This is a genomic window from Lacisediminihabitans sp. H27-G8, assembly GCF_046156175.1.
Classification (GTDB): domain Bacteria; phylum Actinomycetota; class Actinomycetes; order Actinomycetales; family Microbacteriaceae; genus Lacisediminihabitans.
On record NZ_JAYLVL010000006.1, the window covers coordinates 114,482 to 171,378 of the forward strand.

At 64.9% G+C, this 56,897-nt stretch carries 57 protein-coding genes and 1 pseudogene (2 of these 58 running past the window's edge); 33 read left to right on the forward strand and 25 right to left on the reverse strand.

Annotated elements, in window-relative coordinates:
• The 6 genes from VLI63_RS16520 to VLI63_RS16545 form a co-directional block, all read right to left on the reverse strand.
• On the reverse strand, positions 1-197 hold the beginning of the coding sequence (locus VLI63_RS16520; protein WP_409157951.1) for a Mur ligase family protein. 1,342 nt of this gene lie to the left of the window's left edge; the window shows 197 of its 1,539 coding nt (coding positions 1-197); the start codon lies at positions 195-197; its stop codon lies beyond the left edge, outside the window.
• Between the two features lie 13 nt (positions 198-210).
• Positions 211-1,998 (reverse strand): peptidoglycan D,D-transpeptidase FtsI family protein, encoded by a 1,788-nt coding sequence (locus VLI63_RS16525; protein WP_409157952.1) that lies wholly within the window; start codon positions 1,996-1,998, stop codon positions 211-213.
• A gap of 34 nt (positions 1,999-2,032) precedes the next feature.
• The gene (locus tag VLI63_RS16530; protein ID WP_409157953.1) at positions 2,033-2,638 is read right to left on the reverse strand and encodes a hypothetical protein; all 606 of its coding nucleotides are present in this window, start codon (positions 2,636-2,638) and stop codon (positions 2,033-2,035) included.
• The gene (gene rsmH, locus VLI63_RS16535) at positions 2,635-3,588 is read right to left on the reverse strand and encodes a 16S rRNA (cytosine(1402)-N(4))-methyltransferase RsmH (RefSeq protein ID WP_409157954.1); all 954 of its coding nucleotides are present in this window, start codon (positions 3,586-3,588) and stop codon (positions 2,635-2,637) included. Before rsmH ends, VLI63_RS16530 begins: the two co-directional genes overlap by 4 nt.
• A gap of 107 nt (positions 3,589-3,695) precedes the next feature.
• Positions 3,696-4,127 carry a division/cell wall cluster transcriptional repressor MraZ gene (gene mraZ, locus VLI63_RS16540; RefSeq protein ID WP_409157955.1) on the reverse strand — a complete coding sequence of 144 codons (432 nt, stop codon included), beginning with the start codon at positions 4,125-4,127 and terminating at the stop codon, positions 3,696-3,698.
• 231 nt (positions 4,128-4,358) lie between these two features.
• A complete protein-coding gene (locus VLI63_RS16545; RefSeq protein WP_409157956.1) occupies positions 4,359-4,724 on the reverse strand; it encodes a DUF3040 domain-containing protein in 366 nt (121 codons plus the stop codon).
• Positions 4,725-4,801: 77 nt separating this feature from the next.
• Between VLI63_RS16545 and VLI63_RS16550 the strand changes: the two genes are divergently transcribed.
• Entirely contained in the window at positions 4,802-5,923 is a 1,122-nt protein-coding gene (locus VLI63_RS16550; RefSeq protein WP_409157957.1) for a polyprenyl synthetase family protein, read from the forward strand.
• Positions 5,924-5,951: 28 nt separating this feature from the next.
• Here VLI63_RS16550 and VLI63_RS16555 read toward each other — a convergent pair whose 3' ends face one another.
• A complete protein-coding gene (locus VLI63_RS16555) occupies positions 5,952-6,293 on the reverse strand; it encodes an Rv2175c family DNA-binding protein (protein ID WP_185203631.1) in 342 nt (113 codons plus the stop codon).
• Between the two features lie 971 nt (positions 6,294-7,264).
• Between VLI63_RS16555 and VLI63_RS16560 the strand changes: the two genes are divergently transcribed.
• Together VLI63_RS16560 and pknB are read left to right on the forward strand one after the other, a co-directional pair.
• Positions 7,265-7,795, forward strand: coding sequence for a hypothetical protein (locus tag VLI63_RS16560; RefSeq protein ID WP_409157958.1), 531 nt, complete (start codon positions 7,265-7,267; stop codon positions 7,793-7,795).
• Between the two features lie 99 nt (positions 7,796-7,894).
• The gene (pknB, locus tag VLI63_RS16565) at positions 7,895-9,832 is read left to right on the forward strand and encodes a Stk1 family PASTA domain-containing Ser/Thr kinase (protein WP_409157959.1); all 1,938 of its coding nucleotides are present in this window, start codon (positions 7,895-7,897) and stop codon (positions 9,830-9,832) included.
• Between the two features lie 102 nt (positions 9,833-9,934).
• Here the strand turns inward: pknB and VLI63_RS16570 are convergent, their stop codons facing one another.
• The 3 genes from VLI63_RS16570 to VLI63_RS16580 all read right to left on the reverse strand — a co-directional run bounded on the left by VLI63_RS16570 (position 9,935) and on the right by VLI63_RS16580 (position 13,069).
• Positions 9,935-11,263, reverse strand: coding sequence for a class II 3-deoxy-7-phosphoheptulonate synthase (locus tag VLI63_RS16570; protein ID WP_354576169.1), 1,329 nt, complete (start codon positions 11,261-11,263; stop codon positions 9,935-9,937).
• 117 nt (positions 11,264-11,380) lie between these two features.
• On the reverse strand, positions 11,381-12,070 hold the full coding sequence (locus VLI63_RS16575; RefSeq protein WP_185203625.1) for a 1-acyl-sn-glycerol-3-phosphate acyltransferase: 690 nt from the start codon (positions 12,068-12,070) through the stop codon (positions 11,381-11,383).
• 51 nt (positions 12,071-12,121) lie between these two features.
• The gene (locus VLI63_RS16580; RefSeq protein WP_409157960.1) at positions 12,122-13,069 is read right to left on the reverse strand and encodes an ROK family glucokinase; all 948 of its coding nucleotides are present in this window, start codon (positions 13,067-13,069) and stop codon (positions 12,122-12,124) included.
• Positions 13,070-13,247: 178 nt separating this feature from the next.
• Between VLI63_RS16580 and VLI63_RS16585 the strand changes: the two genes are divergently transcribed.
• On the forward strand, positions 13,248-15,071 hold the full coding sequence (locus VLI63_RS16585) for an AMP-dependent synthetase/ligase (RefSeq protein ID WP_409157961.1): 1,824 nt from the start codon (positions 13,248-13,250) through the stop codon (positions 15,069-15,071).
• A 269-nt stretch (positions 15,072-15,340) separates the two neighbouring features.
• Here VLI63_RS16585 and VLI63_RS16590 read toward each other — a convergent pair whose 3' ends face one another.
• From VLI63_RS16590 to VLI63_RS16600, 3 genes are all read right to left on the reverse strand, one after another.
• The gene (locus tag VLI63_RS16590) at positions 15,341-15,829 is read right to left on the reverse strand and encodes a peptide deformylase (RefSeq protein WP_409157962.1); all 489 of its coding nucleotides are present in this window, start codon (positions 15,827-15,829) and stop codon (positions 15,341-15,343) included.
• A 68-nt stretch (positions 15,830-15,897) separates the two neighbouring features.
• Positions 15,898-17,256 (reverse strand): AAA family ATPase, encoded by a 1,359-nt coding sequence (locus VLI63_RS16595; protein WP_409157963.1) that lies wholly within the window; start codon positions 17,254-17,256, stop codon positions 15,898-15,900.
• Positions 17,257-17,368: 112 nt separating this feature from the next.
• A complete protein-coding gene (locus VLI63_RS16600) occupies positions 17,369-20,773 on the reverse strand; it encodes a pyruvate carboxylase (RefSeq protein ID WP_409157964.1) in 3,405 nt (1,134 codons plus the stop codon).
• Positions 20,774-20,895: 122 nt separating this feature from the next.
• Between VLI63_RS16600 and VLI63_RS16605 the strand changes: the two genes are divergently transcribed.
• A complete protein-coding gene (locus VLI63_RS16605; protein ID WP_354576168.1) occupies positions 20,896-21,702 on the forward strand; it encodes a ParA family protein in 807 nt (268 codons plus the stop codon).
• 192 nt (positions 21,703-21,894) lie between these two features.
• On the opposite strand, the gene VLI63_RS16610 is transcribed toward VLI63_RS16605, so the two are convergent.
• The 4 genes from VLI63_RS16610 to VLI63_RS16625 form a co-directional block, all read right to left on the reverse strand.
• Complete coding sequence (locus tag VLI63_RS16610) at positions 21,895-22,443, reverse strand: MerR family transcriptional regulator (protein ID WP_185203613.1); 549 nt, start codon at positions 22,441-22,443, stop codon at positions 21,895-21,897.
• Positions 22,444-22,615: 172 nt separating this feature from the next.
• A complete protein-coding gene (locus VLI63_RS16615) occupies positions 22,616-23,317 on the reverse strand; it encodes a MerR family transcriptional regulator (protein ID WP_354576122.1) in 702 nt (233 codons plus the stop codon).
• Positions 23,317-23,793, reverse strand: a complete 477-nt coding sequence (locus tag VLI63_RS16620) for an FHA domain-containing protein (protein WP_185203609.1) — start codon at positions 23,791-23,793, stop codon at positions 23,317-23,319. Before VLI63_RS16620 ends, VLI63_RS16615 begins: the two co-directional genes overlap by 1 nt.
• A gap of 85 nt (positions 23,794-23,878) precedes the next feature.
• A complete protein-coding gene (locus VLI63_RS16625) occupies positions 23,879-24,496 on the reverse strand; it encodes a CDP-alcohol phosphatidyltransferase family protein (RefSeq protein WP_409157965.1) in 618 nt (205 codons plus the stop codon).
• Between the two features lie 45 nt (positions 24,497-24,541).
• Here VLI63_RS16625 and VLI63_RS16630 point away from each other — a divergent pair, with 45 nt between their 5' ends.
• The 4 genes from VLI63_RS16630 (at position 24,542) to VLI63_RS16645 (ending at position 27,421) form a co-directional block, all read left to right on the forward strand.
• Positions 24,542-25,363 carry a DUF1295 domain-containing protein gene (locus VLI63_RS16630; protein ID WP_409157966.1) on the forward strand — a complete coding sequence of 274 codons (822 nt, stop codon included), beginning with the start codon at positions 24,542-24,544 and terminating at the stop codon, positions 25,361-25,363.
• A 74-nt stretch (positions 25,364-25,437) separates the two neighbouring features.
• A complete protein-coding gene (locus tag VLI63_RS16635) occupies positions 25,438-25,884 on the forward strand; it encodes a hypothetical protein (protein WP_409158002.1) in 447 nt (148 codons plus the stop codon).
• 31 nt (positions 25,885-25,915) lie between these two features.
• Positions 25,916-26,299, forward strand: a complete 384-nt coding sequence (locus VLI63_RS16640; protein WP_409157967.1) for an RNA-binding S4 domain-containing protein — start codon at positions 25,916-25,918, stop codon at positions 26,297-26,299.
• A gap of 114 nt (positions 26,300-26,413) precedes the next feature.
• Positions 26,414-27,421 carry a glycosyl hydrolase family 18 protein gene (locus tag VLI63_RS16645; protein WP_409157968.1) on the forward strand — a complete coding sequence of 336 codons (1,008 nt, stop codon included), beginning with the start codon at positions 26,414-26,416 and terminating at the stop codon, positions 27,419-27,421.
• Positions 27,422-27,466: 45 nt separating this feature from the next.
• Here the strand turns inward: VLI63_RS16645 and VLI63_RS16650 are convergent, their stop codons facing one another.
• Positions 27,467-28,681 carry a S1C family serine protease gene (locus VLI63_RS16650; RefSeq protein WP_409157969.1) on the reverse strand — a complete coding sequence of 405 codons (1,215 nt, stop codon included), beginning with the start codon at positions 28,679-28,681 and terminating at the stop codon, positions 27,467-27,469.
• A gap of 170 nt (positions 28,682-28,851) precedes the next feature.
• On the opposite strand from VLI63_RS16650, the gene VLI63_RS16655 reads away from it, so the two are divergent.
• Together VLI63_RS16655 and VLI63_RS16660 are read left to right on the forward strand one after the other, a co-directional pair.
• Positions 28,852-29,886, forward strand: a complete 1,035-nt coding sequence (locus VLI63_RS16655; RefSeq protein WP_409157970.1) for an LLM class flavin-dependent oxidoreductase — start codon at positions 28,852-28,854, stop codon at positions 29,884-29,886.
• A gap of 50 nt (positions 29,887-29,936) precedes the next feature.
• Positions 29,937-30,176: a hypothetical protein gene (locus VLI63_RS16660; RefSeq protein ID WP_409157971.1), complete on the forward strand. Its 240-nt coding sequence runs from the start codon at positions 29,937-29,939 to the stop codon at positions 30,174-30,176.
• A gap of 9 nt (positions 30,177-30,185) precedes the next feature.
• On the opposite strand, the gene VLI63_RS16665 is transcribed toward VLI63_RS16660, so the two are convergent.
• The 5 genes from VLI63_RS16665 to VLI63_RS16685 form a co-directional block, all read right to left on the reverse strand.
• Positions 30,186-31,598 (reverse strand): glucose-6-phosphate dehydrogenase, encoded by a 1,413-nt coding sequence (locus VLI63_RS16665; RefSeq protein WP_409157972.1) that lies wholly within the window; start codon positions 31,596-31,598, stop codon positions 30,186-30,188.
• 411 nt (positions 31,599-32,009) lie between these two features.
• On the reverse strand, positions 32,010-32,495 hold the full coding sequence (locus VLI63_RS16670; protein ID WP_409157973.1) for a MarR family winged helix-turn-helix transcriptional regulator: 486 nt from the start codon (positions 32,493-32,495) through the stop codon (positions 32,010-32,012).
• A 68-nt stretch (positions 32,496-32,563) separates the two neighbouring features.
• Positions 32,564-33,616 (reverse strand): zinc-dependent alcohol dehydrogenase family protein, encoded by a 1,053-nt coding sequence (locus VLI63_RS16675; RefSeq protein ID WP_409157974.1) that lies wholly within the window; start codon positions 33,614-33,616, stop codon positions 32,564-32,566.
• 165 nt (positions 33,617-33,781) lie between these two features.
• Positions 33,782-34,507 carry a flavodoxin family protein gene (locus VLI63_RS16680; RefSeq protein ID WP_409157975.1) on the reverse strand — a complete coding sequence of 242 codons (726 nt, stop codon included), beginning with the start codon at positions 34,505-34,507 and terminating at the stop codon, positions 33,782-33,784.
• Between the two features lie 65 nt (positions 34,508-34,572).
• Entirely contained in the window at positions 34,573-35,274 is a 702-nt protein-coding gene (locus VLI63_RS16685; RefSeq protein ID WP_409157976.1) for a spermidine synthase, read from the reverse strand.
• A gap of 71 nt (positions 35,275-35,345) precedes the next feature.
• On the opposite strand from VLI63_RS16685, the gene VLI63_RS16690 reads away from it, so the two are divergent.
• From VLI63_RS16690 to VLI63_RS16765, 16 genes are all read left to right on the forward strand, one after another.
• Positions 35,346-35,825 carry a PPOX class F420-dependent oxidoreductase gene (locus VLI63_RS16690; protein ID WP_409157977.1) on the forward strand — a complete coding sequence of 160 codons (480 nt, stop codon included), beginning with the start codon at positions 35,346-35,348 and terminating at the stop codon, positions 35,823-35,825.
• 37 nt (positions 35,826-35,862) lie between these two features.
• Complete coding sequence (locus VLI63_RS16695) at positions 35,863-36,306, forward strand: YdeI/OmpD-associated family protein (RefSeq protein ID WP_409157978.1); 444 nt, start codon at positions 35,863-35,865, stop codon at positions 36,304-36,306.
• Positions 36,307-36,420: 114 nt separating this feature from the next.
• The gene (locus VLI63_RS16700; RefSeq protein ID WP_409157979.1) at positions 36,421-37,005 is read left to right on the forward strand and encodes a hypothetical protein; all 585 of its coding nucleotides are present in this window, start codon (positions 36,421-36,423) and stop codon (positions 37,003-37,005) included.
• 54 nt (positions 37,006-37,059) lie between these two features.
• Positions 37,060-37,446, forward strand: a complete 387-nt coding sequence (locus tag VLI63_RS16705) for a YciI family protein (protein WP_409157980.1) — start codon at positions 37,060-37,062, stop codon at positions 37,444-37,446.
• Positions 37,447-37,700: 254 nt separating this feature from the next.
• Positions 37,701-38,012 carry a hypothetical protein gene (locus tag VLI63_RS16710; protein WP_409157981.1) on the forward strand — a complete coding sequence of 104 codons (312 nt, stop codon included), beginning with the start codon at positions 37,701-37,703 and terminating at the stop codon, positions 38,010-38,012.
• Between the two features lie 293 nt (positions 38,013-38,305).
• Positions 38,306-39,850 (forward strand): APC family permease, encoded by a 1,545-nt coding sequence (locus VLI63_RS16715; RefSeq protein WP_409157982.1) that lies wholly within the window; start codon positions 38,306-38,308, stop codon positions 39,848-39,850.
• Between the two features lie 3 nt (positions 39,851-39,853).
• Positions 39,854-40,552 (forward strand): cysteine hydrolase family protein, encoded by a 699-nt coding sequence (locus VLI63_RS16720; RefSeq protein ID WP_409157983.1) that lies wholly within the window; start codon positions 39,854-39,856, stop codon positions 40,550-40,552.
• Positions 40,553-40,564: 12 nt separating this feature from the next.
• Positions 40,565-41,314, forward strand: coding sequence for an SDR family NAD(P)-dependent oxidoreductase (locus tag VLI63_RS16725; RefSeq protein ID WP_409157984.1), 750 nt, complete (start codon positions 40,565-40,567; stop codon positions 41,312-41,314).
• A 31-nt stretch (positions 41,315-41,345) separates the two neighbouring features.
• Positions 41,346-42,704, forward strand: a complete 1,359-nt coding sequence (locus VLI63_RS16730; protein ID WP_409157985.1) for a glutamine synthetase family protein — start codon at positions 41,346-41,348, stop codon at positions 42,702-42,704.
• 4 nt (positions 42,705-42,708) lie between these two features.
• Entirely contained in the window at positions 42,709-43,869 is a 1,161-nt protein-coding gene (locus VLI63_RS16735) for an amidohydrolase family protein (protein ID WP_409157986.1), read from the forward strand.
• On the forward strand, positions 43,866-44,633 hold the full coding sequence (locus tag VLI63_RS16740) for an SDR family NAD(P)-dependent oxidoreductase (protein ID WP_409157987.1): 768 nt from the start codon (positions 43,866-43,868) through the stop codon (positions 44,631-44,633). The genes VLI63_RS16735 and VLI63_RS16740 overlap by 4 nt, the downstream gene beginning before the upstream one ends.
• A gap of 18 nt (positions 44,634-44,651) precedes the next feature.
• On the forward strand, positions 44,652-45,407 hold the full coding sequence (locus tag VLI63_RS16745) for a class II glutamine amidotransferase (RefSeq protein WP_409157988.1): 756 nt from the start codon (positions 44,652-44,654) through the stop codon (positions 45,405-45,407).
• Positions 45,404-46,057, forward strand: coding sequence for a GntR family transcriptional regulator (locus VLI63_RS16750; RefSeq protein WP_409157989.1), 654 nt, complete (start codon positions 45,404-45,406; stop codon positions 46,055-46,057). Before VLI63_RS16745 ends, VLI63_RS16750 begins: the two co-directional genes overlap by 4 nt.
• 43 nt (positions 46,058-46,100) lie before the next feature.
• Complete coding sequence (locus VLI63_RS16755; RefSeq protein ID WP_409157990.1) at positions 46,101-47,363, forward strand: methylaspartate ammonia-lyase; 1,263 nt, start codon at positions 46,101-46,103, stop codon at positions 47,361-47,363.
• The gene (locus VLI63_RS16760; protein ID WP_409157991.1) at positions 47,360-48,562 is read left to right on the forward strand and encodes a CaiB/BaiF CoA transferase family protein; all 1,203 of its coding nucleotides are present in this window, start codon (positions 47,360-47,362) and stop codon (positions 48,560-48,562) included. The genes VLI63_RS16755 and VLI63_RS16760 overlap by 4 nt, the downstream gene beginning before the upstream one ends.
• Positions 48,559-49,062 (forward strand): MaoC family dehydratase, encoded by a 504-nt coding sequence (locus VLI63_RS16765; protein WP_409157992.1) that lies wholly within the window; start codon positions 48,559-48,561, stop codon positions 49,060-49,062. The genes VLI63_RS16760 and VLI63_RS16765 overlap by 4 nt, the downstream gene beginning before the upstream one ends.
• 282 nt (positions 49,063-49,344) lie before the next feature.
• Here the strand turns inward: VLI63_RS16765 and VLI63_RS16770 are convergent, their stop codons facing one another.
• On the reverse strand, positions 49,345-49,986 hold the full coding sequence (locus tag VLI63_RS16770) for a dihydrofolate reductase family protein (RefSeq protein ID WP_409157993.1): 642 nt from the start codon (positions 49,984-49,986) through the stop codon (positions 49,345-49,347).
• A 639-nt stretch (positions 49,987-50,625) separates the two neighbouring features.
• On the opposite strand from VLI63_RS16770, the gene VLI63_RS16775 reads away from it, so the two are divergent.
• From VLI63_RS16775 to VLI63_RS16785, 3 genes are all read left to right on the forward strand, one after another.
• Entirely contained in the window at positions 50,626-50,790 is a 165-nt protein-coding gene (locus tag VLI63_RS16775; protein ID WP_409157994.1) for a hypothetical protein, read from the forward strand.
• 507 nt (positions 50,791-51,297) lie between these two features.
• On the forward strand, positions 51,298-53,886 hold the full coding sequence (locus tag VLI63_RS16780) for an excinuclease ABC subunit A (protein ID WP_409157995.1): 2,589 nt from the start codon (positions 51,298-51,300) through the stop codon (positions 53,884-53,886).
• Between the two features lie 188 nt (positions 53,887-54,074).
• Positions 54,075-54,353, forward strand: a complete 279-nt coding sequence (locus VLI63_RS16785) for a cupin domain-containing protein (protein WP_409157996.1) — start codon at positions 54,075-54,077, stop codon at positions 54,351-54,353.
• A gap of 84 nt (positions 54,354-54,437) precedes the next feature.
• On the opposite strand, the gene VLI63_RS16790 is transcribed toward VLI63_RS16785, so the two are convergent.
• A complete protein-coding gene (locus VLI63_RS16790; protein ID WP_409157997.1) occupies positions 54,438-54,743 on the reverse strand; it encodes a hypothetical protein in 306 nt (101 codons plus the stop codon).
• Between the two features lie 251 nt (positions 54,744-54,994).
• Here VLI63_RS16790 and VLI63_RS16795 point away from each other — a divergent pair, with 251 nt between their 5' ends.
• The 3 genes and pseudogenes from VLI63_RS16795 to VLI63_RS16805 form a co-directional block, all read left to right on the forward strand.
• Complete coding sequence (locus VLI63_RS16795) at positions 54,995-55,462, forward strand: hypothetical protein (protein WP_409157998.1); 468 nt, start codon at positions 54,995-54,997, stop codon at positions 55,460-55,462.
• Between the two features lie 413 nt (positions 55,463-55,875).
• Positions 55,876-56,661: a hypothetical protein gene (locus tag VLI63_RS16800; RefSeq protein ID WP_409157999.1), complete on the forward strand. Its 786-nt coding sequence runs from the start codon at positions 55,876-55,878 to the stop codon at positions 56,659-56,661.
• A gap of 158 nt (positions 56,662-56,819) precedes the next feature.
• A pseudogene (locus tag VLI63_RS16805) lies at positions 56,820-56,897 on the forward strand (transposase) (its annotated part continues 242 nt past the right edge of the window); the annotation flags it as partial.

Consider the following 56,897-nt stretch of genomic DNA (forward strand, 5'->3'; position numbering starts at 1 on the left):
GCGCCGTGGCTGTTGAGACCCTGGATGCCCACGTAGAGGTCACCAGATTCCACCTCGGTCGAACGCAGGGTGACTCCGGTGATCTCGACGCCGTCGAGGGAGCCGACCGAGTCAAGCCCGAATTCCGAAACGAGTCCGGTGAGAGGCCTGGCCAGCGGATGCTCCGGTCGAAGAACCGGGGGGATCCGTGCAGTCACAGCGTCTACTTTCTTACCAGGTCGTCGCCGGATAGGTGGATGGCGTTGTCGACGGGGGGACCCGGTACTTTGTGAGCACCTGGGACATGATCTTCTTGAAGGTCGGCGCCGCAGCGGCCGAACTCTTCATGGTAGCTGGCTTCGTGTAGGTCACGACAACCACGTACTGAGGGTTCTCTGCGGGGGCGATACCGGCGAACGACACGATGCGGTCGGAGGTGTAGCCGCCCGGCCCCGCGACCTCCGCGGTGCCGCTCTTGCCCGCCACGCGGTAGCCCGGGATCTTCACGGCCTTGGACAGCTCGCCGCCCTGCACCACGCTTTCGAGCATGTTGACCACGGTCTTCGCCGTGCTCTCGGACACCACCCGCGTCCCCGCGGTGGAGGGTACATCGGTGACGGTTCCGTCGGGCTTGGTGCAGCTCTCGACGAGGGTCATCGGCAGTCTCACACCACCGTTCGCGAGCGTGCCGAAGATCTGAGCCACTTGCAGGGCGGTCGCAGAGACACCCTGGCCGTAGAGCACGTTGTACTTGCTCTGATCGTCCCAGGGTTTCGACGCGCTTCCGGTGACACCGAGGTTGCCCGAAGCCTCACCCAAGAAGTCGACGGCGGTCTTCTGGCCCAAGCCGAACTTCTTCATGTAGGCGAGGCGCACATCCTCGGGCACCTGCGACCCGAGCATGGAGATGCCGACGTTCGACGAGTTCTGCAGCACTCCGGTGAGCGTGAGCTGCTCGGTGGGGTGAGGAGTGGCATCGCGCACGAAACCGCCCTCGGGTGTCGTCCATTTCGAGGGGACAGTCGCCTGCATGCTCGGTGATCCGATCCCCGTCTCGAGCAGGATTGCGGCAGACATCGCCTTGAAGACGGAACCCGGTTCGTATTGGGCAGTGAAGGCACGGGATCCGAAGTTCTCCACGGCAGAGCCATCGATGTTGTTCGGGTCGACGGCGGGCCAGTCGGCGGCCGCCATGATGTGGAAATCCTTGATGCGCAGCACGATGGCCGTACCGGACTGGGCGCCGACCGCGGTGGCCTGCTCCGCGATCGCTTGAGTGGCGAACCAGTCGAGGTCGCTGTCGATGGAGAGTTTGAGTGTGCCCCCGGGAGTGGATGGCTTGGTGGTGATCGAACTGCCGGGGATCTGCACACCGTCGGCACCCTGCTCGTAGGTTGTTGTGCCGTTGGTGCTGGCGAGGCACTTGTCGCCCGTGACCTCGAGCCCGCCGCCGGGGCCTCCCGTGTTCATGTACCCGGTGAGGTTTCCGGCTACCGCGCCGTTCGGATAGGTGCGCTTGGGATGCAGTTGGAAGACGATGCCCGGGATCTTGAGCTTCTCGATGGCACGACGTGTCGCGAGATCGACCGACTTGGTGACGACGGAATAGTTCGAGTTCGGGTCCTTGGTCAACGCCTGGTACACCGTCGCCGGATCCTGCTTGGTGAGGCCGGCGAGCTCGGTGGCGGCCTGCATCACGGTGATGGTGGTCCTGGTGCCATCCTTCGCGGTGACGGTGAACCCGCCGGCCGCGTTCATCTTCGTGAAGTTCGCCGGGGACACGGTCACGTCGTAGCGATTGACGCTGTCGGCGAGCATCACACCGTTGGTGTCGACGATGTCGCCGCGCGCCGCGTAGGTGGGGGTCTCGACCGCTCTCTTACTGAGCGCATCGGTGGTCAGCTGATCGGCCCGCACGAGCTGGATGTCGACGAGCCGTACGGCGAAGACGCCGATGACGGCGAACACCATCACGATCGCGAGGGCCAGGCGACGACGACTGCGACGCGGATTGGTCACGGGCGCCTCCTCTCGGGATGCGTGCTGGTGGTGGTCAGTGAGTGATCGGCGACGGCAGCACGGTCTGTGCGGGAGCCCCCGGAGTGGACGCTACCGACCCCGCGCCCGCCGATGCGGCAGGCGCGCCCGTCGCCGCCGTCGCCGCCGCCGCGGCTGCGCTCGCGCCGAGGGCAGAGATGTCGGGGGTGATCAGTGCGTTCGGGGTGTAGGTCGCTGCGTCCGCAGCAACGGCCGTGTCGGCCGCGGCCGGGGTGGGGGCTCGCGTGACCCCTCCGGAGAGGCTGAGGAAGCCCTGGCTGCCCGTGTTCATCACCATTCCGAGCGCGGTTGCCTGACCGGCGAGGTTCTGTGGAGACTGAAGCACGTTGAGGGACTCCGCGAGAGCCTGCTGGTCGCGCGACAGGTCGCGCTGGGTCTGCTGCAGGCCAGAGATCTGGTAGGCGCCATCCGACAGCCAGATGCTGAGCAGAAGCTGCGCCATGAGGATCACGAACAGGCCGGCGACGGCCACGAGGGCGTAGACGACTCGCGGGCGGGCCCGCTTCTGGCTACGGCTCGAGACGATCTCGATGTGGCGGGGGTGGATATCGCGTTCGGCCGGAAGGAAATCTGGCAGATCGATGGCGAGAGTGTTACTCATGCGGCCCTCCGGATGCGTGACGCGGCGCGCAGCCGCACTGGGGTGGACCGCGGGTTCGCGGCTTTCTCGTCGTCGGTGGCGAGTTCTGCGCCGCGTACGAGAAGGGTGAACTCTGCCCGGTGTTCCGGCAGCTCGATGGGGAGCCCGGCCGGAGCGGTGGAGGAGGATGCGGCGGCCAGGGCGCGCTTGACGATGCGGTCTTCGAGCGACTGGTAGGAGAGCACGACGATGCGACCGTCGACGGCGAGGGAGCGGAGCGCGGCCGGGATGGCCCGCTCGAGCACCGACAGCTCCTGGTTCACCTCGATGCGAAGCGCCTGGAAGACCCGCTTGGCCGGGTGCCCCTTGCGCTGGATCGCCACGGGCGTCGCGGCGGTGATCAGTTCGACGAGTTCGGCAGAGCGCACGAGCGGCCGTGTCTCGCGGGTCTCCACGATCTTCTTGGCGTAGCGCTGGGCGAGACGCTCCTCGCCGAACTCCCAGAAGATACGACGCAACTCGGTCTCGCTGTAGTCCGCGAGGATGCGCTCGGCGGTCAGCGGCGACGTGGCATCCATCCGCATGTCGAGCGGGGCGTCCTTGGAGTAGGAGAACCCGCGCTCCACCCGGTCGAGCTGCAGGGACGAGACTCCGAGGTCGAAGAGGATCCCCGACACCTCGACCATGCCCAGTTCTTCGAGGGATTCCTCGAACCGGTCGTAGACCGTGTGCACGAGGTGCACCCGGTCACCGAAGGGGGCGAGTCGCTCGCCCGCGATGGCGAGGGCGTCGGTGTCGCGGTCGAGCCCCACGAGCACGAGCTCGGGGAATCGCTGAAGGAAGGCCTCGGCGTGGCCGGCCATGCCGAGCGTGGCGTCCACGAGCACGGCGCCCGGGTGGGAGAGAGCGGGGCTGAGCAGCTCGATGCTCCGTTCGAGCATCACGGGGGTGTGGATCTGGTTTTCGACCATAGTGGCCGGTGTCTTCTGTTCCTTGTTCCTGATCCCCATCCGTCCGACCTGTCACCGGGGAAGTGATGTCAGGGCGAATCGACGGCTGGGAGTCAGGAACAAGGGCTCTAGAAGAGTCCCGGGATCACCTCCTCCGTCGTGTCGGCGAAGGCACTCTCCTGCTCGGAGTAGTAGGTCTCCCACGCGGCGGTGTCCCAGATCTCCGCTCGGTTGCCCGCACCGATCACGGTGAGGTCGCGGCCGAGGCCGGCGTACGCGCGAAGGCCGGCGGGAATCGTGACACGGTGCTGGGCGTCCGGCACCTCGGCATTCGCACCGGAGAGAAAGAGTCGCAGGTAGTCACGTGCCTGCTTGCTGGTGACGGGAGCCTGGCGGATGCGGTCGTGGAGCTCTTCGAACTCGCGGGTGGAGAACACGTAGAGGCAGCGCTCCTGGCCACGGGTGATGACGATGCCGGATTCGAGCTCCGACCAGAACTTGGCCGGAAGGATGATGCGGCCTTTGTCGTCGAGCTTGGGGGTGTGCGTGCCAAGGAACATCGGCCACTCCCCCTCATTCTCCGGCCTGGATTCAGGTGTACTCCACTTTACTCCACTCTCCACCACAAAACAATGAAAAGCGCGCCGAATTGCCCCTTTCTGGGGTGGAGTCTCCCGTAATACCGGGCTAGTAGGCCGTGGAGGGAAATGAAGCTACTTGGTGGAATCCGGAGCAAAAATGGGCACAAAAAAAGGCCGATCTCTCGATCGGCCCAAATTTGTGAGGTCTGCTTACTGTTGGCGCCCGTCCTGGCGCTTGTCCCACCGCTCGTTCATGCGATCCATGAAGGTCGCTTTGGAACGCGTTTCCGTGGGGCGCGGGGGCTCTTCGACGAGACGCCGCGGAGACGAGATCGCCACGAGCACGCCCACGAACATGACGATGAAGCCGGCGACCCCGAGGATGGCGAGTTGGAGCATCACTCCCGCCACGATGACCGCAACCCCGACCAGCCCGACCAGGATGCCGATCACGATGGAACGGTAGGTGGGGCGCCCTCGACCCGATCCGACGGTCGCGACGAAGTCGGCGTCGTTGTGATAGAGACTGCGTTCCATCTCGTCCAGGAGACGCTGTTCATGTTCTGACAGCGGCATAGTGACTCCCTTCAGGTCAGAGGCGTGGTGGTGCTACATGCCAATTGTAGGCTCCCCCACGTGGCTAGGCTATAACCGTGCCTGAGAGTAAGCGGTTAGTTGACCTTGTCCAGAACGACATCGATGCCTTTCTGGATGAACGGGAGCCGCTGCTCGCATCCATCGGGTCGGACCTCGCCCCGTTCATCGACTTCTCCCGGGATCTGCTGAGGGGCGGAAAGCGGTTCCGCGCGCTGTTCTGTTACTGGGGTTGGCAGTCCGTGAGCGGCCACACAACGGCTTTCGATGTGATGCCCGACCGCAGCGCCCCGAGCGACCTCGAGGCGATCGTGCTCGCCGCGAGCGGCCTCGAGGTCTTCCATGCGGCCGCGCTCGTGCACGACGACATCATGGACAACTCCGATACCCGTCGCGGTATGCCCAGTGCGCACAAGCGCTTCGAGGGCCTGCACGACGACGGTCGGTGGACCGGAAGCGCACGCGGGTTCGGCCAGTCCGCCGCCCTGCTCCTCGGCGACCTGCTTCTGAGCTGGAGCGACGAACTCTTCGACTCCGGGCTGCAGGCGCTGTCTTCTCCCGCATCCCGGGTGGCCGCCCGAGCGGAATTCAACCGGATGCGCACAGAGGTGACTGTCGGCCAGTATCTCGACATCCTCGAGGAGCGGAGCTGGCGCAACTATCCCGAACCGGAGCTCCTGTCCCGGGCGCACCGGGTCATCGTCTACAAATCCGCGAAATACAGCATCGAGGCACCCCTCGCGATCGGCGCGGCGCTGGCCGGCGGATCGGTCGAACAGGTCACGGCGCTGCGGGAATTCGGACTACCGCTGGGAATCGCCTACCAGTTGCGCGACGATCTGCTCGGTGTCTTCGGCGATCCGGAGACCACCGGAAAACCCTCCGGCGACGACCTCCGTGAGGGCAAGCGCACGGTGCTGATCGCTCTCGCGCGAACCAAGCTCCCCTCGAACGCGACGAGCCTCCTCGACGAGTTGCTCGGGGACCCCGAACTCTCTCCTCAGCAGGTGGCGATGCTCCAGGCATCCATCCGCGACAGCGGTGCGGTCGAACACGTCGAGCAGATCATCGATCACAACGTGAAGCTGGCGATTACCGCGATCGCGGATGCCCCGCTCAGCCAGTCGTCGAAGCAACAACTCGTGCAACTCGCCGACACCGTGATCAAGCGGGTCGCGTGACCCGCTGCGCGCGCGGCAGCGGGAGGGGCTAGAACCCGAGAGCCTGCGCGACCCGGCGCACCTCGGCCTTGCGCCCGGCTCGCAGCGCGTCGATCGGCGGGATGCCGATGCTCTCCTCCTCGGTGAGCAGCCAGTGCATCGCCTCGTCGTCGCTGTAGCCGCTGTCATGCAGCACCAGCAGTGTTCCGCGCAGCTCCGGAAGCGGCTCGGCGTCACGGATGAACGATTCCGGTACCTTCCAGACACCGTCGATTTTCGAGGCGAGAAGGCTGTGGTCCTCGATCAACCGACGCACCTTGCTCACGCCGATTCCGAGGATGTCGACGAGTTCAGGAAGGGTGAGCCAGCGGGTATCCGAAGCAGTAGTCACGAACGCAATGCTGCCAGAAGCGGACGCTCCTGCAAACTTCGGAGTTTTGTTTCGATCGTGTTAACTCAAACAACATGCGTCCCGCTAATTGACACTGTTATAGATGTGTGTCAGCGTTCTGTGATGGCGTGATGCCCGAGCGCGGGTTCCGGGCTTATCTCGGGGGCGAGAGATAGACAGAGGTTTGAGCATGACGAACACATTCGAAACGGGCGATGCCCGCAGCACGCGACGCCAAGCGAACCGTGCCGACCAGGGCAAGTTGGCTCGTGGCCTCTTCAACACCATTCCCATCGTGCTCGCCGGCACCATGGCGATGAGCCTCAACGTGACCGGGCCCGTACAGTCCACCGACCTGCGGCGCGACAAACCTCGGTCCACCCCCTCCGAACTCGGCAAGAGCATCCGTGATGCCTTCACCGCTGCGGCCCGCGCTGCGACGAACCCCGTCGCCGCCCCGGTTTCCCAGGCCGCGACGACAGTCGCCGCCGCCGCGCCCGCCACCTACCGGGTGGTCGCCGGTGACACGGTCTCGAGCATCGCCGGACGCTACGGCCTCGCCACCGCCTCCGTTCTCGCACTCAACGGACTCAGCTGGAAATCCGTGATCTTCGCCGGCCAGACCCTGAAGCTCAGCACGAGCGGCGCCGTTGCGGCAGTCGCTCCGGTCGCCGCAACCCCGACGAGCCGCTACACGATCCAGAAGGGCGACTCGATCGGCGGCATCGCCGCGAAGTTCGGTCTCGCCACACAGACTCTCCTGAGCGCCAACGGCTTGGCGTGGACGAGCATCATCTACCCCGGCCAGACCATCGCCATTCCCGGAACCACTGGCGTGGCATCCGTGACTCCGGCCAGCCAGGTTCGCATCATCGAGGCTCCCTCTGCCGCGCCCACAGCGGGGACTCCTGCCAAGTACACCATCGCGAGCGGGGACACCAACCATCGCGAAGATCGCCGCCAAGTTCGGGGTGACCTCGCAAGCCATCCTCACGGCCAACGGGCTCACCTGGTCGAGCATCATCTACGGCGGTCACACCCTGGTGATTCCCACGGCCGCTTCGGTGGTGCCCACCACCCCCACCGCCGTCGTGCCGATGACCAGCGAGATGGCATCGAATGCGCGCACCATCGTCTCCGTCGGCCGCTCGCTCGGCGTGCCGGATTACGGACTCGTCATCGCTCTCGCTGCTGCGGCACAGGAGTCGGGCCTGCGCAACCTGAACTACGGCGACCGCGACTCGATCGGCCTGTTCCAGCAGCGTCCGAGCACGGGATGGGGCACTCCCTCCCAGATCCTGCAGCCCACCTATGCGGCCCGGCTGTTCTTCGGCGGGCCCAAGAACCCCAACGCGGCGAACACCCGCGGGCTTCTCGACATCTCCGGCTGGCAGTCCAAGTCTGTGACGGATGCGGCCCAGGCCGTGCAGCTCTCCGGCTTCCCAGCCGCCTACGCCAAATGGGAGACCTCGGCTCGCTCCTGGCTCGCCTCCATCTCGTAAGCCACCCAACATAACAATTGCGGCAAAAGGTGGCATCGGTGAGGCCCGCGCCCGGTGTTTTAGCCGGATGATCCGACACTCGATCCCTAGACTCGTTTGGTGACCACCAGCAGCACAGACCCCCTGATCGGACGTCTCATCGACGGCCGCTACCAGGTGCGTTCGCGCATTGCGCGGGGCGGCATGGCCACGGTGTATCTCGCCACGGACCTGCGCCTCGAACGCCGTGTCGCGATCAAGGTCATGCACGGTCACCTCGCCGATGATTCGCAGTACAAGGCCCGGTTCATCCAGGAGGCGCGTTCGGCGGCTCGGTTGGCGCATCCGAATGTCGTGAACGTCTACGACCAGGGCCAGGACGGCGAGACCGCCTACCTGGTGATGGAATACCTTCCCGGCATCACGCTGCGCGACCTGCTCATGGAGCACAAGGTGCTCACCACGATGCAGGCGATGGACATCATGGAGGCGATCCTCTCCGGACTCGCCGCCGCCCACAAGAACGGCATCGTCCATCGGGACCTCAAGCCCGAAAACGTGCTTCTGGCGGATGACGGACGCATCAAGATCGGGGACTTCGGACTCGCGCGCGCGGCCTCGGCAAACACGGCCACCGGCAACGCCCTGCTCGGCACGATCGCCTACCTCTCCCCCGAGCTCGTGACCCGCGGTGTGGCCGATGCCCGCAGCGACATCTATGCCGTCGGCATCATGCTCTACGAGATGCTCGCCGGTGAGCAGCCCTTCCGCGGCGAGCAGGCGTTCCAGATCGCCCACCAGCACGCCAACGACACCGTGCCGACCCCGAGCACGAAGAATCCCCGCGTGCCCGCCGAACTCGACGAGCTCGTGCTCTGGGCGACGGCCCGGAATCCCGAACAGCGCCCGCGGGACGCGAAGGCCATGCTCGATCAGCTCCACGAGACCGAAGCACTGCTGAGACTCGAGGAACCGCCGACGGCGGCGACCGCCATCCAGCGCACGATGATCATGCCCTCTGCGGTAGCCGCCCCGTCGAGTACCGGTGACACGCAGATCCTCTCCCCCAAGGCACGTCACCGCACCGGCCCGATCCTCACGGAGACCGCCAACACCCTCGCGGTGAAGAGCGATCGGCGGCGACGCAAGGGCTTCTGGCTGTTCGCCCTCGTCATCCTCTTCGCCGCTCTCGCGGGTGGCACCGGGTGGTACTTCGGCACGGGACCCGGCGCGCAGGTCGCGATCCCCGACCTCGCCGGGCAGTCTCCGGCGGCGGCGACCACCACCCTGACCGGCCTCGGGCTCACCGTCAACCCGAATCCCGGGGAGGCGCCCTCGCTGAAGGTGCCGAAGGGAGCCGTGGCAGAGACCACCCCGGCCATCGGAACGAGGGTGCCCAAGGACAGCCAGGTGACCCTCCTGGTCTCCAGCGGTCCCAAGAACATCGCCGTTCCCGCGCTCGTGGGAGAGGCGCAGAACGCCGCCATCCAGAACATCAAGGATGCCGGCTTCCGCTACGACTCGAAGGCATCGTCGAAGCAATTCGACGCCAAGATCTCGAAAGACACCGTGATCTCGGCATTCGGCACCGATGCGCTCGACCTCACGACGGTCACGACCTACGGCCAGAACCAGCCCATCTCGCTCGTCGTCTCGGTGGGCGCGATTCCGGATGTCGCGGGCAAGAGCGTCGCGGATGCCACAAACATCCTCACTGCGGTGAAGCTCACCGCGACCCCCGGTCGCCAGGAGTACAGCGACACGGTGCCCTCCGGCAGCGTCATCGGTATCGACGTGGCGAATGGCGCAGTCATCCGCCCCGGAGATCCGATCTCGCTGACGATCTCCAAGGGCAAGGAGCAGATCGCCGTGCCGGATGTCATCAACATGACGTGGGCAAAGGCCAAGCAGACCCTGCTCGATGCGGGCTTCAAACCGAGCTACAACCGTGCAGCAGACGCCGTGGCCTTGGTCGTCACCGTCGGCAAGACGGACCCGGCAGCAGGAACAATGGTCGACAAAGGTTCGACGGTGAAGGTCAACTTCAACAGCTTCTAGCATCACGGGTGAACTGCGCGTTCATCGTCGGCAGTGCTGCCGACGGGTCCGCTGCCGGGCTGAACCGCCCGGCCGGTAGTCGCGCGGGATCGGGCAGACGGACTAGCGCGCCGCGAGCTCCTCGGCCACGAGGAACGCGAGTTCGAGCGACTGCATGTGGTTGAGGCGCGGATCGCAGAGCGACTCGTAGCGCGTCGCGAGGGTGGCCTCGTCGATCTGCTCCGACCCGCCGAGGCACTCCGTCACGTCGTCTCCGGTGAGCTCGATGTGGATGCCGCCCGGGTATGTGCCCGCGGCACGGTGTGCCTCGAAGAACCCCTTGACCTCGTCCACGACGTCGTCGAACCGACGGGTCTTGTAGCCGTTGGGTGTGGTGAGACCGTTGCCGTGCATCGGATCGGTCACCCAGAGCGGATTGGCATCCACCTGCTTGATCGCTTCGAGCAGCGGCGGGAGCGCATCCCGCACCTTGCCAGCACCCATGCGGGTGATGAACGTGAGTCGCCCGGGTTCGCGCTCGGGATCGAGCTTGTCGATGAGCCGAAGCATGTCGTCGATCTTCGTCGTCGGGCCGAGCTTCACGCCGATCGGGTTGCGCACCCTCGACATGTAGTCCACGTGGGCGCCGTCGATGTCGCGGGTGCGCTCACCGATCCAGAGGAAGTGCGCCGAGGTGTTGATCGGTTCGCCGTTGCGTGAGTCGATGCGCGTCATCGGGCGCTCGTAGTCCATGAGCAGGCTCTCGTGGCTTGTGTAGAAGTCCACGCGCTTGAGCTCGTCGAAGTCGGCGCCCGCCGCCTCCATGAACTTGATGGCCTTGTCGATGTCGTGTGCCATCTGCTCGTACCGCACGTTCGCGGGGTTGCGGGCGAAGCCCTGGTTCCAACGGTGCACCTCGCGCAGGTCGGCGAAGCCACCCTGGGTGAAGGCGCGAACGAGATTGATGGTGGATGCCGAGGTGTGGTACCCCTGCACGAGCCGGCGCGGGTCTGCCTCGCGCGATTCCGGAGTGAAGTCGAAGCCGTTGACGATGTCGCCGCGGTACGCCGGAAGCGTCACGTCGCCGCGGGTCTCGGTGTCGCTCGAACGCGGCTTCGCGAACTGGCCGGCCATCCGACCCATCTTGATCACCGGGGTCGAGGCTCCATAGGTGAGCACGACGGCCATCTGAAGCACCGTCTTGACCCGGTTGCGGATGGCATCCGCCGTAGCCCCGGCAAAGGTCTCGGCGCAGTCGCCACCCTGCAGCAGGAAGGCCTGACCCCGCGCGGCCGAGGCGAGGTGCTCGCGCAGCACGTCGACCTCACCGGCGAAGATGAGGGGCGGAAGTGTGGCGATCTCGGCCGATGCGGCCTGCACGGCCGATGCATCCGGCCACTGCGGCTGTTGCTTGATTGGCAGTGTGCGCCAATGGTCGAGCCCCGCAATCACTGACGGATCTGCGAGTACGACCGGGTCATCATTGCTGGCAAACACAGGGGGTGGTTCCTCAATGCCTCGGGGCTGATCAAGCGGGGTGCGTGCGGGCGAATGGCCCGACATCCCAGCCTACCGGCTGAGAGAAGCCTGCTTCTCCTTGACGGAGGAGGCGTACACGTCCACGTATTCCTGGCCGCTCAGGCGGTCGAGCTCGTACATGATCTCGTCGGTGATGGAACGGAGGATGAAACGGTCGCCCTCCATGCCCTCGAAACGAGAGAAATCGAGCGGCTTACCGATGACGATGCCGATGCGACGCACCTTGGGAAGTCGCGAGCCGATGGGCATGACCTTCTCGGTGTCGATCATCGCGACCGGTACGACGGGCACGCCGCCCTCGAGGATCATGCGCGCGACACCGGTACGTCCGCGGTAGAGCCGGCCGTCGGGGCTGCGGGTGCCCTCGGGGTAGATGCCGAGCACCTCACCCCGGGCGAGAACGCCGAGGCCGGTCTGCAGTGATGCCTCGGAGGCCTTGCCGCCGGAGCGATCGATCGGGATCATCCCGGTGGCCTTGAGGAAGTTCTTGATCAGCCAGGACTTGGTGCCGCGTCCCGTGTAATAGTCGCTCTTCGCCAGGAAGCTGATGCGACGGTCCATAACCAGCGGCAGGAACACCGAGTCGATGAAGGACAGGTGGTTCGACGCCATGATCACCCCGCCGGTCTTCGGGATGTTCTCGTGCCCGGTGACCCACGGGCGGAACGCGGTCTTCAGAAGCGGCCCCGCGACCAGGTTCTTCATGAACCAATAAAACATGTGAAACCTGCGCCTTCAGAGATTGCCCTACTCTAACGGCTTTGCGTGCCGCTACCGGTCCTCGGCGTGGAGACGTGCGAGGTCGGCGGCACCGACAACGCCGGCATCGTTCACCAATTCCGCGATCACGAATGTCGGTTCGGGGTGGAATCCGCGCGCCGGAAGGTGGGTGAGGTACGCCTCGCGGATCGGATCAAGCAGCAGGTCACCCGCCACAGCCACGCCGCCACCGAAGACGAAGACCTGGGGGTCGAGCACCGCGCTGAGCGAGGCGCAGGCCTGGCCGAGCCAGGTGCCGAGCTCTCGCAGCGCTTTCAGGGCGCCGGGGTCGCCAGCGACGATCAGTTGCGCGACATCCGGCCCGGCAAGCGTGCCGCGCTCCTCGCGCACGGCGGCGAGCCCGAGACCGATGCCGCCGACATCCGCGATCTCGTTCGCCATGCGCAGCAGTGCGCGTCCGGATCCGTACTGCTCGATGCATCCGCGCGCGCCGCAGCCGCAGGGCAGGCCGTCCGGCACGACGCGCATGTGGCCGAGTTCGGCACCCGCGCCGAAACCTCCCCGGAAGAGCCGGTCCTGGCTCACGATCGCTCCGCCGACACCGGTGCCGATCGTCAGCATGGTCATGTCGCTGTACAGGCGACCCGCTCCGAAGCGGAACTCGGCCCAGCCCGCCGCATTGGCATCGTTGTCGATGGTGATGTGAAGGTCGAGCCGGTCGCTCAGAAGCTGGCGAAGCGGCTCGCTGCGCCACGGGATGTTCGGTGTGTAGTAGACGATCGACTGCGCAGCGTCGATGAAGCCGGGGGCCGCCACCCCTGCGGCCTTCACCTCGTGGCCGTCACTCAGGCGCTGGATCATCGCCACCACGGCATCGACGATCTGCTCGGACCCCGCGGTCGGGGTGGGCAGGCGATCCTCAACGATGATCTCACCCAGCTCGGACACGAGAGCTCCCGCGATCTTGGTGCCGCCGATGTCAATTCCGATTGCATGCACGTGCGGCGACCTTTTTTCCGGGAGTTGTTGTGAGAGAGATACAAGCGGTACGGGGCTTCGCGGACGCACCACCTAGAGTTTAGGTAACGGGGGTGGGCTTCTGCTATTCGCCTCCCTCGCCCGATAGTGCACGAAACGGCTCCTCACCGGAGCCCGTGCCGGCCCCGAAGGAGTTGCCGTGCAGGAATACGACGTACCCGCTCTCGTCGCAGCAGATCCCGACGCAAACGCGACGGATCTGCTTGTCGACCGCGTGAAAGCCACCCCGGATCGCGCCCTCTTCGCGCTTCCCACCGCCACCGGCGGATGGACGGATGTCTCGGCATCCGAGTTCCTCGCCCAGGTGGTCGCACTCGCCAAGGGCCTCGTCGCCGCCGGCATCCAGCCCGGGGACAAGATCGGGCTGATGTGCAAGACGCGCTACGAGTGGACGCTCATCGACTTCGCCACCTGGTTCGCCGGCGCCGTGCTCGTTCCGGTGTACGAGACCTCATCCCCCAGCCAGGTGCAGTGGAATCTCGCCGACTCTGGCGCAATCGCCATGATCACAGAGACGCCCGATCACTTCGCCCGCTTCGACGAGGTCTACGCAGACCTGCCGCTCATCCGCAACGCCTGGAAGATCAACCTCGGCGATCTCGACAAGCTCGCCGCGAGCGGCACGGAGGTGACGGATGAGGAGATCGAACGGCGTCGGGTGATCGCCAAGGGCTCCGACCTCGCAACCCTGATCTACACGGCCGGCACGACCGGGCGGCCGAAGGGCTGCATCCTCACCCATTCCAACTTCGTGGAGCTCTCTCGCAATGCGGCGATGGCGATCCCCGAGGTCGTGAACACCCAGTCCCGCACACTGCTCTTCATCACCACCGCGCACATCTTCGCCCGGTTCATCGCGGTGCTCAGCATCCACGGAGGGGTGCAGGTGGGCCACCAGTCGGACACGAAGCAGCTGCTGCCGGCCATGGCCTCCTTCAAGCCGACCTTCCTCCTCGCGGTGCCGCGGGTGTTCGAGAAGGTCTACAACTCCTCAGAGCAGAAGGCGGAAAGCGGGGGCAAAGGCAAGATCTTCCGGCGGGCCGCGGCCGTGGCCATCGAGCACTCCAAGGCACTGGATGCCGGAAACGTGCCTCTCTCGCTCAGACTGCAGTTCGCGGTGCTCGACCGCCTCGTGCTCTCCAAGATCCGGGCGGCGATGGGGGGCAACGTCAAGTTCGCCGTCTCCGGTTCCGCTCCCCTCGGCCTCCGGCTCGGCCACTTCTACCGCAGCCTCGGAATCACCATCCTCGAGGGCTACGGGCTCACAGAGACGACCGCACCCATCTCGGTGAACCGGCCATCCAACTTCAAGATCGGCAAGGTCGGCCCGCCCCTGCCCGGCGTCTCGGTGCGGATCGCCGAGGATGGCGAGATCCAGGCCAAGGGAATCAACATCTTCGACGGCTACTGGCAGAACCCCGAAGAGACCGCGAAGGTCTTCGACGGCGAATGGTTCAAGACCGGTGACATCGGCGAGTTCGACGACGACGGCTACCTCTCGATCACCGGCCGCAAGAAGGAGATCATCGTGACCGCGGGAGGCAAGAACGTCTCGCCCGCCCAGCTCGAGGATCCGATCCGCGCCAATCCGATCATCGACCAGGTGATCGTGGTGGGCGAGCAGAAGCCCTTCATCGGCGCCCTGGTCACCCTCGACGAGGAGATGCTGCCGGTGTGGCTCAACAACAACGCGGAAGACGCGAACATGCCGATCGAAGAGGCGGCGAAGCTTCCGAAGGTCGTCGCGGAGATTCAGCGCGCCGTGGATTCTGCGAACGCGATGGTGTCGCGCGCGGAGTCGATCCGCAAGTTCGTGATTCTCACGAAGCCCCTCACCGAGGCGAGTGGGCACCTCACGCCCAAACTCAGCATCAAGCGCAACGTGATCCTCAAGGACTTCGCGGCGGACATCGAGGGCATGTACCAGGGAGCCCCCACCACGGAGGGAATCACCACGGTCTGACGCTGGCTCCGCTGGTCGAGCAGGAGCGCCAAGCTCCTGCCGGTCCAGCAGGAGCGCCAGCGACGTATCGAGACCTGTCGTCCACAGCATCCGGAACTGCAGACTCAGCAGCGAAGATCACACCCTCGATCGTCGCGCCCACGCAAACCGACGGAAGCCACCGCATCGGCTGTACGCGTCGACTCGACCTGAGCCCTTTAGAGCACGAAGCCGCGGCCTTCACGCGCAAAGCGCGATGCCCAGATCCCCGGAGACTGGGGCACTCGCGCCTAGAACCAGTCGCTGTTTCTGATGGCCTCCATCGCCTCCCGTCGCAGGCCTTTCTCGAGGCCCTCGATGTAGAGCTTTCCGTCGAGGTGGTCGGTCTCGTGCTGAAGCGCCTGAGCCATGACGCCGTCTCCGCTCAGTTCGACCGGATTGCCGTCGAGGTCCACGCCGGTGACCCGGGCGAAGGGGTAGCGCAGCCGCTCGAAATAGAAGCCGGGCACCGACAGGCAGCCTTCGTCGACGAGCTCCGGCTCCCCCGACAGCTCAACGAGCACCGGGTTGATGATGTACCCGATCTGCCCGTCGACGTTGTAGCTGAAGGCTCGCTGGTTCACGCCGATCTGCGGTGCCGCTACCCCCGCGCGACCGGGGATCTTCACGGTGTCGAGAAGGTCGGCGACCAGACCGGTGACGTCATCGGTCGGGCGGATCGGGTCGGATACGGTCTTCAGCACGGGATCGCCGAAGATGCGGATCTGTCGCTCGGTCATGCTCGGTGGCTCGCTTTCGAGGGTGGAGGGTGATGGCGGGTCCGGCAGGAGCACCGGACCGCGGTCGCTCAGGCGCCCTGGCGGGATGGCAGGCCGTCGACGACGAGCGCGGCGAGCTCGCGGGCGGATGCCTTGGTCAGCGGCTTGAGGTCGCGATAGTTGATCACGGACCCGGCAGCGAGCTGCGGGTCATAGGGGATGCGCACGATCTCGCGCACGCGCGACTTGAAGTGCGCCTCGATCTCTTCGAGTTTCACGAGGTTGGTGCCCTGGGTCGCGGTGTTGAGGGCGACCACGGCGTTCTTGACGAGATCCTGGTATCCGTTGGCCTCGAGCCAGGTGAGGGTCTCGGAGGCGAGGCGCGCCTCATCGACGCTTCCTCCGGAGACGATCACCACCGAGTCCGCACGCTGCAGGGTCGCTCGCATCACCGAGTGCACGATGCCCGTGCCGCAGTCCGTGAGCACTATCGAATAGAAGCGTGCGGCGAGGTCGGCCACCACGTTGTAGTCGTTCTCGTCGAAGGCCTCGGAGAGCAGCGGGTCGGTGTCCGAGGCGAGGATGTCGAGGCGCGTCTCGTCGCGCGACACCATCGTGGTGAAGTCGTTGAAGCTATTGATGCTGGGGGCGAGGGTCACGACATCCCGAACCGTTGAGCGTGTCTGCTTGTTGACACGCTCGGACAAAGTGCCGCGGTCCGGGTTGGCATCGATCGCGATGATGCGGTCTTCCCGGATGTCGCTGAGCGCCATCCCGAGCAGCGCCGTGATGGTCGTCTTGCCGACGCCGCCCTTGCGGGTGAGCACCGGGATGAAGCGGGCCCCGCCCTCGAACCTCTTGTCCACGCGGTCTTCTACCGCCTTGCGGGCGAGCACCTTGGGAGAGTCGCCGCGGTTCACGAGGTGCAGGGTCGCGGCATATAGAAACGCGTTCAGGCCGCCTTCCGGCTTCACCGGCTTCTTCTTGCGGGCATCGATCAGGCGGTCCGCGGTGAGCATGTTCGCGGCCTCCGGTGTGTGGGAGACTTCGCCGCGGGTCCGATCGCGTCGGCCCGGATTGGCGGTGACCGCCTCGCGGCGACTCGCATCTCGACGCCCGAGGGCGCGACCGTCATTGGTCGGCAGCTCCGGGATCACGACGGGCGCGGGAACGGGTTCGGGCAACGGGGTCGGTGCCACGACGGCGATCGACATCGTGCTGGGCTGTGCCACCTCGACCGAACCCGGATTCACCGGCACTTCGACGATCGCGACGGCGAGCTCGTCGTCGGGGGCGGCGTGCACCGTCGTCGGCAGGCTCACCTCGATGGAGAGGCTCTGCGGCAGGCTCGCTGCGAGGTCATCCGTCGCTCCGTCGGCGAAGCCGTAGCGCGCTTCGGAGTCGGAAAGCGGATCGTGGCTCTCCGATTCCCTGCTTCTGCTCGGCATGCCGGTAACCCTTCGTTGTGCTGAAATTAGCGCAATAACAACCCTCTACTCTACCGCGAGGGTCGAATGACGCCGTTCGGGGCCGACTGTACGCGGGATTTGCCCGGTTCGATCAGGCTGGTTCGATCACCACGATCAAGTCACCGGCATCCACCTGCTGCGTGCGCGGGATGGCGAGTCGCCTCACGATGCCCGCGACAGAGGCGGTGATGGCCGCCTCCATCTTCATGGCTTCGATCGAGGCGACGTTCTGTCCGACCGCCACGGTGTCACCCTCGGTGACCTGCAGGGTGACGACACCCGAGAACGGGGCGGCGACCTGTCCCGGCACGGTGGAATCCGCCTTCTCTGCCGCCTTGCTGTCGACGGTGATGCCACGGTCCCGGGCGAACACCGGCCGCATCTGGCCGTTGATCACGGTCATCACGGTACGCATACCCTTGTCGTCGGCCTCACCGATGGCCTCGAGCCCGATGTAGAGGCTCACACCCTTCTCGATATCGATGACGTGTTCCTGGCCCTGGCGCAGGCCGTAGAGATAGTCGACAGTGTCGATCACGGAGAGGTCGCCGTACTGCTCGCGCACCGCTTCGAAGGTCTTGGTCGGGCCGGCGAACAGCAGGCGATTGAGTGTGGACCGGCGCGACTCCGCGTCGCCGGCCAGGCCGGCGCGGTCGGCATCCGTGATGTCTTCCATGCCGATCTTCACCGTGCGTCCCGCGAGCACCTTGGAGCGGAACGGCTCCGGCCATCCGCCCGGCAGGTCTCCCAGTTCCCCGGCCATGAACCCGACCACAGAGTCCGGGATGTCGTAGCGGTCGGGGTTCTGCTCGAAGTCGGCCGGATCGGCGTTCGCCGCGGCAAGGGCGAGAGCGAGATCGCCGACGACCTTCGACGAGGGGGTCACCTTCGGCGGGCGTCCGAGCATCTTGTTGGCCGCCGCGTAGAGGTCTTCGATCTTCTCGAAATGGTCGGCGAGGCCGAGAGCGATTGCCTGCTGGCGCAGGTTCGACAGCTGGCCGCCCGGGATCTCGTGGTGGTAGACGCGGCCGGTCGGTCCCGGCAGCCCGGATTCGAAGGGCTTGTACGCGTGGCGCACGGACTCCCAATAGGGTTCGAGGTCGGAGACGGCCTGCAGCGAGATCCCGGTGTCGCGCTCGGTGTGGGCGAGGGCGGCGACGAGGGCGGATGCGGAGGGCTGGCTGGTCGTGCCGGCCATCGGTGCACTCGCGACGTCCACTGCGTCCGCTCCGGCGCGACTGGCGGCGAGAAGGGTGGCGAGCTGGCCGCCCGCGGTGTCGTGGGTGTGCACGTGTACCGGCAGGTCGAACTGCGCGCGCAGGGCCGTGACGAGCTTCTCTGCGGCGCTCGCGCGAAGCAGGCCCGCCATGTCCTTGATGGCGATGATGTGCGCCCCGGCGTCCACGATCTGCTCGGCGAGCTTCAGGTAGTAGTCGAGGGTGTAGAGGTCTTCCGCCGGATCGAGCAGGTCGCCCGTGTAGCAGAGGGCGACTTCGGCTACGGCGGATCCCGTCTCCAGCACGGAGTCGATGGCCGGACGCATCTGGGACACGTCGTTGAGCGCGTCGAAGATGCGGAAGATGTCGACACCGGTGGCAGCGGCTTCGCGCACGAAGGCATCCGTCACCTCGGTCGGGTACGGCGTGTAACCCACAGTGTTTCGACCGCGCAGCAGCATCTGGATGGCGACGTTCGGCAGTGCCTCGCGCAGCGCGGCGAGACGATCCCAGGGGTTCTCGCCCAGGAAGCGGAGAGCCACATCGTAGGTCGCCCCGCCCCAGGCCTCCACCGACAGGAGCTGGGGGGTCATGCGAGCCACGTAGGGTGCGACGGCCACGAGATCCTTGGTGCGGACCCGTGTCGCGAGCAGGGACTGGTGCGCGTCGCGGAAGGTCGTCTCAGTCACCGCGAGAGCCGTCTGGGCTCGCAGGGCCGAAGCGAAACCGACCGGTCCGAGCTCGAGCAGACGCTGCCGTGATCCGGCCGGCGCCGGCTCGGTGATGTCGAGCTCCGGCAGTTTGAGAGCCGGATTGATGATTCCGACCCCATCGCCGTTCGGGCGGTTGACGGTGACATCCGCGAGCCAGTTGAGGATCTTGGTGCCGCGGTCCTTCGACTGGTGGGTGTCGAAGAGTTCCGGGCGCTCCTCGATGAAGGAGGTGCTGAGATCGCCGGCCTGGAAAGACGGGTCGTCCAGCACGGCCTGGAGGAAGGGGATGTTGGTGGACACGCCACGGATGCGGAACTCGGCGAGTCCGCGCTTCGCCCGCGCGACCGCCGCGGGGAAGTCTCGGCCCCGGCAGGTCATCTTCACGAGCATGGAGTCGAAGTGCGGGCTGATCTGGGTGCCGGGATCGATGGTTCCGCCATCGAGACGGATGCCGCCACCGCCCGGTGACCGGTAGGTGGTGATCTTGCCGGTGTCGGGGCGGAATCCCGCGGCGGGGTCCTCGGTCGTGATGCGGCACTGCAGTGCGGCGCCGCGCAGGCGGAGGTCCTTCTGCTGCAGGCCGAGCTCTGCGAGGGTCTGGCCGGAGGCGATGCGCATCTGGGACTGCACGAGGTCGACGTCGGTGACCTCTTCCGTCACAGTGTGCTCCACCTGGATTCGCGGGTTCATCTCGATGAACACGTGCTGGCCCTTGCGCTCCCCCGCCGTGTCGAGGAGAAACTCGACGGTGCCCGCGTTGACGTAGCCGATGGACTTGGCGAAGGCGATCGCATCGCGGTACATCGCCTGCCGGGTCTCTTCGTCCAGGTTCGGCGCCGGAGCGATCTCGATCACCTTCTGGTGGCGCCGCTGCACGGAGCAGTCGCGCTCGAAGAGGTGCACGGTCTCGCCCGCGGAGTCCGCCAGGATCTGTACCTCGATGTGACGAGGTCGTACGACCGCCTGCTCGAGGAACATGGTGGGGTCGCCGAACGCGCTGTCGGCCTCCCGCATGGCTTCGAGGAGAGCGGCGCGCAGGTCTTCCTTCTTCTCGACCCGACGCATCCCTCGTCCGCCGCCGCCGGCTACAGCCTTGGCGAAGATAGGGAAGCCGATCGCGTCGGCACCGGCCAGCAACTCGTCGACGTCCTTGGACGCCGGGGTGGAAGCGAGCACCGGCACGCCGGCGGCGATGGCGTGTTCCTTGGCCGTCACCTTGTTTCCGGCCATTTCGAGCACGCTCTGACCCGGGCCGATGAAGGTGATGCCGGCGGAAGCGGCCGCTTCGGCGAGTTCGGGGTTCTCCGAGAGGAATCCATAGCCCGGGTAGATGGCATCGGCGCCGCACTCGAGCGCGACCCGGATGATCTCCGACACATCCAGGTAGGCACGCACCGGATGACCCGGCTCGCCGATCTGGTAGGCCTCGTCCGCCTTGAGGCGATGCATCGAATTGCGGTCTTCGTAGGGGAAGACGGCGACGGTCTGGGCGCCGAGCTCATAGGCGGCGCGAAAGGCACGGATGGCAATTTCGCCACGATTGGCCACGAGGATCTTGGTGAACATCTGGTCCTTTCGAATCTCCGGCCAGTTTAGGGCCGAGCGATGAAGCCGATTCCCCGCCAAGGCACTGTGCGCGCGCCCAAGATTTAGGTTCTTTAAGACTAGTGAAGGTATCGTGGTCCCTCGTGCATGTACTCAGCGTCAGCTCTCTCAAGGGTGGAGTCGGAAAGACAACAGTGACACTCGGGCTGGCTTCTGCGGCCTTCTCGAAAGGGTTGCGAACCCTCGTCGTTGACCTCGATCCCCAGTCCGATGTCTCGACCGGAATGGACATCAACGTCGCCGGTCACCTCAACGTCGCCGATGTGCTCGGTTCGCCGAAGGAGAAGATCGTGCGGGCCGCGATCGCTCCGAGCGGCTGGACCAAGGGCCGCCCCGGCAAGATCGACGTGATGATCGGCAGCCCCGCCGCAATCAATTTCGACGGACCGCACCCGAGCATCAAAGACATCTGGAAGCTCGAAGAGGCCCTCTCCACGGTCGAAGCAGACTACGACCTCGTGCTCATCGACTGCGCGCCGTCTCTCAACGCGCTCACCCGCACGGCCTGGGCCGCCTCCGATCGTGTGACCGTCGTCACGGAGCCGGGCCTCTTCTCCGTCGCCGCGGCCGACCGTGCTCTGCGCGCCATCGAGGAGATCCGACGGGGACTCTCACCCCGGCTCCAGCCGCTCGGCATCATCGTGAACCGAGCTCGCGTGCAGTCCCTGGAGCACCAGTTTCGCATCAAGGAACTCCGCGACATGTTCGGACCCCTGGTGCTCAGTCCCCAGCTGCCCGAGCGCACCTCGCTTCAGCAGGCGCAGGGCGCGGCGAAGCCGTTGCACGTCTGGCCGGGCGAGAGTGCCCAGGAGATGGCGCACAACTTCGACCTGCTGCTCGACCGGGTACTCCGCACCGCGAAGATCGGCGAATACGCGGTCACTGCGTAGTTCGCGCGAGCGTCTTCCCGATCCGGGTCACACCGGCACCGGGCATCCGTCGCGCCTGACGAAGGCGCAGCACATTCAGCACCCAAAGACCGCTGTTGCCGAGAAACGGCCCCAACCGTGCCGAATGGCCTGCGTATTGAGAATCGGGCGCGGACGGCACAGCGCCGGTCGCCCTAGGAGGCTCGGGCCAGGCTAGGAGGCGCGGGTTGCGCGGCGAGCGGCGAGCTCGTCCGCGACGTCCGGACGCTCGGAGTCGAGCTCCACGAGGCTGTTCTCCACCTCGCGCAGAACCTTGCCGACGGCGATGCCGAAAACGCCCTGGCCGCGGCTGACCAGGTCGATGACCTCGTCGTTGGAGGTGCAGAGGTAGACGCTCGCCCCATCGCTCATGAGCGTGGTCTGGGCGAGGTCGCTGACGCCGGCCTCACGCAACTGATTGACTGCGGTACGGATCTGCTGCAGCGAGATCCCGGTGTCGAGCAGCCGCTTGACCAGCTTGAGCACGAGGATGTCGCGAAAGCCGTAGAGACGCTGCGAACCGGATCCGGCGGCGCCTCGCACCGTCGGCTCGACGAGTTCCGTGCGTGCCCAGTAGTCCAGCTGGCGGTAGCTGATGCCGGCGGCACGAGCGGCGACCGCCCCGCGGTAACCGGCGGTGTCGTCGAGGTCGGGAAGGCCGTCGGTGAAGAGCAGTCCGAGGTCGTAACGAGAATCCTCGTTACGGGTACTGAGCTCACTCATCTGACTGCCTTCCACCTGTTGTCGACCACCCTCAACTCTCAAGGAGTGGTTGATACTTCTGTCTCGACCCACGTTACCGAGAGGACCGCCCGGTTGGGCCGCATTGTCGATCTGAGGTGTCGGCGTGTCGGCGAGATTGCACTCTCGACGTCGAAGATCGGGAGCTCTCAGCTTAGGGGTCGAGGCGCGACAGTGCCGAGCGAATCAGGCTCGATCGCACGATCTCGAGCTGGCCGGCGATCTCGCGCGCGAGTTCGCCCGCCTTGGCCCTGCTCGACGCGTCTTTTCGGCGCGCGACGGGGATGAGGGCGCTCTCGATCAGCCCGAGCTCGCGCTCGGCGGCGGCGCGGAAGCCGCGGAGGTGCCGCGGCTCGATTCCGGAGCGCTGCAACTCCACGAGCGAGGTCAGCACGGCGAGGGCCTCCTCGCCATAGTGGTCCGCGGGAGCGACGAGGGAGGACGACACGGCGTCGTTCAGCAGCTGCGGCGTGGCACCGGCCTCGCGGATGAGCTCGTCCCGCGACATCCGTCGTTCGGCCGAGAGGATGGACGGGGAGGCGAAGGTTGACCCGCCCGGTAGCGCGGGCGGGCGTCCGGCATCCAGCTCGTCCAGGTAGCCGCGGATGACCTTGAGCGGAAGGTAATGGTCGCGCTGCATCGTGAGCACGAAGCGCAAACGGTCGAGGTCGCTCGGCGAGAACTTGCGGTAGCCGGATTCGGTCCGCGCCGGCGAGATCAGGTGGCGTTCCTCGAGAAAGCGGAGTTTCGACGGAGTCAGATCCGGAAACTCGGCCGTCAGCCGCGCAAGCACCTGGCCGATGCTGAGCAGCGGAGCGGCGCCAGGCACTCGGGCCTGGGCGGACGCGCGGGGCACTACTTGCTCGCCTGGTGCGCGAGATCCAATCGGGAGGCATAGAAGGTGAGGCGGAACTTGCCCACCTGCACCTCCGCCCCGTCGCGAAGAAGAGCCGTATCGATGCGCACGCCGTCGAAGTAGGTGCCGTTGAGCGACCCGAGGTCTTTGATCTCGAAGGCCGTGCCGTGGCGGAGAAACTCGGTGTGTCGGCGCGAGACGGTCACATCGTCGAGGAGGATGTCGGCATCCGGATGCCGCCCCGCCGTGGTCACGTCGGCGTCGAGAAGGAACCTGGCGCCGGTATTCGGGCCGCGGCGAACCACGAGCAGTGCCGATCCGGAGGGCAGTGCGGCGATCGCCGCCTTTTCCTCCGACGATACTTCACCCTCGAGCGCGGCCAGTTGGGCCTCAAAATCGGTGGTGAGGTGAAGCGTGGTATCGGTGTCGCGAGGCTGGTCTCCTGTTGCGTCATCCTGGTTGCCCGGATCGACCATGTCGCACCTCCCATATTCGCCGAGCTCTCACGAGCGGCGCATCGTTACTGTCATCGCCGGGCCGTCTGTCGGGTGACGACCCTTGCTAGCGACCCAGCGTATCCGATTCGATGACTCCGCCGGGTCGCGGGATTCTTGTGACGCGCACGGTTTCGCGCAGATAAATGATTCCGGCCCACCAATACAGGAAGGCTCCCCAGAGGGCGAAGGCCCAACCGAACGGCACCGTGATCCACGCCAGCACAGGGAATGCCTGCCCGATCATGAGGATCGGCAGCGCGTAGAACAGGCAGAACGTCGCCACCTTCCCGAGATGGTGCACCGGCAGCGGGCCGTAGCCGAAATTCGCCAGGGTGATCCCGAGAATGGCGAGCATCACATCCCGACCCACGATCACGATCACGAGCCACCAGGGAATGACTCCGCGAACGGCGAGACCGATCAACGCCGTGAAGATGAACAGTCGGTCGGCGGCGGGATCGAGCAACTGCCCGAGACGGGTGACCTGGTTGAGCTTTCGGGCGATGACACCGTCGAGAAAGTCGGTGACGCTCGAAATGACCAGCACGAGAAGAGCCAAGCCGTCTTCGCCGCGCACGATGAGCACGAGGAACACGGGGACCATCAGCAACCGGATGAAGCTCAGGATGTTGGGAATCGTGAGGATTCGGGAACTCACCTGGTAGCTCTGCTGGGGTTCCACGCGCCAAAGTCTATCGGCGACCGGACCGGCGTTAGGATTCGCTGCATGGCACCGCTGGTTCTCCTCGGCTTGGTCTTCGTCATCGCCTGCGCCTTCGCCTGGATCGCCTCCCTGGTCACCGGTGACAACTCCTGGGTCGATCGACTGTGGTCGCTGCTGCCGGTGGCCTACCTCTGGATCTTTGCCGGATCGGCAGGGCTGCAGGATGCGCGGCTGGATGTCATGGCCGTGCTGGTGACGCTGTGGGGAGCGCGCCTGACCTTCAACTTCGCTCGCAAGGGCGGGTACTCCGGCGGAGAGGACTACCGTTGGCCGGTGCTCCGGTCGCGCATGACGCCCTGGCAGTTCGGACTGTTCAATCTCTTCTTCATCGTGATCTACCAGAACATCCTGCTGGTGCTGATCACTCTGCCGGGCCTGGCAGCCCTCGAGCACCGCCGTGTTCCGCTCGGCGGACTCGACATCCTGCTGAGCGCGCTCTTCCTCGCCTGTCTCCTCGGTGAGACGATCGCTGACCAGCAGCAGTGGGACTTCCACCGCTGGAAGAGGGCCGAGCTCGCGGCGGGGCGTGAACCCCGGCAACGCTTTCTGCAGACCGGGCTGTTTCGGCTGTCGCGCCATCCGAATTTCTTCTTCGAACAGGCGCAGTGGTGGCTGATGTTCTTCTTCGGAGCCGTCGCGATGGGAACCGTGTGGCACTGGACCGTGGTCGGCGCCGTGCTCCTGAGCCTGCTGTTCGTCGGCTCGACTCGCTTCACGGAGAGCATCACGGTGGCGAAGTACCCCGAATACGCCCGGTACCAGCAGACGACCTCGCCGAGCATCCCCTGGTTTCCCCGGCGGGACCGGGCCGGACTGATCGCCTGAGAATTGCCGCCTATCGAATGCACGATCGGGGTGTTTCGGCGTGTCAGACGGAGGCTGTCGGTATCGTGACCGTCATGTCCTGCATCCGTTTCAACACCCCCGCCCAGCGCCAGGCCATGCGTGACCATGCTCCGGTGATGCTCACCAGCGAGGAGGAGGCGGCGACGCTGCATCCCGCTCCCCCGGTGACGGCGAGCAAGATCCGCCGGCTCCGGCTGCTCGCGGCCGACGCGAATCCCAAGATCCGGGAGAGCGCGGCCAGCAGCTACAACACGCCGGAGGACCTCTTCGTGACGCTGGCGCACGACACGGACGAAGGGGTTCGGGCGTGTGTCGCTCGCAACGAGACCGCTCCCTGTGATGTGCTGCGTTCCCTGGCCGACGACCCATCGGAGCGGGTGAGGGGATTCCTCGCCGTCAACTTCTTCGTGCCGGCCGATGTGATGCAGCGCCTGGCGGATGACCCGAGCGAAACCGTCCGTGGCCTCGTCAGCTGGAAGGGCGCCCTCGCCACCGCCTGATCGCGCCTTTTCGAGGTCGTAGAGTCGAAGAATGGATGCCCCGACCAGCGCGCGCGTCGACAGTTGGATCTGGGCGGTGCGCCTGGCGAAGACCCGGTCGGCAGCCACCGCGGCCTGTCGCGCCGGCCATGTGCAGGTGAATGGCGAGCGAGCGAAAGCCGCACAGCCCGTGCACCTCGGCGACGAGGTTCGGCTGCGTACCACCGACCTCGAACGCACCGTGCTGGTGGCCCGACTGGTCTCGAAGCGCGTCGGCGCATCCGTCGCCGTGGAGTGCCTTGTCGATCTCACCCCACCGCCCCCGCCAAGGGAGGAGGTCGCGGTCACCGTCCGGCGCGACCGGGGTGCGGGACGCCCGACCAAACGAGAACGACGAGACCTCGAAAAACTTCGCGGACGATCAGCGGAAGACTGAGGCAGGCGTTCGCGGCGCGGCCGATTCGCTCGGTCTGGGGAGCACGTCTACTGTGGATCGAGGCCGGAACGACCGGGTGATAGTGGCGACGAGGAGGTGGGCGTGCGGAGCAGGATGGTGACCTCACTCGCGCTGGCCACATCGCTCGTTCTGGGCGGATGCGCGGCGACTGCCGCCACGCCGGCTGCGAGCCCGTCGCCCTCAGCCACGCTGCCTGCCATCCCCACCGAACTGTATGTCGTGCCAACTCTCGCCAACGCCGCCTCGCTCGACCGGGACACCCACGCCATCACTACGATCGGCATCGACGGCGTCACCGTCTCCGCCGCCGGGGATGCGGTGTCGAAACTCTCGGCCAACGCGGCCGGACTGGTGGCAGCGGCACACTCTCGCGGTCTCACCGCGGAACTCCTGTTGAGCAACTACGACACCGTGACGTCGGACTTCTCCGCCAAGATCGCCTCCGCGCTGCTTTCCAGCGCCGAGAACCGCTCGGCTGTCATCACCCAGCTGGTCGCACAGGTCTCCGCTGCCGGATTCGATGGAGTGCAGCTCGACCTCGAGTCTCTCGGTGCCGATGATGCCGCCGGTCTCGCCGCCTTCACCACCCAGCTGCACGACTCCCTCGGTGCACCCCGGTCGGTGTCGATGGCGGTGATGGCCGAGAGCTCGGCTTCTCGGTACCGGGATGCGGGCTATGATTTCGCGCAACTCACCCCCCAGCTGTCGCGAGTCGTGCTCATGGCCTACGACCAGCACGGTCCGTCCTTCTCGAAGCCCGGACCGGTCGGCGGTCTGCCGTGGGCCACCACAGCTCTCGACGCCCTCATCGGCGCGGGCGTGCCGACCGCCCGAATCGACCTCGGCGTGGCTGGTTACGGCTACTCCTGGCCGGGCAACGGATCAGACGGCAAGCAACTCAGCGACGACGACTCTCGCGCGCTCGCGGGCGATTTGGCCCAGTGGGACTCGACCCAGGCCGAGTGGACCTCGACGCTTCCGGATGACACTGTCGTCTGGTGGTCGGACGCCCGGTCCCGCGAGGCTCGGCACAGCCTCGCGCTGAGCCGCAACCTGCACGGGCTCGCCGTGTGGGAGCTGTCGCTCACCGATCCGCTGTAGACGAGCCATTCGGAACGATGAGCCGACGGGGAGGGCCTGCCAGTCTCAGTCGGCAGCACCCTCGATGAGCGTGACCGTCGCGGAGTGGGCGGCTCCCGCAGCATCTGTCCACCCGATCGTGACGGAGTCGCCGGGCGCATGGCTGCCGAGAACCGAACTGAGCTGGCTACCGGAGGTGATCGCCCCGCCGTTCACCGTTGTGATCGTGTCGCCCGCGAGGAGGCCTGCGGACTCCGCCGGCGTTCCCACTACGACACCCGAAATCGCGGCTCCGGATACGGCGGGGTCGGCCTGGCCGATACCGACGCCGAGGAACGCGGGAAGTCCGATGGTGATCTGGTCGGTCCCTACCCCGGACTCGATCTGTGTGACGATGCGGAGGGCTGTGCCGATCGGGATCGCGTAGCCGGTGACCGCGGACGACCCGTTGGAAGCCGCGGTATCGATGGCGATGACTGCGCCGTCAGAGTCGTAGAGAGGCCCTCCGGAGTCTCCGGAGACGACGTCCGCGTCGGTCTCGATGAGTCCGTTCAGGGTCTCCGGATCGCTCCCCGACTCCCCTACCGCCGTGATCGTCTGATCGACGGCGGTCACCGTGCCCGCCGCGGCGGTGAGTGAACCCGTACCGCCCGCGTTCCCGACCGCGGTGACGGCATCCGAGACGGCGACCGTGGAGGCGGTGTCGAGCGGGGCGGTGGTCAACCCGGATGCGCCCTGCAGCTGCAGCACAGCGATGTCGCTGGTGGCGTCGGTGCCCACCACATCCGCGGTGTAGGTCTTGCCCGTGCTGGCGACCGTCACGGAGATGCTGGTGGCACCGTCGATCACATGGTTGTTGGTGAGGATCTCGCCACTGGCGCTGAGCACGAGGCCCGTCCCCGCGGCTTCCGCGCCCTCGTACCCCAGAACGGTGTCGATCATCACGATGCCGAAGGACTGGCGAGCAGTCGCGGGCGTCGCGCTCGCGGTCTCGGAGGCGCGGGACATCGATCCGGAAGCTCCACGCTGGGGAAGGAGCGTCGCGTTCGTGCCGGTCGATGACGACGAGGAGGCGCCGGCCTGCAACGACATCACCCGGGCGGTCGCGGCGATGCCGGTCGCGCCACACGCGATGACCAGTGCGCCGACGGATGCCGCGATCACGATCGAACGCGGTCGCCACCGGCGGCGGGCGGGAGCGGTCTCGGCAACCGACGGTGCGTCGGCGGGCGGCGCCGGAGTGGTCTCGGGGTGGAACGGTGCGGATTCGTTCATGCTCATGGTGGCGGGAGTCCTTTCGACCGACTCGATCGTCGGGCTGAAATCCAGCACAGTCCTTCGGGCTATGGGGCAGCTATGCACGGGTTGGGCGCCACCTTCGAGGGCGATGAGGACTGCCCCTGCGGTGTTCCCCCGGGAATACTGCAGGCTCGAAACACGCTTCATCCCCCATGAAACGCATCGGATTTCTCTCCTTCGGGCACTGGCAGGACGTGAGAGGTTCACTCACACCGACGGCGCAGGATGCCATAGTGCAGACGGTGGAGCTGGCGGTGGCCGCGGAGGAGCTCGGTCTGGATGGCGCGTACATCCGCGTGCACCATTTCGCTCCACAGCTCGCCTCGCCGTTTCCCCTTCTCGCCGCGATGGCCGCTCGCACGAACCACATCGAGGTCGGCACCGGAGTCATCGACATGCGCTACGAGAATCCGCTCTACATGGCCGAAGAGGCGGCAGTGACCGATCTGATCAGCAATCGGCGGCTGCAACTCGGCATCAGCCGTGGCTCGCCCGAGACGGCACTCAACGGCTCCGAGGCATTCGGCTACATCCCCGGTGATGGACAGTCGGATGCCGACCTGGCACGGGCACACACCGAACTGTTCCGTGCCGCAATCGACGGCGCCGGGGTAGTGCGGGCCAATCCCCGGATGAGCGGACACTCCGCCGCGCTGGCGATCCAGCCGCAGTCGCCCGGGCTCTCCGAACGCATCTGGTGGGGCTCTGGAACGAGAAGGACCGCAGTGTGGGCGGCCGAGCAGGGCATGAACCTCATGAGCTCGACCCTTCTCACCGAGGACACCGGGGTGCCCTTCGACGAGTTGCAGGCTGAACAGATCGCCCTCTACCGTGCGGCCTGGGCCGAAGCCGGCTGGGACCACACCCCTCGGGTCTCCGTGAGCCGAAGCGTGCTACCGATTGTGACGGATCGTGACCGTGCCTATTTCGGCGGCCGATCATCCGATTCGACCGACCAGGTCGGACAGCTCGACGGTGGGGCGGCTCGATTCGGACGCAGCTTCGTGGGAGAACCGCACAAGATCGCCGAAGAACTCGCGAAGGATGTCGCCGTGCAAGCGGCGGACACCCTGCTCCTCACCGTTCCGAACCAGCTGGGAGTCGAATACAACTCCCGACTGTTGGAAACGATTGCGAAGCACATCGCTCCCGCAATCGGATGGGTGCCGGCGGCGGCTGCAGTCTGACCGGTGCCGCGGCGGATACTCTGGAAGCGACACAACAGGAAGTGGAACGAATGACTGACGCCGGTGAACTGAGCGAACCCGTGCAGGACGGCAGCAGCGACGCCTCCCGCGAGCAGAAGATCGCAGGACTCGCGAGCCAGGTGGCCGCGGACATCGCACTCAAGCCGGTGGACCGCCGCGGAGAGGACGACATCGTCGACGACCTCCGGTTGCGCTTCTCCGATGCGGGCATCGTCGTCACCGAGGATGAGCTCGTCGCCCTCGCGGGCACCATCCATTCCGGCGCGTAGCGCGCGACACTACGGTCCGAGCAGCCACCCGTCCGGGTCGGCGAGCGTCGTCGCAGCATCCGGTCCCCACGATCCACGGGCGTAGGGCAGCACGGTAGGCGGATCGTCGAGAATCGGCGCGACGACATCCCAGGCATGCCCGAGGCCATCCGGGCGGGTGTAGAGCGAACGGTCCCCGAGCACCACGTCGTTGATCAGCTTGACGTAGGGCGGAAGCGGATCGGCGTCGGTGACCTCGGCAAGCGGAAGCGCTGTCGTTCCGGTGGCGAGTTCGAACTCTGGGCCGGGCTCCTTCACCACGACGCGCAAGTCGATCGCGCCCGATCCCTCGAGTTTCACCGTGAGCACATTGCCCACGACGGGCGTGTCGTGGCTCAGCGGCCCGTCCCCCGGCTTTCGGAAGATGATGCTCACCTGTTGGGCGCCCTTCGCCAGCTGCTTGCCGGTGCGGAGAAGAAACGGCACGTCACGCCACCGATCGGTGTCGATCCAGAGCCGTGCCGCGACGAAGGTGTCGGTGGTCGAATCCGGCGCGACGCCGACGGTGTCCGTGTAGCCCTCGAACTGCCCGAACACGACTTCGTCGCGGGACAGGGGACGAAATGCCGCGATCACGGATTCGCGTGCCGCCTGCAGGTCGTCTGCCTTCATGGAGAGCGGCGGCTCCATCGCGATCTCGGCCGCCACCTGGAACAGGTGGGTCACGATCATGTCGAGGAAGGCGCCGGTCTCGTCGTAGAACTCGGCGCGGTCGTCGATGTCGAGGGTCTCCGGAATATCGATCTGCACGGCGCGGATGTGCTCCCGATCCCAGGAGCTGTCGAAGAGACCGTTGCCGAAACGCAGCGCGTGAAGGTTCTGCGTGCCCTCCTTGCCGAGGAAGTGGTCGATGCGAAAGACCTGGTGCTCTTCGAGGACCCGGTGCACCGCGTCATCCAGCTCCCGGAAGTTCTCGAGCGAGGTACCGAACGGCTTCTCGTAGACCACCCGAGACCCCGCGGCGAGGTCGTGCTCACCGAGTCCCTCGGTGACTGTGATGAAAGCCGTCGGCGGGATGGCGAGGTAGTGCACGAACTGCGCGTCCTCCCCCAGCTCGGCCTTCGCTTCGGCGAGCACGTCGAGCAGGGATCCGGGATCGGACTTCTCGAAGCCGCCGCCGGCGAATCGCAGGTTGGCGCTGAACTGCTCCCACGGCCCGTCCGCGGGCTTCGGCCCGAATTCGGCCAGTACCTCGCTCACGTGTTGCCGGAAGTCCTCGTGCGACACGTCGCCACGCCCGTTGCCCACCAGGAGCCACTTCCGGGGCAGGAGATCGTGCATGGCGAGCTGGAAGAACGCGGGGAGCACCATGCGCTTTGCGAGGTCGCCGGTTGCCCCGAACAACACGAAGACTGTCGGGCCCGCTTCGGAACTGTCTGCCATGGGGATCTCCTTCAAAGAATTCCGGCACACGGATACCGGTCACCGAGCACAGTGGACCGGGGGGCCTCCGATTACAAGGGGCAGCGGAACAGGTCACAGGTGCCTCTCGGGCCCCAGCGCCATTGCACAGGAATTCGCAGACAGACCTGTTGGTTTGAGACGGAAGGGTCTACCATCAGCCCTAGCTCCCCCAGACCCTGGCGGCACGTTTCTCGCACTCTGCGCACGTGCGAGCGCCCCGGGTCACCGATTCGAGCACCACTAGGTGAATGGCTTCGGCAGACCAGGGCAGAGGAGCTCGATCTTCGGGTGGTCGTGATCCTCAACGGGCGAGGCCGGTGCCGTTCGATCAGGTACGCCACCGGCCTCGGTTCCGTTCTCCGGCGGCAGCGCTCTCGGGCGATCACCGGGCTACTCGTCTCCCCAGTCACGCAGGCGACCCCCCGGATCGAGTCTCGAGAGGATGCGACCCATGATGCGGTCGAGGTCGGCGATGTCGGCGGCATCCAGAACATCGATCGCACTGTCGCGCACCGTCGCGACGTGACCGGGCGCTGTGGCGACCACCTTCTGCCAGCCTGTCGTCGTGAGGGAGGCATTGGTGGCTCGGCGATCTTCCGCGCAGGGTGAGCGTTCGACGAATCCCCGCTTCTCCAGCCGGCTGATCACGTGGGAGAGTCGCGCGAGGCTCGAGTTCGTCGCGGCGGAAAGGGCTGTCATCCGCAGGGTGCGATCGGGCGCTTCGGAGAGCCGGGCGAGGGTGAAGTACTCGAAATGAGTCAGTTCCGCGTCGCGCTGCAAGGGCGCATCGAGGGCTCCGGGCAGCAGTTCGACCACTGAGACGAGCCGGATCCAGGCGTGCATCTCTTCTGGCGTCAACCAGTGCGGATCCGTCATCCCGTCAGTCTAGGGCGTTGCTTTACGCGACAACTAAAGTCGGGACGGTTCCGGATCACGGCACCCGGTCAGTGGATCAGTACCTTGAGGGCGTCGTGTTCTGCCGCGTGGCCGAAGACCTCGTAGGCCTCGATTACCTGGTCGAAGCCGAATTCGTGCGTGACGAACTTGTCTGCCGGGAGCTTGTGCTCGGCGACGAGTTTCAGGAGCATCCCCAGCGTATTGGTGTTGACCAGTCCCATCGAGATGTCGATGTTCTTGATCCACAGTTCGTTGAGCGCGAGCTCGACGGGCTTGCCGTGCACCCCGATGTTGGCGACGTGGCCGCCGGGTCGCACGATGACAGTGGCCATGGTGAAGGTCTCTGGCACTCCCACCGCCTCGATCGCGACATCCACCCCGAGTCCGTCGGTGAGAGCGAGCACCTGCTCTTTCCAGTCCGGGTCACCCGAGTTGACCGTATCGGTGGCTCCGAAGTCCTTCGCGCGAGCGAGCCGCGCGTTGTCGAGGTCGATGGCGATGATCTTCGACGGACCGTACAGGCGCGCGGTCATCACCGAGGAAAGCCCTACCGGGCCCGCGCCGATCACCGCCACCACATCGCCCGGTGTGACCTCGCCGTACTGCACGCCGATCTCGAACCCCGTCGGCAGGATGTCGGAAAGCAGGATGCCCTCGGCATCCGTGACCCCCTCCGGCACCTTGTAGACCGAATTCTCGGCGAACGGCACGCGCACGTACTCGGCCTGGGTGCCGTCGATCATGTAGCCGAAGATCCACCCGATGCCGGCGATCCCCTCCGGATTGAGACAGTGGCTGTAGAGACCCTTGCGGCAGTTGGAGCACTGGCCGCAGGAACTGACACAAGCGAGGATCACGCGGTCTCCCACGGCGAGCTGGCTCACACTGCCGCCCACCTCGGTGATCACTCCGATGCCCTCGTGACCGAGGATGCGACCCACGGCGACCTCCGGTACATCGCCCTTGAGGATGTGAAGGTCCGTGCCACAGATCGTGGTCGCCACCATTTTCACGATCACATCGGTCGGAGCGAGGATCACCGGGTCCGGCACATCCTCCCAGCTCTTCTGGCCGGGACCTTTGTAGACGAGGGCTTTCATGGGGGTGACCTTCCTGTAGTTTCGGTACCCCCGAGTCAACGCCGGTGATCGACCGGTGGCAGGGCCGAAAGTCCCACGGGTCCGGCCGATCCCCGAGGAGTCTCGGCCTCCTCTGATCAGCGCTCTCCGAGTCCGCTCCCAGCGGACCACATGCCGCCTCGACGGCTAGCGGTACTCCGGGTTCGCGTCGAACCCGAACCGCTCCCCCGCGTTCCAGGCCTGGCGCAGGTTGCCGACCGCGGGGATGCCCCCGGCGTCCTTGAGCATCCGCGCGAGGTGCAGCAGGTTCCAGGTCATGAACGTCGTGTTGCGGTTGGTGAAGTCGTTCTGTGGTCCGCCGGATCCCTCGTCGAGGTAACTGGGGCCCGGACCGACCTCCCCGATCCAGCCGGCATCCGCGGCGGGCGGGATGACGTAGCCGATGTGCTGCAGGCTGTAAAGGATGGACATCGCCGCGTGCTTCACGCCGTCCTCGTTGCCCGTGATCAGGGCTCCCGCGGTCTTGCCGTAGAAGACGTACTGGCCGCGTTCATTGAACATGCCGCTCATGGCATAGAGCCGTTCGATGAACTTGCGGGTGATCGAGGCGTTGTCACCGAGCCACAGGGGGCCCCCGATCACGAGGATGTCCGCGGCATCCACCAGCGGCCATACCTCATCGAGCCAAGCGTCGCTGGCCCAGCCATGCTCGCGCATGTCGGGGTAGATGCCGGTGGCGATGTCGTGATCGATGAAGCGGATGCTGTCGACGGTCGCGCCCTGCGCGCGCATGAGAGCGATACTGCGGTCCAGCAAACCCTGGGTGTGACTGAGCTCGGGACTCTTCTTCAGGGTGCAGTTGACGTAGAGGGCCTTGAGGTCGCTGTAGTCCACACCGTTTTCACTGGTCATGCCGTGATGCTACTGCCGTGCTGGGGCTGCCGACCTTACAAAATCGTGACGCTCGAACCGCGTGGTCAGCGCTGGGTCGCGACGTACACGGTGTTGGAGGAGACGCCGGAGGTCAGCGGATTGTCGAAGTCGACGACGTGGGCGACGACGTCGCCGAAGACGACCGACGCCCGCGCCAGGAACTCCTCGTCTGGCGGGTCGTCAGACCAGAGGGCGAAGATGCCCTCGGGCTTCAGGTGGCGCACCAGCGCGCGCATCCCGTCGACCGTGTAGAGGTCGGCATGGCTCGGATCGAGCTGGTGGCGCGGCGAATGGTCCACATCCAGAAGGATCGCGTCGTAGCGGGATCCATCGGGCTCGCGTCGCATCAGGGCGAAGAAGTCGTCGTGCAGAAGGCTGGTGCGCGGGTCATCCGTCAGCGTCACCGAGACGGGGAGCAGTCCACGCCGGTGCCAGTCGATCACGGCGGGCAGGGTGTCGATCACGGTGACCGTGCGCACCCGACTGTCCGCGAGGGCGGCGACTGCGGTATACCCGAGGCCGAGTCCGCCGACCAGCACGTCGAGATCCGTCGGTGCCTCCACCGCCGCGAGCCCGAGCGTCGCGAGCTCCTCCTCTGCCACCGTGAACAGGCTGGACATGAGGAACTCCTCCCCCAGCTTCACCTCGAAGACGTCGACGCCGAGCGTCGGTTCGATACGCCGGCGCAGGCTGAGGTCGCCCATCGGCGTGGGCTGGAAATCCAGCTCCTCGAAACGCAGGCTCATGGGCATGTCCTCTCCGGTTGCCGGGAGCACGTTTCGTGCGACCAGGCTGTTCTCACCGTAGCCTGTGACCCATGGCCAGAAGCATTGCAACCAACACCCCCGCCGACCTCGCCGAGATGCTCGAGTTCGTGCGCTCGCGGCACCGGATGCTGCTGGCCACCACCCGCTCCGACGCCAGACCGCAGATCTCGCCGGTCGCGGGCGGGGTGGATGCCGAGGGGCGGATCGTCATCTCCACCTACCCGGCGCGGGCCAAGACCCGCAATGCCGAACGCGACAGCCGGGCATCCGTCCTCGTGCTTTCGGACGACTGGGATGGCGCCTGGATCCAGGTCGACGGAGACGCCGAGGTGTTGCATATGCCCGAAGCATCCGACGGTCTCGTCGACTACTTCCGGTGCATCGCGGGCGAGCATCCCAACTGGGACGAGTACCGGGAGGCGATGGTGATCCAGGACAAGTCCCTGATTCGCATCACTCCGACCAGATGGAGCCCGATCGCCACGGGCGGGTTCCCGGCAGACCTAGCCGAGCGGCTCGACGCGCTCTAGAATCCGTTCAGAACCGCACCGACGAGAGGGTGATCCGATGCCCAGATTTACCACAGTGCTGCTGCAGACCGGCAACAATGTCGGCATCGTGATCCCGGACGAGGTGATGCAGCAACTCGGAGGAAAGCGCGTGCCCGTGGTCGTCACCCTGAACGGCGGCTACAGCTACCGCAACACGACTGCGGTGATGGGTGGCCTGAACCTGGTGGGCCTGAACTCCGAACACCGGGCGGCATCCGGATTCGGCGGTGGCGAGACCGTCGAGGTCACGATCGAGAGAGACGAGGCCCCGCGCGAGGTAGACGTGCCGGAGGCGCTGGCGGCGATCCTGGCGACGGATCCGGAGGCCACCGCGGCCTGGGACAAGCTGCCCTACAGCCAGCGGAAGGAACACGCCCGCTCGATCTCGGAAGCCAAGGCTGAGGATACTCGGGCACGTCGTGTCGCCAAGACGGTGGCCGGCTTGCGCGGAGAGTCCTGATCCCTGGCCGGTGTATCAGGCGGTGGACTGTGCGCTCCTGTCTTGAGAAGCCTCGCTGAGGCTTGCGCCAGACAGTCATCGCCTCGGCGCTCCCGATTGTGAAGGGATTGTGCCGTGAACACCAGATCCGCCGCCTTCGTCGTCACCGCCGCCACCGCGGTCCTTCTCTTGAGTTCGTGCTCAGCCGTCGCCAGCGTTCCCCGCAGCTCGCCGGACGCCGCATCCGTGCCATCCGTCGCGCCGAGCGCCCCGGAACAGCCCCGCGCCAAACGGGCGGACAAGGTCGAGAACATCGATGTCTGCTCGGTGCTGCCGTTGGAGACCGTGGTCAGCGTGACGGGGCGGGCGTTCACCCGGGCCTCGTCCGGCAATGCCGTCAAGGATGGCATCCCGCTCGCCGCGTGCGCCTATGAGGGCGCCGACCAGGATCTGGCCTCGATGCTGGTGATGTCGGTGTTCGTCTACCCGGCCGGGGGTGCAGCCGCAGTCGACTCGTACTGGAAGAACTTTGGCGGAGGCACTTCGCCGACGCCGATTCCCGGCGTCGGTGATAGCGCAGAGAGCAGCGGTCACGACCTCGTTGCACGCTTCGGGCAGCAAGTGATCGCGGTGGTCGACGGCACTCATGGCGCCTACGCCGACGACTTCACCGTCGACAAGCGCGCGGTACTCGTGCAGGCGGTGCACGACGGACTGTAGGGTCGTGTCGTCGACCGCCCCCGGGCACCTCACAACGCGCGGGTGAGTGGCAACATGGTCACCACGAAAAAGAAGACTCTCATGCCCCGGTACGCGGTCCTCATCTTCACCCCGAACACTGCCGACAGCAACGAACCGAACACGGCCGAAGGTGATGCGCACGGCGCGTATGCGAACGAGCTCATCGAGTCGGGCGCTATGGTCGCGGCGTTCGCCCTTCACCCGACCGCCACGGCGACCTCGATTCGCCGTGAGGGAAAGTCCGACGGCCCCTTCATCGACGCACCGGATGTCTTGGCCGGCTTCTACGTGATCGAAGCGCCAGACCTGGATGCCGCACACGAGATCGCCCGGCGCAATCCCATCCTCGAGCAGGGCGGTGGCGTCGAGGTGCGCCCGGTCGAAGGCGGGTTCATCGTGGATCGCGCACCGGGGGCCTGACCGAGCCAGGATACCCATCGGGCGACGCCGAATCCCCTGTTCCTACGAAGCGCGCCAATGCCCCACGCCGGTGACGACAGCCACTCCGGTTCTGGTCGGCAGGCTCACCGCCGAGCGCCTTCGGTGGCGGGCATCGCTGGGCGTATCCGCACATTCGTCGCCCGCTCTCGGGAAAGGGCACTCGAGTCGGAGTGTCGGCACGGGCTTCTAAACTCTGAAGCTGCAGAGGCCGACTGCTTCCGAGGGGAGAGCCGGTGGGCACCAACAGGCGATATTCGGATGCGATCGACCGGCAGCAGCACGACCGCGTCAACGACATGATCATGCGTGACTCCACGCCATCCAGCCTCACGGATCCCGAACTCGAGCTCGACCGCTTTCCGCTGACGCGCACCCCTGTTCCGGAGCGCGTCCGGGTGTGGATCCGGTACCGTGACGCCGCGATACGAATCGACGCGGAGCTCATCGCCTGGACACCGCGAGCGTGCGCCGTGCGCTGGAAAACCTCCACGGGCGAACAACACAGGGCCTGGGTGTGGGCCTCGGCCGTGGAGAAGCTGGGCTGACCGCGACGGTGGTGGGGCGGAGTGGCTCGCTGTTCCTCTCCCGGATCCGAATGCACCTGCAGTCGGTGAACGACGGGCCCGCGCCTCTCGAAGGCGTCAGCCACACCTTCCCAGGGTTTCGGGACTTTCTCGACCGGTTTGAACTCCCCCGTACAGTCGCCTCGTCGAACCGATTTCGAAAAGGTTAATACTGCGGAAACAAAACGATGGCTTATCTGAAATACAACTGATATATCTATTGGCTACCAAGTTTTCCCGGTTGTGTTCCCGTACATAAAGGAGAGTTCATTCCCATGACTGACAGTCGTTCCGACAACAAGGCCGCATCCCCGCACGGGCTACAACGCGGAGTCCTGACAATCCCCAACGCCATTGCCCTCTCGGCCGCGGCTATGGCTCCGGTCCTCGCGGTCGTACTCAACGCCCCCGCAGCCGCCGCCGCCGCTGGCGCCGCACTCCCCCTCTCATTCCTCATCGCCTTCATCGCCTGTGCCCTCGTTGGCAATACCGTCGTGCAGTTCGCAAGAAAGCTGCCGTCCGCTGGGTCCTTCTACACCTTCAACCGCGCCGGCCTCGGCCCTGCGGCCGGCTTCTTCACCGGATGGCTGTTCTGGATCGGGTATGCGATTCTCGCCCCCGGACTCTTCACGGCCTTCGGAGCGTTCGTTCATGACTATGTCCTCGCAACTTTCGGTGCGGACCTCCAGTGGTGGATCTTCAGCCTGATCGCGATGGCCATCGTGTTCGGCCTTTCCGTGCGCAGCATCAAGGCATCGGTGAACGTCGACCTCACCCTTCTGGTCGTCGAGGTGATCGTGTTCCTCATCCTCGGGATCGTCGCCATCGCAACCGCCAAGTCGGGGAACAGCCCCACGTACTTCCTCACCTCCGCGGCGCCCACCGGCTTCGCAGGGGTCGGGCTCGGCGTCGTCTTCGGCATCCTGTCGTTCATCGGATTCGATGCTGCCGCCACTCTGGGCGAGGAGACGAAGAACCCGCGCAAGAGCATTCCGTTCGCCATCACCGGCGCGCTCGGCGCAGTGGGCATCTTCTACGTGCTCATGATGTACGCACTCGCTGCCGGCTACGGACTCAACGATCCGGCGAAGATGGGTGCATTCCTCAAGGACCCGAACCCCTTCGTCACGCTGGCCTCGAACGTCACTCCCTGGCTGCTGCAGCCCATCGAGCTTGCTGCGATCGCCGGCCTCTTCAGCTGCTTCCTTGCCATTCACAACACCACGGTTCGCGTGATGTTCTCCATGGGTCGTGACCAGGTGCTGCCTGCCTCTCTCGGTCGCATCCACCAGACGTGGTTTTCGCCGCTTCGCGCTATCGTCGTGCAGTCGATCTTCACGATGGTGATTGGCATCGGTGTCGGTATCTGGCTCGGTCCGGGCGCGACTGGCGCCTACGGTTTCACCGGGACCATCGGAACCGTCGCCATCGTGATCGTCTACATCATGAGCAACATCGCCCTGGTGAAATATTTCTGGAAACTCGCTGAGCGGAAGATCATCACGCATGTGATCGTGCCGGTCCTTGGCGTGCTCGCCCTGCTGTATCCGCTCTACGCGGTTGCCAACCCTGCCCAGTCGTACCCGTTCAACCTCGTCCCGATCATTGTGCTGCTGTGGATCGCGGCCGGCGTGGTGCTGTACTTCTATTACAAGGCGAAGTCACCGGAGAAGATCGCCGCACTCGGCTCCTTCATCACCGAGGAAGACCTGCCGGAGGGCGAACAGAACGCCGCACTCCAAACCGGTCGTGCGCCCTCGGTGCAGCATCCCACGGTCGCTGAGGAAGCCGCCAAGCACCCGGAGACTACAGGAAACTGAACCATGATCAACGTCGACGGCAAGGCCGTCTACACCGAGCTCGCTGAACTTGTCGATCCCGCGCACACCGCGCTGCTTCTGGTCGACATGCAACGGGATTTCATCGATCCGGACGGACTGTTCGGCGAGCTCGGAGTCGACCTCAGCATGTACGAGGAATCGCGACCCCGACTGGCGGCGCTCCTCGAGAGCGCCCGCCAGTCGGGCGCCCTCGTCATCCACATCCAGAACACGTCGCTACCGGACCGCATGAGCGACTCTCCCGCGCAGATCCGCTTCAACCTGCGGATGCATGAGCACGCGCGTCGCAACGGACCCCCGCTTCGCTACACCGTGCCCGGCACCGCCGGCCACGAGTTCGTCGCGGAGTTCCAGCCGATGGCCGGCGAACTCGTGGTGGACAAGTACCGATCGAGCGCGTTCTGGGGCACCAACATGGAGATGCTGCTGCGAAGCAACGGTGTGGAGACCGTGGTGATCGGCGGATGCACCACCGAGGGCTGTGTCGAGTCCACAGCCCGCGACGCCATGTTCAACGACCACTATGTGGTCATCGCTTCCGACTGCGTTGCAAGCGACGACCCGGCACAACACGATGCGTCCATGCTGCTGATGCGTCACCGCTTCGACATGGCGACGGCCAGCGAAATCGCGAATGTCTGGGTTTCGCCGCGCGGTGCCGAGCAATCCATAGACGAGTAAGAGGAACTGAATATGAAGAAGCTTGAGGGTCGCGTTGCGGTGGTCACCGGCGCCGCGTCCGGCATCGGTCGCGGCATCGCCGTCGAATTCGCTCGCGAGGGTGCCGACATTGTCGTCGCCGACCTGGTCTCGCTGGATGAGGCAGCCGCGGTGATGTCAGAAATAGCCGAAGCAGGTACTCGCGGCGTGTTCATCCGCACTGACGTGAGCGATGAAGCAAGCGTGCGAGCGCTCGCGCAGCGCGCGATCGAGGAATTCGGTCGCGTCGACATCCTGGTCAACAACGCCGGTATCTTCACCGAATCGCTGCTCGAAGACATCTCGGTGGAGGACTGGGACCGGGTGCTGAACACCAACCTGCGCGGCACCTTTCTCTGCACTCGGATGCTGATCGGGCAGATGCTCGAGCGCGGGGACGGCAGGATCATCAACATCGCGTCGCAGCTCGGTCAGATCGGCGGGACCTCTGTTCCACACTATGTCGCCAGCAAGGCGGGCATCATCGGTCTGACCAAGGCACTGGCACGCGAAGTCGCTGGGCGCGGCGTTTTGGTGAATGCGATCGCGCCGGGACCGATCGAGACACCGTTGCTCGACCGCGAGACTGAGGAGTGGCGAAGCGGCAAGCTCGCAGAGTTGCCCATCAAACGATTCGGTCGCGTCGATGAGGTGACGCCGACGGCTGTTCTGCTGGCCTCGGCGGACGGTTCGTACTACGTGGGCCAGACCCTCGGACCCAACGGTGGAGACGTGATGCTGTAGGCGATCGCCTGCCGCAGAGAGAAGCATGCCAGTGAATATCAGTGAAGTAGTCAACGCCGCCCACGAGGCCGGAGTGAAGCTCATCCGTTTCGAATACTGCGACGTAAGCGGGGTCGCCCGCACGAAGGCTGTGCACGTAGCGCAACTCGAACACAAACTCCTGGAAGGGGTGAGCCTCACCAGAGCCCAAATGTCCATCAACCTGTTGGAGCAGATGATCCCCATCGATGGTTTCGAGCCGATTGGTGAGATCAGGCTCGTGCCCGACCCCTCAACTTTCACGGTGCTGCCCTGGGCTCCCGGAAGCGCCAGCGTTCTCTGCGACCAGCTCGGTCATGATCGGCTCAACTGGGGTGCCTGCGGCCGCTCGTATCTCAAGGACATGATCCAACGCGCCGCGGGACATGGCATCCAGGTGCAGGCCACCTTCGAGAACGAGTGGTATCTCGCAACAGAGGTGGACGGGGAGTACATCCCGTTCGACCTCCACGATCACACGCCGGTCTACAGCGCCATCGGGCACGACCTCAACAATGACCTGATGATCGAGACTGTCGATGCACTGGAGGCACAGGGCATCGAAGTTGAGGCGGCGATCAACGAGTACGGTGCCGGCCAGCAGGAGATCTCCATCCGTCACTCCGGCGCCCTGACGGCAGCGGACAACCAGATGAAGTTCCGCGACACGGTGCGCGGAGTCGCCCTCCGGCGAGGACTGCTCGCCTCGTTCGCACCGAAGCCCTATCCCGACCAGATCGGAAGCGGCGCTCATCTGCATTTCAGCCTGTGGGACCTGGCGGGAAAGAAGAGTCTCCTCTACGACCGGGACGCCGAAGGGGGCCTGTCGAAGTTGGGCCGCCACTTCATCGCGGGTGTCGCCGAGCATCTGCCCGCGCTCGTCGCGCTGACCACCCCGAGCTACAACTCCTCGCGCCGGCTGAAACCGAACGCTTGGGCATCGGCGACGACAGCATGGGGGTTCGACAATAAGGAGGCCGCCTTACGTGTGTGCTCACCGTTCTTCCAACGCGAAGAGCAGAGCTACAACATCGAGTTCAAGACCTCGGATGCCAGTGCCAACCCGTACCTCTCGCTCGGTGCGATCATCGCTGCAGGCCTCGATGGCATAGAGCGCGAACTGGATCCGGGCGATCCGAGCGAGCACGACCCTGCCTACCTGTCGGCGGAGGATCTCCGGCGCGGCAAGGTCCGCCCCCTGCCCACCTCGATGTCTGCCGCACTCGACGAGCTCGAGGCAGACGATTTCCTCCTTGGCACGCTCGGAGATCTTCTCAGTCGCTGCTATGTCGGCGTTCGTCGCTCCGAAGCGGAGGCATTCGCCGCCGAAAGCCAGGACTTCGAAATCCGCAATCACTTCTACCGATTCTGAAGCCATGACGACATTCATCGACCTGTCCGATGTTCCGGTCATCGACAATCACTGCCATGCTGTCGAGGCTGTGCAGAGCGCCGACCCGGTTCTGTGGCGCGCGCGCTTCACCGAATCCCCCGATCCCGCGATGGGCGCGGGGCACGTGCACCACACCGCGTTCTACCAGAGACTCATGCGCCGGGCAGGAACTTTCTACGGGATCGCATTCGAGCAGGAGGATGAAATTCTGAGGCACCGCGAAAAGCTCGGTGCGGCGGCGCTCGTCGGAAGCCTGTTTCGGGATGCGCGCATCGGCGGTGTCGTGATCGATACGGGTTATCCGGCCCCAGACAGGGCGATGAGCCCCTCTGCTCTAGTGGACGCGAGTGGTACCGAGTACGTGGCACTCCTGAGACTGGAGGTCGAATTTCAAAAGCTGATCGTGCTGCACGACGACTTCGACGCCCTTGTGTCGGCGGTCGGGGACCTGGTTTACCAGCTGCGCGCCAAGGGATTCGGCGGCTTCAAGAGCATCGCAGCCTACCGAACCGGACTCGCGATTGAACGGTGGGACGACGCCTCGGTCCGGCACGCCTTCGGTAGCGCGCGAGCCGAAGTCGCCTCATCGGGGAACGTGCGCCTGGGCTATAAACCGCTGCTCGACACACTCCTCCACATCGCGTTCGAAGCGGCTGCGGAGCAGCGCCTGCCCGTGCAGTTCCACGTGGGCTACGGAGATCCCGACGTAGATATCCGCCAGGCGTCACCGCTGGAGCTGCGTGCCCTGTTCGAAGAACCGGCCTATCGCTCGATGCCCATCGTGATGCTGCATGGGTGTTGGCCGTATTTTCGTGAGGGTGCGTATCTGGCAGCGGTGTATGGCAACGCCTACCTTGATGTTTCCTATTCCATCCCGTTCCTCTCGAGGTCCGAGATGACATCGATGACACGGGCAGCCCTCGGTGCCGCTCCTTTCAGCAAGGTGATGTACAGCTCCGACGGGGTCGGAATTCCCGAGATGCATTGGATGGGAGCGATCGAGGGTCGCCATGCGATCGGAACGGTGCTGGGAGAGATGGTCGACGCGGGCGAGCTGGACGAAGACGCGGCCGGTGTTGCCGGACGTATGATCCTCAACGTGAATGCGGCCCGTCTCTATGGGCTCACGGAGGCGGCGCAGTGAAGCATCTCGAGGGAAAGCGCATCTTCGTAACCGGCGCCGGTGGTGCCCTGGGAAGAGCGAGCAGTCTGCTGTTCGCCCGCGAGGGAGCGGCGGTCGCGGTTGTCGACATCAGTACCGAGGCAGCCGAAGAGACGCGACGGCTGGTCGAAGCTGCGGGAGGTAGCGCCGTGGCAATCACCGCCGACGTGCGCGATGAGGCACAGGTGCGGGATGCCGCAACCACGGCCGCGAAGGAGCTCGGCGGAGTCGACACGCTCTTCAACAATGCCGGGGTGATGCCCCATCAGGACGAATCGTTCCTCGACGGCGATCTCGACCTCTGGCATCTCATCAGCAGTATCAACCTGGACGGAACGATGCTCTGCTCGAAGCACGTCGTGCCGCACATCGTCGCCGCCGGCGGAGGGGCGGTGCTCAACATGAGCTCGTTCCTCGCGGTGCTGGGCTGCTCCTTTCCCCAGGACGGCTACGCTGCGAGCAAAGGTGCCATCAGCTCCCTCACCCGATCGATGGCCGTGCAGCTCGGACCGAAGGGCATCCGCGTCAACGGCATGGCACCGGGGCCCGTGCTCACCGAACATGTCGAGCAGTTCTTCCCCGACCCCGAGGCCCGCCGTGTGCGGTTGGAACGCGTGCCGCTCGGCCGCTTCGGGCATCCTGACGACGTTGCAGGGCTCGCGAGCTTTCTGGTGTCGGATTCCGCAGCTTGGATCACCGGTCAGGTCGTCGTCCTCGACGGCGGCATTTCAAGCAACTACCTGTAACAGCGAAGGGCTCTTTTCATGTGTCGCCTGCTCGGCTTCGTCTCACTACGTCCCACCACCCTCAAAGAACTCCTCGGTGAGGAGGAACTCGCAGAATTCACCGAGCTCTCGCTCAAGCACGGTGATGGGTGGGGATTCGCGTGGGCGACAGCCACCGGTGTCGAGGTGCAGAAGGCTCCGGATGCGGCGCGGGAGAGTGACCTGTTCGCGACGGTCGCCGCTGAGCAGAAGGCGCAGCTCGGCGTGCTCCACCTGCGCTGGGCGACCCTCGGACTCGGTGTGGTGCCGGAGAACACTCATCCCTTCACCGACGGGCGGATCGCTTTCGCTCACAACGGCTCGATAAAACCGCCCGAATCGCTTGACCCGTTCATTCCCACCGATCTCGCTGCGCTGCGGCGGGGCACCACCGACAGCGAACGTTATTTCCTCGCGATGTTGGGGGCTGAGCGTCTCGGAGACTCGTCTACGGCACTCGAGCGCACGGCAGCTCGCATCGCCGAAGAGTGCGTTTTCAGCAGCGTTAACGCCATGATCGCTACGCCTGACACCCTCCAGGTCATCAACCTGTTCGACCCCGTCGCCGAAGCCCGCGAGGCAGAACCTCACTACTACCGCATCGGCTATCGGGTCGACGCAGACTCGGTCGTTGTCTCCTCGAGCGGCTGGGGCTCGGGCTGGACGTTCCTCGAAAACGGGGAAACGCTCACCGTGGACCGAGCAAGCTGCGAGGTCACGATACGCCGCGCAGTGGATGCACCGGTGGCACCATGACGTTCGACGTGGACGGAGTCGAACTTCGCGCAAGCGAAATCGCCTACAACGAACTACTCGGACGGATCGTCGACTTGCGTTTACCCCCGGGCTCCGTGATCAACGAGAAGGCGATGGGCATGTCACTCGGGCTGGGGCGGATGCCGGTGCGCGAAGCCATCGCTCGACTCGCAACCGGACGCTTTCTCACCGTCCTTCCTCGCCGAGGCGCGGTCGTCAGTCCGATCGGCCTCGCCGACGTGCTCGATATGTTCGAAGCGAGGGAGGCGATCGAGTGCGGTGTCGTCTACATCGTCGCCGAACGCGCGACCACTGAGGAGCTGGCGACGCTGCGCGACCTCGTCGCCCGCGCAGACAGTGCCCGAACGGGCACCGATCACGAGACATACCTGCGCACCGACCACGCGGTGCACGCCTACCTCGTGCACATGGTGCACAACGGATTGCTTCAGGATGCCGCAGACCGACTACTGCTGCACAACCTGCGCTTCTGGCACCTCTACTGGTCGAACCGGCCAGCCCAGCCCTCCACGATGATGTCCCACACCCACCTCGTCGAAGCGCTCGAGGCACATGATCCCGAGGGCGCCGCTCGCGCCATGCGGTGTCACCTCGTGGCATCGCGGGCTCTCGTCCAAGAGGCGTTCTAGAAGACGTGCCCGATACCCATCCACAAACCGATCCGGAGCGACCATGAAGATCAGTGAGGTGCTGGCGGTGCCGGCGAGAGCGGGATTCTTCGCCGATGATCAGGCGGCCATCCTCGGCGGTGCGAAGCGTGATGGCGCTGCCTATCTGGGGAACCCGGTGACACCAGGGTTTCGATCGGTGCGACAGGCCGGCGAGGCAGTGTCGGTACTGCTTCTGCTGGATGACGGTCAGGTCGCCCACGGAGACTGCGCCGCGGTGCAGTACTCGGGTGTCGGAGGCCGAGATGCCGTGCTCGACGCGAAACGAGCGGTAGAGGTGATCATCGACCAGGTGGCTCCGCTACTGGCTGGCAGTGAGCTCACGGACTTCCGGAGCATGGCTGCAGCCATCGACGACTTGGTCGTCGACGGGCATCGGCTGCATACGGCGATCCGATACGGCGTGACTCAAGCGCTCCTGGATGCAGTGGCCCGGGCCCGCGGTGTCACGATGGCCGAGGTGGTTCGTGACGAATACCAGACTGGCGCCGAGATCCTGCCGGTGCCCATGTTCGTGCAGTCGGGAGATGACCGCTACGACAATGTCGACAAGATGATCTTGAAGCGGGCGGATGTTCTGCCACACGGCCTGATCAACAACGTCGATGCAAAGCTCGGCAGCGATGGGCAACTTCTGGTGACCTATCTCACGTGGGTTCGCAATCGTGTGCTCGCCCTGCGTGACAGCGAGGATTACGCGCCCGACCTTCACCTCGATGTGTACAGCACCATTGGCGTGGCCTTCAACAACGACGTTGAGCGCGTCGCGGACTACCTGGTGTCCCTCGGAAAGGTGGCGGTCCCGTTCCGGCTGCGCGTCGAACATGCGATCGACGGGGGAAGCAGGGACGGCCAGATCGCCGTTTCCTCGGCGCTGCGTGCGGCGATCCGAGCGCGCGGCAGCGATGTTCAGATCGTGGTCGACGAGTGGTGCAACACCCTGGAAGACATCCGGTTGTTCGTTTCCGCCGGAGCGGCGGACGTCATCCACGTGAAGACGCCGGACCTCGGTGGTGTCAACAATACGATCGAGGCTCTGCTACTCGTGGCTCGCGGCGGGCTCCTGGCGTACTGCGGAGGCACATGCAATGAAACGGATCGGTCCGCCCAGGTGAGTGCGAATATCGCTATGGCGTGCGCCGCGAGCCAGGTGCTGGCAAAGCCAGGAATGGGCGTCGACGAGGGCATGATGATTGTGGGCAACGAGATGACACGTGTCGCCGCGCTGGTGGCCGCCCGATCGGCGCGAATGGCGCGGGCACTGTGAAACCGCTCGAGGATCTGCGGATCGTCGCCATCGAGCAGTACGGGGCCGGTCCATTCGGAAGTGTGCACCTCGCCGACCTCGGCGCCGAGGTCATCAAGATCGAGGACCCGGGCTCCGGTGGCGACGTCGGGCGTTACGTGCCTCCATACCAGGAGGGCGAAGACAGCCTCTTCTTCGAGGCATTCAACCGCAATAAGCGAAGCATCAGCCTCGACCTCACCACGACGGCAGGGCGAACCGTCTTCGAGGACCTGGTTCGGGTCAGTGACATCGTCTACTCGAACCTCCGCGGTGACGTGCCCGCGAAGCTCGGCATCACCTTCGATGACCTGCGCCATCTCAATCCCACTATCGTGTGCTGTTCGCTCAGCGGTTTTGGCATGACCGGGCCACGCCTGGCCGAACCCGGCTACGACTACGTTCTGCAAGGCATCGCCGGGTGGATGGACATCACTGGCGAGCCATCGGGACCGCCGACCAAATCGGGACTGTCTCTGGTGGACTACTCCGGCGGACTCGTCGCCGCCATCTCGATGCTCGCCGCTGTGCATGCCGCCCGCAGAGACGGGGTCGGCACCGATTGTGACATCAGCCTCTTCGACACTGCAGTTTCGATGCTGACCTACCCGGCGATCTGGTCTCTCAATGGCGACTTCACGCCGACACGAACTCACCATTCCGCCCATCCGTCGCTGGTTCCCTTCCAGGCGTTCGAGGCGAGCGATGGCTGGATCGTCATCGCCTGCCCGAAAGAGAAGTTCTGGAAGCGACTTGCGACAGCGATCGGGCGTCCGGACCTTGGCACGGCCGAGAGCTACGGCACGTTCATCGCGCGGCGCGTGAATTCCGACACGCTATTGCCGCTGCTGGATGACATCTTCGCCACCCGCCCCGCCTTCGAATGGCTCACGAAGTTGCGCGCGGCCGGTGTTCCCTGCGGGCCGGTAAACAGCGTGTCCGAGGCCCTGGCCGATGCACAAACCGACGCGCGCGGGATGATCGTCGAGACCGAGCATCCGCGGTTTGGAACCGTGCGCCAGGTGCGCAGTGCGGTGCGAGTGGGAAGTGCGACCCCGGAGTATCGGCGGGCACCGCTCCGGAACGAGGACGTTGACTATGTCCTGCAAGACGTGCTGCGCTACGACGAGGGGCGCATCGCCGAACTGGCGGCACAAACACGGAATGAGGAGGCGTCATGACGGTTCGTGAAGGGTGGAGCGGCAGGTTCTTCGAGGACTTCGAAGTGGGTGATGTCTACGAGCACGGACTCGGGCGCACGATTACCCAGGCCGACAATATCTGGTTCACCCTGCTCACTCAGAACACAGCGCGCGTGCACTTCGATGCCAATTACGCAAAGCAGACGGAGTACGGCCGGCCTCTCGTCAATTCGACCTTCACGCTCGCTCTCGTGACCGGGCAATCGGTAAACGACGTGTCCTACAACGTGATGGCGAACCTGTCCTGGAACGATGTGCAGTTGCCGAACCCCCTGTTCGAAGGCGACACCGTCTACTCCTCGAGTGAGGTACTGGCGGTCAGGGAGTCGCGGTCCCGACCCCAAGTGGGCATCGTCACGGTACGGACTCTCGGTGTGAACCAGGACGGCACGCCGATCATCACGTTCGAGCGGACGGTGATGGTCTACCGACGCGGGTTCGGGCCGCTTCCGCGACCCGTGGGCACACTCCCCCAGTGAACTCGGCGCCGGTTGTCCACGCACACGACCGGCGATCCCTCCTGACGCGCGTGGAGGTCCCTGTGAGCGATGAGGGCGCAGGGTGGTGCACAGCCGACGACATCCGCTGTCTTCTCGAAGCACGCCCCGAGGGACTGGACCCCCATCCGATCGCGCCGTTCACGGCGCACTCGAGAAGATGGCGCTGGTGCTCGGAACCTCCCTTGGTCGGCTCGACCAGCGAAAGGGCTCACGCTCGATGGGCGGAATCGGACCCCGCTGGCCGAGCTGTCGAACCCCTTCTCAGCGCGCGAAGGTGACGTGGATGACCCCGCTCTCGGCCACCTCGGAGGTGACGGTGTAGTCGCGCTCCAGCTCGCGCAGATCATCCCAGAGTCGCACTCCCCGACCGAGGACGATCGGACTGATCGCGACGTGCACGCGGTCGACGAGGCCGGCCCGCAAAAAATCACGCGCGACGCCGGCTCCCCCGCCGACCCTGATGTCGCCGTCGCCGGCATGCTCGCGGGCGCGAGCGAGCGCATCCCGGGGCGTGGCGGCAACGAACTCGAAGCGCGTGCCGTTGGCGAAGTCGATGGCCGGCCGTTCCCGGTGGGTCAACACGAGCACGGGAACACGGAACGGCGGCTCCTCACCCCACCACCCGCGCCAGTTCGGGTCGTGCGGAAAGGCATGGAGCCCGAACATCCCCGCTCCCATGATCTCGGCGCCCACCGCGTCGAAGTAGGCGCTGGCATACCAGTCGTCGATGCCGGTCGTCCCCTCCCCGGTCGTGTCGTGCAGCACACGCTGCCGAAAGGTCTTGGTGCCCATGTATACCTGCACCAGCCGTCCCCAGTCGGCGCCCATCGGGTTCTCTGGCGTCTGGTCGGCCGGCGCGACGACGCCATCGAGAGACAGGTTGAGGTCGATTCGTACCGCCATGAGATCCCTCCGAAGAGACTGATGTGGTCAGCGTACACATCCACTCCCTGCGCTGCGGAGGTCGAACAGCGCCATTCAGATGAATCGTTCGTCGCAGTGACGATCGGATCGACGACCGCCAACGCAGTCGCCCGCGTCCTTGTCCGGGGAACCCGCTTCAACCGCGGCTGCGCCCCACCGGCACGGCCGTCACATCGCAGCCTGCACCTGCCCAGGCAACCCGGGGCGATGCGCCGGAACCGGCGCCGGGGACCCCGCTGTAACCGCGCCATAAATGCGAAATGACTGCCAAAAAAGCGCGGCAGTCATTTTGCATTTAGTGGGCTGTACTAAGAACCTCTGCCGGACCGGAAACACGGGGGTCCTTTCTCCGGCTGAAATGCCTTTTCCTCCGCACGACCCGGCAGCTTCCTCTTTTCAATAAACCCAGTGATCGCTAGCGAGGACCTCATTAGCCAGCCATTTGGCGTCCCCTGGCAGCAGCGTTACGTCTGCTTCGAAAATGGTGGCCCATTGGCCCGCTCGATCGTATCGACGACAGTCCATCGGCCCTATCCCGGCGCCTCGTCGGAGGGGTATGGTGAGCCGACCCAGACCAGCAGACCGAGGGCCTAGTCAGGTAGACGAGGGAGAGAACAGATGAACATCCTGTTGATAATCGTGGCCATAATTGCGGTCGTGCTCTTGATCACCGGAGGCTTTGTGCAGTCCCTCAATTTCCTGCTCTGGGTCGGTGTGGTGCTGTTGATTCTCGCCGTCATCGCGTTCCTGATTCGAATGATCTCAGGACGGCGAAACGTCTAACCTCCACGCGTACTAGATCGATCACACGCGTACTAGATCGATCAGTTGTCCAAATTGGGGAGCCAGTAGAAATTCTTGCCACGCTTGCGCATGCGGAACTGACTCCCAGCGATGCGCGCGGCGCCAGGGTCGTCCACCTCGATCTGTTGCGCGAGAGACGAGCAGCAATGCCATCAGCAACACCTGAATCGCCGCTCTATCTGACCATCTGGCATAGCCTGCTACACCTCCTCGTGGTGGCGCACATCCCCACCTAGGCGTCCAAGTGCGAACGATAAGATCGCCATACGTCTTCGGCTACGGAACCTGGGTGCATCATCGTCGTCGAATCGATGGCGGTCATTGTGGTGTGAGGCACTACTCCATCAGGCGATGGCTCCCCTGGCATGGGTTAGGTATATTCCGCCCGAGCACGCTCCAAAATGAAGTTGCTGCGGTTTGTGCAGCAAATTTGTGCGCGCTGGTGAACTAGCCGAGCATCCTTCAGAATTTGACGACATCGAGGAGATGCGCGCGATGAACTTAATCGACGGCTCTGCAGCCGGGACACGACTCGACCGGGTGAGCGTTCGCGGAGCCCGCGAGCACAACCTGCGCGCCGTAGACGTCGACATTCCGCGGGACGCCCTCGTAGCGTTCACCGGCGTCTCAGGATCGGGCAAGAGTTCGCTCGCCTTCGGCACCATCTATGCCGAAGCGCAACGCCGATTCTTCGAATCAGTCGCTCCCTACGCGAGGCGCCTCATCGACCAGGTGGGTGCACCCGACATCGATTCGATCGAAGGCCTCCCACCCGCGGTCGCCCTTCCGCAGCGCCGAACCGGCGGCTCTGCACGTTCGACTGTGGGGAGCGCGACGACGGTGGCCAACGTCGTCCGCATGCTGTATTCCCGCGTAGGGACATATCCGCTCGACGCCCCAATGTTGTTCGCCGAAGACTTCTCCGCAAACACTGTCCAGGGCGCTTGCCCCGGATGCCATGGCATCGGTCGGATTTACGACGTGCCCGAGGAACTCATGGTTCCCGACGACTCCCTGTCGATTCGCAACCGGGCGATTGCGGCCTGGCCGACCGCCTGGCACGGCAAGCAGCTCCAGGACAGTCTGATATCTCTCGGATACGACATCGACGTGCCCTGGCGGGATCTTTCCAGCGACCAGCGGAACTGGGCCTTGTACACGCAGGAGTCACCGCAGGTGCCCGTGTTCACGGACCGCTCTCCCAGCCAGGTGCGCGAGGCCGTGGCATCCGGGGCGGAACCGCGCTATATGAGCAAGTTCCTCGGAGTCAAACGCTATGTCCTGGAAACATTTGCGAACTCGAAGAGTGCGCGAATGCGTCAGAAAGCTGCTGAGTTCATGATCAGCGTCGCGTGCCCCGTCTGCGGCGGCAAGCGGCTCAAGCCGGATGCCCTCGCCGTCAAGTTCGAAGGCGCCGACATCACCGAGATCTCGAGGATGCCGCTGGAGGACGTGGCTCGCTTGATGCAACACGTCCTCCTCCCTGAGTGGAGGTCGACCGAGCAGTCCGAGGACGAGTATCTCCCTCCGGAGAAGCGTCTCGCCGCACAACGGCTCGCATCCGAGCTGCTGGGACGGCTGTCACCGATCATCGACCTCGGCCTGGGCTACCTGACGCTCGACCGCACGACTTCCACCCTGTCGTCCGGGGAACTCCAGCGCATGCGGTTGGCAACTCAGGTCCTCTCACGCCTCTTCGGAGTGGTGTTCGTCCTGGACGAGCCTTCCGCCGGGCTCCATCCCGCCGATACCGAAGCGTTGCTTCGCATTCTCAGAAACCTCAGGGACTCTGGCAACACCGTCTTCTACGTCGAACACTCTCTCGACGTCATCCGGGAGGCTGACTGGATCGTCGACATCGGTCCCGGCGCCGGCGCTTCCGGCGGGACCGTCGTCTATTCGGGAAGGATCGACGGCCTTCGTGAGGTGAAGGAGTCCGTGACCCGTCGCTACCTCTTCGGCGGCTCCAACTCGGCTCCCGATCAACCCCGTGAGCGCCGGGTCGGCGACGGCTGGCTCACACTCCATAACGTCACGCGCAACAACCTGTCGGATGTCACCGTGGCCTTTCCCCTGGGAGCCTTCACCGCCATCACCGGGGTGTCCGGTTCGGGTAAGTCGACGTTTATCAATCACGGCATTCCAGACTTGCTCCGCGCGGACCTCGCCAGTGTCACGGGTGAGGCCGAGGGGGACCTGGAGACCACCTCGGAGGATCCGCTCGATTCGGCCTCGCCTGTGACGACAGCCGGCCGCGCTTCAGGCCCGGCCGATCGCGTTCGTCGGATCGTGCAAGTGACCCAGAAACCCATCGGACGAACACCACGGTCTAATGTGGCGACGTATACGGGCGTCTTTGATCGTATCCGCAGCCGTCTTGCCGCGACCCCAGAAGCGCGGCGACGCCACTACGGAGCCAGCAGGTTCTCTTTCAATCTCCCCAGCGGTAGGTGCCCGATCTGCAAAGGCGAGGGCATGATCGAGGTCGAGCTTCTGTTCCTGCCGACGGTGCATGCCCCGTGCACGGCGTGCGGGGGGACGCGATACAACGCGGAGACGCTGGAGGTCCGACTAGAGGGCAAGACCGTGGCCGAAATACTCGCGATGAGTGTCAGCACGGCGCGGGAGTTCTTCGATGAGGACAGCGACATCGTCCAGCACCTCGACGCGCTCCTGGACGTCGGTCTCGGCTATATCTCGCTCGGCCAGTCGGCCACAGAGTTGTCAGGTGGAGAGGCGCAACGCGTCAAGCTGGCGGCAGAGCTACGCCGCGCCCAACTGGGCGACACCCTCTATCTCCTCGACGAGCCGACCTCGGGTCTGCACCCGGCCGATTCCGATCGGCTCATCGGGCACCTCCAACGCCTCGTCGACGGGGGAAACACCGTGATCGTCGTCGAGCATGACATGCGCGTCGTGGCCGAGGCTGATTGGGTGATAGACCTCGGACCGGGAGCAGGAGACGCCGGCGGACAGGTGGTGGCCAAGGGGACACCGGAGGAAGTCTCAGTCAACGCAGCGAGCCGAACAGCACCGTTCCTAAAAGCCGCGCTGGTCAATCGAGGTCAAGGCTAAGTCGGGGCTGGAATGCAGGATGCGGCTACTCCGGGTTTGTGGACGAATCGATGCCGCCACATGAACGCGGTGGCACAGGATCGAACAATTGTTGTCAGAATTGTTCGGAGTTCACGCAGCCTGTCAGGACCTTCGGAACATTCCAGTCGCGGCGACGAAAATCAAAAGAATAGAAATATGCTCGGACTATGCCCTCCAGTGAAACGCAAATCGACAACGGCGTTTTTCGGGTTACCAAGTGGACCATCCCGCCCGGTGACGAGATCCCGATGCACGTGCACGACTATGACTACGTGGTCGTTCCACTTGTAAGTGACACGATGCACGCAACAAACGCCGATGGCTCCGAGCTTGATGTAGATCTGCGCATTGGCCAGAGTTATGCTCGCCCAGCTGGAGTCGAGCATTCGATCGCGAACCGGGGCACGGCCACGATAATTTTCGTCGAAACTGAGAAGCTGACGTAGGCCAGGCGCGTCCAAGACCTTGGGCGCAGCCGTCTTGGCTCGGATAATGGCGCTTATGACAAGTAATTCGTCGACGGCGGGGTACTACCCGCCGAGGTTGTGCGCGGCATTCAGCTTGGCGATCTCGTCATACCAGTATCGGGAATTGGTGACCGAAACCCCTTCGGGGCTCGTCGAGTAGGGGTATGCGACCTCGTGCAAAAGCTCCACGTCGGCAAGGTCCAACACCAGCCGTGTGGATGCCTTTCCCGATTGCGCCAATTCTGTGGCAAGGCGACTGGGAGACGAATACCAACGGAACTTCCAATGGTCGCCCTCGCAGTTGAGATGAAGGAACGTGTCACCGCGAAGAGCCGGCGCGAAGACGAGCGCGAACGTCTTCCCCGCCATCGTTCCTTCGCGCCGATCGGCTGATAGAGCCCTGGTTCCACAGCTCTCACATTGATCTTCCTCAAGCCCGTGGATGCAGTCCGCCATGACCCCCATCCTGCCAGAATGAGTCCGACCGTCAGAGAATCGACGAGTCGCCGCCACGGAACACTTCGGGCAAAAGCACTGCTGCCGACAGACTTGCTCCCCGAATTGGGACTCTGCTCCCAATGCCATGCGCGCTATGTTCAGCCAAGGAATGGAGGCAACACGTGGTTGAGTCAACGCAGAATTCACAGGTGCCAGCTGATGGGTTGAACAGCCACCCTCGCCGTCGAACTGTGCCATTGGTGGCAATGATTTGGGCCGTAGTCGCCACTCTCGTCCTTGGGACGGGCGCCACCGTCAGCGTCTTCGCCGCAACGAAGCGAGCGGACGAATTGGAGAGAGCAGGTGCGCTCGGCACCGCTATTGGACAGTCTTATTCGGACGCAGAAAACTACGTTCAAGGATGCCGGGACGACATAGATGCGCTGGTCGACGACCTCCAGTCCGCGCAGGACTCCTACGAATCTGCCCGAGGATCGGTCGACGAATTCTTTACCAGCGGCGACTATCTTGCTGGGGACGTGAGCACCCTCTATAACGATCTCGGCGGCGTTGACGCCGACATGTCCGGGCTCAGTTCAATCGATACCCTCGGCGAGTGCGACCCGGCTGCATTTTCTCTAACGAATTAGATCCGAGGCCCCATCCCCACACTTCGTGGAACGAAGCATGTTCAATCCCGGCTCTTCAGCAGCGTCCGAGCGTGTGGCGAGCACGATCGATAGGTTCACGGGTCAGACGCAGCTCGACTAAACGGAGGTCAAGTATCGCCCTCGCGATCACGCGGGCGAAGTCTTCACCATGTTTGGCATTGTCTCTTGATTTGTTGACTCTTGGTTCGAAATGCAAGCGAACAACGGTGAAGCGCAGATGGAGACGGACCAATCGCCCCCGCTAACGTCGAGTGGCATTTTCAATGCCACCAATGGATGCACTTCATGCGGCCTTCTGTGCTGCTAAGGACCGGTACGGTACGTGAACGCATAGGCAGCATCCCGGACAAGCAGGAAAAGTTAGTGACGGACCTCTATGGGATGCTTGACGCATGGCTGACCTGAGCAAGCTGGACCCTAAGAAGTTCGTGCAGACCATCTTCGACAAGTCCTTGACCGCGCAGCGACCGCTCGCGCTCAAATACGTCGCGCGGCTGCGCCGTGTCCACCCAAACATGAGCCCGAGCGAATTGGTCGGCGTGGTGAACGCTTGGTATCTAACGACGGTCACGGCCACGGGCGCTGCCTCGGGCGCGTCGGCCTTCGTACCTAACGCCGTGGTGCAGATTCCGGTCGCGGTGGGCGACCTCGCGACGTTCCTTGAAGCGTCGATCTTCTATACGTTAACTGTGGCTGAGATTCACGGGCTGCACCCGGAGGACCTGGAACGTCGCCGTCTGCTCGTCATGGTGGTACTGCTGGGTGACAGCGCGCTCACGAGCACGACTAAGGGACTTCTCGGGCGGACTGTACCCTTCTGGGGCAAGCAGATAGTGGACAAGATTCCGATGACAACGATCAACGCTATAAACAAGGTGCTCGGGCCGCGCTTCATCACGAAGTACGGCACTAAGCAGGGCGTCCTAGTCCTGGGGAAGCAAATTCCGCTTGGCATCGGCATCGTGGTTGGCGCAGGTGGCAACCATACCTTCGGGTGGCTGACGATCCGCGCCGCTAAGAAGTTCCTCGGCGCTGTGCCCGCAACGTGGGAGCACATGGGCAGCCCTGGCGGGCTACCCACTGACTTCGAAGCCGAGCGCGCGACCCTGGACGCGGACGACGATATTATCGACGCCGAGGTGGTTGGCGATGAGCCTGAAGGAGCTTCCGCCATCTGACGGGCTTGCCGACGGCAACGAACCAAGCAGTCGAAACGAAAACCGCGGAACCCACGCTGCCGTGGGGTCACGCGTCCTCGATCTACGAGAGGGACTGCTGTCGGTTTGATTGACTCCTGATTTGTGAGGATTTCGATTCTCACGAAAGGATGTTCAGCATGCCGAAAGCATTTCCCCTGGAGTTCCGCCGCGACGTTGTTGCCGTCGCCCGGAGGAATGAGGCTCCGATCGCCCGG

Bases quoted from the DNA above. Each gene is read 5' to 3' on its own strand.
- VLI63_RS16530 (WP_409157953.1), bottom strand. From the start codon at position 2,638: ATGAGTAACACTCTCGCCATCGATCTGCCAGATTTCCTTCCGGCCGAA.
- rsmH (WP_409157954.1), bottom strand. From the start codon at position 3,588: ATGGTCGAAAACCAGATCCACACCCCCGTGATGCTCGAACGGAGCATC.
- mraZ (WP_409157955.1), bottom strand. From the start codon at position 4,127: ATGTTCCTTGGCACGCACACCCCCAAGCTCGACGACAAAGGCCGCATC.
- VLI63_RS16545 (WP_409157956.1), bottom strand. From the start codon at position 4,724: ATGCCGCTGTCAGAACATGAACAGCGTCTCCTGGACGAGATGGAACGC.
- VLI63_RS16575 (WP_185203625.1), bottom strand. From the start codon at position 12,070: ATGTTTTATTGGTTCATGAAGAACCTGGTCGCGGGGCCGCTTCTGAAG.
- VLI63_RS16590 (WP_409157962.1), bottom strand. From the start codon at position 15,829: ATGACCGAGCGACAGATCCGCATCTTCGGCGATCCCGTGCTGAAGACC.
- VLI63_RS16595 (WP_409157963.1), bottom strand. From the start codon at position 17,256: ATGCCGAGCAGAAGCAGGGAATCGGAGAGCCACGATCCGCTTTCCGAC.
- VLI63_RS16600 (WP_409157964.1), bottom strand. From the start codon at position 20,773: ATGTTCACCAAGATCCTCGTGGCCAATCGTGGCGAAATTGCCATCCGT.
- VLI63_RS16610 (WP_185203613.1), bottom strand. From the start codon at position 22,443: ATGAGTGAGCTCAGTACCCGTAACGAGGATTCTCGTTACGACCTCGGA.
- VLI63_RS16620 (WP_185203609.1), bottom strand. From the start codon at position 23,793: ATGGTCGATCCGGGCAACCAGGATGACGCAACAGGAGACCAGCCTCGC.
- VLI63_RS16630 (WP_409157966.1), top strand. From the start codon at position 24,542: ATGGCACCGCTGGTTCTCCTCGGCTTGGTCTTCGTCATCGCCTGCGCC.
- VLI63_RS16635 (WP_409158002.1), top strand. From the start codon at position 25,438: ATGTCCTGCATCCGTTTCAACACCCCCGCCCAGCGCCAGGCCATGCGT.
- VLI63_RS16640 (WP_409157967.1), top strand. From the start codon at position 25,916: ATGGATGCCCCGACCAGCGCGCGCGTCGACAGTTGGATCTGGGCGGTG.
- VLI63_RS16645 (WP_409157968.1), top strand. From the start codon at position 26,414: ATGGTGACCTCACTCGCGCTGGCCACATCGCTCGTTCTGGGCGGATGC.
- VLI63_RS16650 (WP_409157969.1), bottom strand. From the start codon at position 28,681: ATGAGCATGAACGAATCCGCACCGTTCCACCCCGAGACCACTCCGGCG.
- VLI63_RS16655 (WP_409157970.1), top strand. From the start codon at position 28,852: ATGAAACGCATCGGATTTCTCTCCTTCGGGCACTGGCAGGACGTGAGA.
- VLI63_RS16660 (WP_409157971.1), top strand. From the start codon at position 29,937: ATGACTGACGCCGGTGAACTGAGCGAACCCGTGCAGGACGGCAGCAGC.
- VLI63_RS16665 (WP_409157972.1), bottom strand. From the start codon at position 31,598: ATGGCAGACAGTTCCGAAGCGGGCCCGACAGTCTTCGTGTTGTTCGGG.
- VLI63_RS16670 (WP_409157973.1), bottom strand. From the start codon at position 32,495: ATGACGGATCCGCACTGGTTGACGCCAGAAGAGATGCACGCCTGGATC.
- VLI63_RS16675 (WP_409157974.1), bottom strand. From the start codon at position 33,616: ATGAAAGCCCTCGTCTACAAAGGTCCCGGCCAGAAGAGCTGGGAGGAT.
- VLI63_RS16680 (WP_409157975.1), bottom strand. From the start codon at position 34,507: ATGACCAGTGAAAACGGTGTGGACTACAGCGACCTCAAGGCCCTCTAC.
- VLI63_RS16685 (WP_409157976.1), bottom strand. From the start codon at position 35,274: ATGAGCCTGCGTTTCGAGGAGCTGGATTTCCAGCCCACGCCGATGGGC.
- VLI63_RS16690 (WP_409157977.1), top strand. From the start codon at position 35,346: ATGGCCAGAAGCATTGCAACCAACACCCCCGCCGACCTCGCCGAGATG.
- VLI63_RS16695 (WP_409157978.1), top strand. From the start codon at position 35,863: ATGCCCAGATTTACCACAGTGCTGCTGCAGACCGGCAACAATGTCGGC.
- VLI63_RS16705 (WP_409157980.1), top strand. From the start codon at position 37,060: ATGGTCACCACGAAAAAGAAGACTCTCATGCCCCGGTACGCGGTCCTC.
- VLI63_RS16715 (WP_409157982.1), top strand. From the start codon at position 38,306: ATGACTGACAGTCGTTCCGACAACAAGGCCGCATCCCCGCACGGGCTA.
- VLI63_RS16720 (WP_409157983.1), top strand. From the start codon at position 39,854: ATGATCAACGTCGACGGCAAGGCCGTCTACACCGAGCTCGCTGAACTT.
- VLI63_RS16725 (WP_409157984.1), top strand. From the start codon at position 40,565: ATGAAGAAGCTTGAGGGTCGCGTTGCGGTGGTCACCGGCGCCGCGTCC.
- VLI63_RS16735 (WP_409157986.1), top strand. From the start codon at position 42,709: ATGACGACATTCATCGACCTGTCCGATGTTCCGGTCATCGACAATCAC.
- VLI63_RS16745 (WP_409157988.1), top strand. From the start codon at position 44,652: ATGTGTCGCCTGCTCGGCTTCGTCTCACTACGTCCCACCACCCTCAAA.
- VLI63_RS16750 (WP_409157989.1), top strand. From the start codon at position 45,404: ATGACGTTCGACGTGGACGGAGTCGAACTTCGCGCAAGCGAAATCGCC.
- VLI63_RS16755 (WP_409157990.1), top strand. From the start codon at position 46,101: ATGAAGATCAGTGAGGTGCTGGCGGTGCCGGCGAGAGCGGGATTCTTC.
- VLI63_RS16765 (WP_409157992.1), top strand. From the start codon at position 48,559: ATGACGGTTCGTGAAGGGTGGAGCGGCAGGTTCTTCGAGGACTTCGAA.
- VLI63_RS16770 (WP_409157993.1), bottom strand. From the start codon at position 49,986: ATGGCGGTACGAATCGACCTCAACCTGTCTCTCGATGGCGTCGTCGCG.
- VLI63_RS16775 (WP_409157994.1), top strand. From the start codon at position 50,626: ATGAACATCCTGTTGATAATCGTGGCCATAATTGCGGTCGTGCTCTTG.
- VLI63_RS16780 (WP_409157995.1), top strand. From the start codon at position 51,298: ATGCGCGCGATGAACTTAATCGACGGCTCTGCAGCCGGGACACGACTC.
- VLI63_RS16785 (WP_409157996.1), top strand. From the start codon at position 54,075: ATGCCCTCCAGTGAAACGCAAATCGACAACGGCGTTTTTCGGGTTACC.
- VLI63_RS16790 (WP_409157997.1), bottom strand. From the start codon at position 54,743: ATGGCGGGGAAGACGTTCGCGCTCGTCTTCGCGCCGGCTCTTCGCGGT.
- VLI63_RS16800 (WP_409157999.1), top strand. From the start codon at position 55,876: ATGGCTGACCTGAGCAAGCTGGACCCTAAGAAGTTCGTGCAGACCATC.